Raw genomic sequence first — 55,312 nt, forward strand, 5'->3', positions numbered from 1 at the left:
GGGGGGGCGGGGGGGCCCCCGGGGGGGGGGGCCGGGGCCCCCCGCGGCGCCCCCCCCCCCCCCCCGGGGGGGCCCCCCCCCCGCGGGGGGGGCCGGCCCCCGCGTCTCTGTGCGCCGGGCGCGTACGGGTGCGCCGGATCAGCCGGCCCGGGGGACCAGCCGGCCCGGACCGCGCACCAGCTCACCGCCGAGCTTCTTCTGCAGCTTCTTGTCCAGCGGCGTCAGCTTCTGCGGACCACCGAGCGGAGGCACCCCCTCCACCCTCTGCGGGGGCGACTGGGGCGTCTCGTAGCGCGTCGGGGCCGTCGCCAGGGTGATCAGCGTCAACCCGATCAGCAGCACGGTGAACGCGATGGCGGCCCGGGTCCAGAGCTGCGCCTTGCGCTCGCAGCCCGTCCGGATCAGGTCCGGGACCGGGAGCGAGGCCGCGGGCTGGGCGAGGGCGAGCGCGCCGAGGTGTTCGTGCAGCAGCGCGGACTGACCGGCCGGTGCCGACGGCTCCGCGAGCTCGGGCAGCTGCTCGGCGACGGAGGCCCGGGCGGTCATCAACCGCCCCGCCGCCGCCGGAGTGCTCGCCTCGGTCTCCGCCGCGGTCTCCGGCAGCCCCAGACCGACACCGTCGTGCAGCAGCAGGGTGCGGCGGTACGAGGGTGGCAGGGCCAGCAGCGCGTCGAGCAGGGCACGAGGGCCCGGCGCTTCGGGCGGCGGGTCGGGGTGGCGGTGCTCGCGGCGCAGCCGGTGCCACGGAGACATCGCGTGCTCGTAGGCGGCCGCCCGCACCCACCCCACCGGATCGCGGTCCACGGCGACCTCCGGCCAGCGCTGCCAGGCCAGCTCGAAGGCCTTGCCGACGGCCTCCCGGGAGAGGGCGCGGCGGCCGGTCAGCAGATAGGTCTGACGGTAGAGCGCGGGGGCGGCGTGCCGGTACAGCGCGTCGAACGCCTCGGCGGGGGAGGGCCGGGCCCCCTCTGCCCCCTCGGCTTCGGCTGCGTCCGTTTCCCCAGCAGCCTCGGTCTCGGCGGTCTCGGCGGTCTCGGCGGTCCCGGCGGTCCCGGTCGCGACGGTCTCGACTGCGGCGGTCTCGGCGGCCCCGGCCACGGCGGTCCCGACGGCGGCGGTCCCGGTCGCGACGGTCTCGGCCGGGCGGGTGGGCGTGGCCTCGGCCGGCTCGGGTGCGGTGGTGGTGCCGGGCTCGGTCGGGTCCATGACGTCGCTCCCGGCGGCTCTCGGCGGGTTGTTCGGGGTGGCCGGCTTGACGGGGGTGGGATGCGAGGCGGGCCGCGTACCGCCGGTCCCGATCAGTCGCGCGTACACCTCGCGCTTGCGTCCCCGCGGGCTGGTGCGGCCCGTCTCCCAGGCCCGGACCGTGGCCCGGGTGACCCCCACGGCTGCCGCGACCTGCGCCTCACTCAGCGACTTCGCCTCCCGCAGCCTGCGTCGCTCCTTGGGCGAGGGGAGCGGAGGGGAGGTGGGTGTGCCGGTCGTGCTCTGGGTCATGAGGGCCCCCCGCCCGGCCTGCACTGGGTGAAAAAGTACATAAACGTATATTGAGCGACACAACGGCCGTTCGCCCGTTACACGGAATAAGCGCGTGTCGTTGGGAGCATTGCGGCGTGACCCAAATGACCGAACGCGGCCCGTCGTTGTCGGCAGAGCACGGACGGTCCGCCGTGCAGGCCCGGGCGCTGCTGCGCGGGGCGCTCGCGGCAGGACTGGGCCTGGGCTCCGTCGGCGTGCTCGTCGTGGTGCTGTGGATCAGCTCCCCGGACCCCGACAGCGGCCCCGGTGAGGCCTTCCACGCGGCGGCCGGTCTCTGGCTGCTCGCGCACGGCGCCGAACTGATCAGGACCGACACCCTGACCGGCGCCCCGGCCCCCGTCGGCGTTGTTCCGCTGCTGCTCACCGTGCTGCCGGTCTGGCTGGTACACCGGGCTGCCCGGGATGTCCTGGAGCCCCGGGAAGAGCGTGGCGCCCCCTCGGCAGGAGGCGCCTTCGCCCTGGTGGCGGGGGGATATCTGCTCGTCGGGGCGGCCGTGGCGCTCTACGCCCGGGGGTCTTCACTGTCGGCGCGGCCGCTGTCCCTGCTGTTCCCGGCGGTCCTCGTCGTGGCGGGTGCGGCCGCGGCCGGTGTGTGGACGGCCTCGGGGCGCCCGCTCGGCCCGCCGCCCTCCTGGGCGCCCGTGCGGTTGCACGAGGCGATGGCGCGCTCCCGGTTCGCGCGCCGCACGGAGGCGGTCGGCCGGTCCGCGGCTGCCGGGGTGGCGGTCCTGCTGGGCGGGGGCGCGCTGGTGGCCGCGACGGCGCTGGTGTTCCACGCGGAACCGGTCCAGGGGTCCTTCCTGCGGCTCTCGGACGACTGGGCGGGGCGGTGCGCGGTGCTCCTGCTGGCGCTGGCGCTGGTGCCGAACGCGGCGGTGTGGGGTGCCGCGTACGGGCTCGGCCCCGGCGTCGCGCTCGGTACGGCGTCCACGGCCACCCCGCTCGCCTTCACCGGACGCCCGTCGCTGCCGGACTTCCCCCTGCTGGCCGCGCTGCCGGCGCAGGGGTCCGGGACGCCCCTGAACTGGGCGGCCGCGGCGGTGCCGGTCGCGGCGGCGGTGACGGTGGCCTGGTTCACCGTACGAAGGGCGGCGCCAGCCCACGGCGAGCGCGAGGAGGCGTGGAGCCTGCGGGAGACGGCGCTCACCACCGCGCTGGCGGCAGCCGGCTGCGGGCTCGGCGCGGCCCTGCTGGCCGGGGCGGCGGGCGGGCCGCTGGGAACCCACGCGCTGGCGCGGTTCGGTCCCGTGTGGTGGCTCACCGGCGCGGCGGCCCTCGTGTGGACTGCGGCGCTCGCCGTACCGCTGGCGCTGCTGCTCCGGGCCTGGCGGCTGCGGGGGCGTACCCCGGACGAGCAACAGGGGGCGGAGGGGGCCGGGGCCGGCGGTACGGACGAGGCGGGGAAGCCCGGTGACGCGGCGGCGCGGGAGCCCTGGAAGGGGGCCTGGCGCAGGTGGTGGCCGAGGCGCGGCCCCCGGCCGGAGGAACCCGGGGCGGACGAGGCCCCCGTGTCCGTGCCCAGCCCGGCCGGCCCGGTGGGGTCTCGCCAGGCCGACGCGGACGACGGGTTCGAGGCGTACGACTTCCTGCCGACGGACCCCTGGCACGCGAAGGCACCGGCCATGGACTCCGCGCCGGCCGCACCGGCCGCCGACTCCACGCCGGCGTCCGGACCGGCCGAGCCCCTCGGCCCGGCCGGTCCGCAGGACGCTACTCCTTGACGCCGAAGAAGGGTTCCAGCGGCTTCGGGAGCTGGTCGTTGCAGGACAGCTGGCCCGACTTGGTGAGTGAGTCGTTCACGCAGGTGTAGTAGTCGCGGTAGACCAGCTGCACCGTGAACGTCGTCGCGACGATCGACAGGGCGATCAGTGCCGTCACCAGACCGCTGACCGCGGCCGTCGTCTGCTGCCGGCTGCCGCGCTGGACGTAGTTGGCGCCCTGCGGGCCCGCCGCGGCGGTGGGTCCTGCGGCCGGCGCCGGAGCGGACGGCGCACCGGACGCGGTGCCGGGAGCCGCGGCCCGGCCGGCCGTCTCTCCCGTCGAGGACGGCTCCTTCGGCTTGGCCCGGAGCGCGCTGATCGACCAGTACGTGGCGAGTGCGCCGAGCAGCAGCGCGATCTCCGGGAAGTCGAAGAGCGCGAAGAAGAAGGCCCACATGCCGGAGAGCAGTGAGTAGCGGGCGCGGCGCTGGACCGGGTCGGTCGGGTCCCAGCGCAGACCGCGGGAGCCCTCGGGCCCGCCCCGGCCGCCGCCCTGGCCGTTCGGTCCGCCGGGTCCGGTGGGCCGTCCGCCGAAGGTGCCGCTCTGGCGTCCCGGCTGGTGGCTGCTCCACTGGCTGCCCCAGACGGGCCGGTTGTCGGAGGACCCGCCCTCGGGCGTGTCCCCGGAGTCGCCGTCGCCCTCGCCGTTTCCGTTGCCGTTCGTACCGCCGTTGACCGGGTGGCGCGGCTGCCACGGCTGGTCGGGGCGGTCCTCGGGCGGCGGGGCGAAGGGGTTGTCGTCCTGCGGACCGGAGGACCCGGTCGGCGAGGAGGAAGAGGAAGAGGAAGAAGAAGAGGAGCCCGCGGGGGACTGGCGCTCCCGCATCAGCAGTGAGGACCGCTCGGGCAGCGGAAGGCGGAAGGCGGTGCGGCGGCGTCGGTCCGGCATATGGTGAACGTCTTCCCCATCTCGTCATTTCCGCCCTGCGGACGGTTCGCTGTCCCTGACGCTACCCTCCGGCGAGGAGCAGCCGGAAGCTGGGCGTACAGGCGCGGTGGCCGACAGCTGTCACCTGAGAGGCTGCCGGGCCGGCGGTCACCCGACCCTCACCCCCGTCAGACGAGGGCCTCCAGAGGTGCCGGTATCGTTGCTGACGGTCGGCCCGTTCGTAGAGTTCCCCGTATCCAGGGGCGCGATTCTTTCGTACGACCGTACAAACAGCATGGCCGTCGTGCCGCCGGTCCCGCAATGCGGCGGGTGGTGCGGCCGCTTCGAACTGCTCCACACGCGAGAAAGGGCCCAGCCGTGGCCTCCCCGCTCTCCTCCGCCGGACCGGCCCGCCTGGTCGTCCTGGTCTCCGGCTCCGGTACGAACCTCCAAGCCCTGCTCGACACGATCGGTGACGACCCCGAGGGGTACGGAGCCCGCATCGTCGCGGTCGGTGCGGACCGCGACGGCATCGCCGGTCTGGAGCGGGCCGAGCGGGCCGGGCTCCCCACCTTCGTGTGCCGGGTCAAGGACCACGGGACGCGCCAGGAGTGGGACGCGGCGCTCGCCGCGGCCACCGCCGCGCACCGCCCCGACCTCGTCGTGTCCGCGGGCTTCATGAAGATCGTGGGCAAGGAGTTCCTCGCCGGGTTCGGCGGCCGGTTCATCAACACCCACCCCGCCCTGCTCCCCAGCTTTCCCGGTGCCCACGGTGTGCGCGACGCGCTCGCGTACGGCGTGAAGGTCACCGGGTGCACCGTCCACTTCGTCGACGACGGTGTCGACACCGGTCCGATCATCGCGCAGGGCGTGGTCGAGGTGACCGAAGAGGACACCCCGGAGGGCGAAGCCGCCCTCCATGAACGCATCAAGGAAGTCGAGCGCCAGCTGCTCGTCGAGGCCGTGGGGCGGCTCGCCCGTGACGGCTATCGCATTGAGGGACGAAAGGTTCATCTCGGTCATGTCGGTGAATAAGCCCATCCGTCGCGCCCTGGTCAGCGTCTACGACAAGACGGGGCTCGAAGACCTCGCGCGCGGCCTCCACGGGGCGGGTGTCGAGCTGGTCTCCACCGGCTCCACCGCCGGGAAGATCGCAGCCGCCGGAGTGCCGGTCACCAAGGTCGAGGAGCTCACCGGCTTCCCCGAGTGCCTCGACGGCCGCGTGAAGACGCTGCACCCGCGCGTCCACGCCGGCATTCTGGCCGACCTGCGCCTGGACACCCACCGCGAGCAGCTTGCCGAGCTCGGCGTGGAGCCGTTCGACCTGGTGGTCGTCAACCTCTACCCGTTCAAGGCGACCGTCGCCTCCGGCGCCTCCGACGACGAGTGCGTGGAGCAGATCGACATCGGCGGCCCGTCGATGGTCCGCGCCGCCGCCAAGAACCACCCGTCGGTCGCCGTCGTCACCAGCCCGGAGCGGTACGCCGACGTCCTCGCGGCGGTCGAGGCGGGCGGCTTCGACCTGACCGCCCGCAAGCGGCTCGCCGCCGAGGCGTTCCAGCACACCGCCGCGTACGACGTGGCGGTCGCCTCCTGGTTCGCCGCCGACTACGCCGCCGCGGACGACTCGGGCTTCCCCGACTTCACCGGTGCGACGTACGAGCGCAAGAACGTCCTGCGCTACGGCGAGAACCCGCACCAGCCCGCCGCGCTCTACACCTCCGGCGAGGGCGGCCTCGCGGAGGCGGAGCAACTGCACGGCAAGGAGATGTCGTACAACAACTACACGGACACCGACGCCGCGCGCCGGGCCGCGTACGACCACGCCGAGCCGTGTGTCGCGATCATCAAGCACGCCAACCCGTGCGGCATCGCGATCGCCGACGACGTCGCGACGGCGCACCGCAACGCGCACGCCTGCGACCCGCTGTCGGCGTTCGGCGGCGTCATCGCCGTCAACCGCCCGGTGACGGTCGCCATGGCCGAGCAGGTCGCGGAGATCTTCACCGAGGTCATCGTCGCCCCGGCGTACGAGGACGGCGCCGTCGAGGTGCTCGCCCGCAAGAAGAACATCCGCGTGCTGCGCTGCCCCGACGCCCCGTCTGCCGAGGTCGAGGTCAAGCCGATCGACGGCGGCGCGCTGCTCCAGGTCACCGACCGCCTCCAGGCCGACGGCGACGACCCGGCCAACTGGACGCTGGCCACGGGTGAGGCGCTCTCCGCCGACGAGCTCCGGGAGCTCTCCTTCGCCTGGAAGGCGTGCCGCGCGGTCAAGTCCAACGCGATCCTGCTCGCCAAGGACGGCGCCTCGGTCGGCGTCGGCATGGGTCAGGTCAACCGCGTCGACTCCGCGAAGCTCGCCGTCGAGCGTGCGGGCGAGGAGCGCGCGCGGGGTGCGTACGCGGCCTCCGACGCCTTCTTCCCCTTCCCCGACGGGCTGGAGATCCTGACCGCGGCCGGCGTCAAGGCCGTGGCCCAGCCGGGCGGTTCGGTCCGCGACGAGCTGGTGGTCGAGGCGGCGAAGAAGGCGGGCGTGACGATGTACTTCACGGGTACGCGGCACTTCTTCCACTGACCTCATGACGAAGGGCCGGTCTCCCCGAACGAGTTCGGGGAGACCGGCCCTTCGTGCTGCTCTGCCGCGTTACTACTTGATCTTGACCACCAGGGTGCCGGCGGCACGGTCGTGCCAGCCCTGCAGCTTCCCGGAGTTGTCGAAGAACGGGGAGAGGTAGGTCAGGATGGCGCCGATGTAGCAGAGGAAGGCACCGACGATCGGGATGATCCAGCGGATGAAACCGGCGCCGAGGCCCGGGTTCAGGCCCGTGTTCTCCTTGACGACCTTCACGCCGAGGGCCTTCTTGCCGAGCGTGGCACCCATCAGGGAGATCATCAGCCACTCGTAGAGCAGCGTGATCAGAACGAGGATGGCGAGCATGCCGAACATGGTGGCGATGAAGCTCATGCCGGCGTCGTTGACGCAGGACTGGTAGCCCGGGTCCAGCGTGGAACCGCAGTCGTCGGTGCTCTCGGCGAGGCCCAGGGCGCCGGCCAGGCCGATCGCGCTGAAGATGCCGTAGATGACGCCGATGATGAGGCCGTCCAGGCAGCGCGCGCCGAGGCGGCGGCCCATCGAGGCGACCTCGACCGTGCCGAGCGTGGGCACGTTGATGTACCCGTTGTTGGCCTGGAGGGTGCCCGGCTGCTGGGGCGGGTAGCCGTAGCCGGGCTGGCCCTGCGGGGGCACGCCGGGCTGCTGCTGCGGGTAGCCGTAACCCGGCTGACCCTGCTGCGGGACGCCCTGGGGGGCCTGCTGCGGGTAGCCGTAGCCGGGCTGACCCTGCGGCGGCTGGCCCTGGGGCGGCTGACCGGGCTGCTGCCCGTAGGGGTTGTTCGGGTTCGGGTCGCCGAAGCTCATCTGGGGCGTTCCTCCAACGGACGTACGGGGACGAATGCGGCCGCGCGGAGGAAAGAAAACATCAGCGGTCCGCCCCCCGGGTACTTCTGCGGCACTGCGGCCTTCATCGTTATAAGCGGGACGTAAGTTTGTCCAGTCACATCCCGAGAAGTTGTCCAAGTGCAACCTTGTGTCCACGGTGGGTATCCGCAATTGGTCCGCGGGCGGGGTCATCCGCGAGTATGGGGACATGACTGCCCAGATTCTCGATGGCAAGGCCACCGCAGCCGCGATCAAGTCCGATCTCACCGTCCGCGTGGCGGCCCTCAGGGCCCGGGGTATCACCCCCGGCCTGGGAACCCTGCTGGTCGGGGACGACCCGGGCAGCAGGTGGTACGTGAACGGCAAGCACAAGGACTGCGCCCAGGTCGGCATCGGCTCCATCCAGCGCGAACTCCCCGACACCGCAACGCAGGAGGAGATCGAGGCCGTCGTCCGCGAACTCAACGCCGACCCCGCGTGCACCGGTTACATCGTGCAGCTGCCCCTGCCCAAGGGCATCGACACCAACCGCGTCCTGGAACTGATGGATCCGGCCAAGGACGCCGACGGTCTGCACCCGATGAGCCTGGGCCGGCTCGTGCTCAACGAGCAGGGCCCGCTGCCCTGCACCCCGCAGGGCGTCGTGCAGTTGCTCCGCCACCACGGTGTCGAGATCAACGGCGCGCACGTGGTGGTCGTCGGCCGCGGTGTCACCATCGGCCGGTCGATCCCGCTGCTGCTGACCCGCAAGTCCGAGAACGCCACGGTGACCCAGTGCCACACCGGTACCCGTGACCTCTCCTCCCACCTCCGTCAGGCGGACATCATCGTCGCCGCCGCGGGCGTGCCCCACATCATCAAGCCCGAGGACGTGAAGCCGGGCGCGGCCGTGCTCGACGTCGGCGTCAGCCGCGACGAGAACGGCAAGATCGTCGGCGACGTCCACCCGGGCGTGGCCGAGGTCGCCGCCTGGATCTCGCCGAACCCGGGCGGTGTCGGTCCGATGACCCGCGCCCAGCTGCTCGTCAACGTGGTCGAGGCGGCCGAGCGCGACGCCGCCGACGCCGTCTGAGCCGGCTGATCCGAATCCGGAAGGAACCCCATGGGTGCTGGTACGAGCCCGGCCGACCGGGCCGCCTCGGCGACCGGGCCGGCCGACGAACAGGCGACGGGCGCGGCTGAGGGTACGGCCGAGGACAAGGGCGATGACGCGGCCGTGGCCGGAGGCGACGCCCCCGCGGCGCGCCGGTCGCGGCGCTTTCCGTCGTTCACCCGGGACACCGCGCGTCCCGAGGGCGGCGGCCGGGCGGCCGGCGGGGACGCTCCCGCGCCCGCCCGTCAGTGGCCGCTGCTCACCGTGCTCTGCACGGCCGGGGCCGGTCTCCTGATCGTGGCCGCCGACCCCTTCGACGAGGCCTTCCGGATCGGCACGATCCTGATCGGCGTGGCACTCATCGGGGGCGCGGTCCTGCGTCTGGTGGTTCCCTCGGTGGGCATGCTCGCGGTGCGTTCCCGTTTCACCGACCTGGTGACGTACGGACTGCTGGGCGTCCTCATCGTGATGCTGTCGCTCATGGCGCAGCCCAAACCGTGGCTGGACATCCCGCTCCTGGAGGACGCGGTCCACTTCGCGATCCGTTGAGCGGAGCCCTCCAAGTGAACGGTGTCCGCTGAACGGTGTCCGCTGAACGGTGTCCGTCCCCTCCCCCGAGAAGGGACGGACACCGTGGACGAGGCGCTCCGGAGCGAAATACTTCGGAAAGTGGCGACTTGAGCGGCCTTGCCCCGTCCTGACTTCAGCCTTGTCGACGGGGATCGAGGGTTCAAGGGCTGACTGTGGCCTGTGGCACGGAAGTGACCATTCCGCCACCGTGTGATCGCCGGGCAACGGTGGCAGACTGGCCCGGCCGCCACGGGCGGGGGCGTGCGAGGGTGCGCCCGGCCGCCTGAGTGCCACCGTGCGCTCTCTCCCCAGGAACTGGCAGTCTGCGTTCGCGCATCTACCTGGGTAGTCCGGGAACGGAAGACCACCGGTTTCGGACAGGTGGGCAGACCGTGCGCGGCGCAGCGCAAGCCCGTGGGCAAGCAGGGGGAAGTGGGGAACTAATGCCTCGTTGGAAGGCACTGCCGGAAGAGCTCGACCCGCAGGTCCGGGAGTTCACCGGCCAGTTGCGCAGACTCGTCGACCGCAGCGGCCTGAGCATCGCCGCGGTGGCCGACCGCACGGGCTACAGCAAGACGTCGTGGGAGCGGTATCTGAACGGCCGGCTGCTCGCTCCCCGCGGGGCGATCGTCGCGCTCGGCGAGGTGACCGGCACCAACCAGTCCCATCTGAACACCATGTGGGAGCTGGCGGAACGGGCCTGGAGCCGTGCCGAGATGCGCCACGACATGACGATGGAAGCCATTCGGATCATCGAGGCGCGGGCTGCGCTCGGAGACGCCGGGACCCCGCGCGGCCACGGCAGGAGCCGCCCCTCCGGCGCTGTCCGTACGGCGGGTGAAGCGGCGGGGGAGGCGGCGGGACCGGTGCCCGCCGAGGACGGTTCGCCGTCCGTGCCGGCGCAGCGCGGGACCCTTCCGCGCGTGCCGCAGCAGCCGCGGACCGGACCGGACGCGGCCCCGGGGCACGGTCTGCCGCCCGACGTGGCCTTCGCCGCCGGCATCGGCGGACAGCAGCCCCCCGCGCTCGGCGACGGCGCCCCGGACAAGGCCGGGGGCCGCCGCCGGCCGGTCGTGATCGCGGCGGCCGTCGTGGGCGTCCTGCTCGTGGTCACCGGTGTGGTGCTGCTGATCGGCTCGGGCAGCGACTCCAAGGGCGACGAGGCCGCGGCCACCCCCTCCCCGACGCCGACGGCCGCCGCTCCGGTGCTGCCCGCCGGCGTCGAGTGCAGCGGCTCCACCTGCGCGGGCGGGGACCCCGAGGAGATGGGCTGCGGCGGCGAGCACGTCCGTACGCTCTCCAGCGCCACCGTCGGCACCAGCGTCATAGAGGTGCGCTACAGCGAGACCTGCACGGCGGCGTGGGCCCGGATAACCAAGGCCGCCCCCGGCGACGTCGTCGAGATCACCGCGGGCGAGGCAGGGCAGAAGAGCACGGTGGACGCGACCGCGGCCGCGTACACCCCGATGGTCGCCGTGAAGCGGATCGCCGACGTCGAGGCGTGCGCCACGCTCGCCTCCGGTACGCAGGGGTGCACGGCCGAAACGGCCGAGTAGCGGCAAGGGAGCAGGCCGCCGCGGCCGGGTGTGCGAGGAGTAACCGGTTGTGTGCGGTGCCACAGGGGGGCGGGCGGCCGCGGGGTTCCGGGTCGGATAGCCTGATCGCCGGATATCTCTTCACATCAAGATTCAGGGATGTCCCGCACCAGGGGCCCGGAGCCCCCACCGCCAGCTGTCTAACGGAGATCGCCATGACCCGCACTCCCGTGAATGTCACCGTGACCGGCGCAGCCGGCCAGATCGGCTACGCGCTGCTCTTCCGCATCGCCTCCGGCCACCTGCTCGGCCCGGACGTGCCGGTCAACCTGCGTCTCCTGGAGATCCCGCAGGGGCTGAAGGCCGCCGAGGGCACCGCGATGGAGCTCGACGACTGCGCCTTCCCGCTGCTGCGCAACATCGAGATCACCGACGACGCCAACGTCGGCTTCGCCGGCGCGAACGTCGCCCTGCTCGTCGGCGCCCGCCCGCGCACCAAGGGCATGGAGCGCGGCGATCTGCTCTCCGCCAACGGCGGCATCTTCAAGCCGCAGGGCAAGGCGATCAACGACAACGCCGCGGACGACATCAAGGTCCTCGTCGTCGGCAACCCGGCCAACACCAACGCGCTCATCGCGCAGGCCGCCGCCCCGGACGTACCGGCGGAGCGCTTCACCGCGATGACCCGTCTGGACCACAACCGCGCGATCTCGCAGCTGGCCGCCAAGACCGGTGCCGCCGTCTCCGACATCAAGAAGCTGACGATCTGGGGCAACCACTCGGCCACCCAGTACCCGGACATCTTCCACGCGGAGATCGCCGGCAAGAACGCCGCCGAGCTCGTCAACGACGAGGCCTGGCTGGGCGACACCTTCATCCCGACCGTCGCCAAGCGCGGCGCCGCGATCATCGAGGCCCGTGGCGCGTCCTCCGCCGCCTCGGCCGCGAACGCCGCCATCGACCACGTGCACACCTGGGTCAACGGCACCGCCGCGGGCGACTGGACCTCGATGGGTATCCCGTCGGACGGCTCCTACGGTGTCCCCGAGGGCATCATCTCGTCCTTCCCCGTCACCACGGAGAACGGCACGTACAAGATCGTCCAGGGCCTGGACATCAACGAGTTCTCCCGTGCGCGCATCGACGCGTCGGTGAAGGAGCTCACCGAGGAGCGCGACGCGGTCCGCGAGCTCGGCCTGATCTGATCCGTCCGTCTCCCCTGGGGGGACATGCGGACGCCACCGCCCCCGGCAGCAGTCGCTGCCGGGGGCGGTGGCGGTTTCCGGCAGGGCCGGAGCGCGTTCAGAACGTGGCGGAGAACTCGCGCAGAGCCGCCATGGCCCGGCGCTGGAGGCCGGGGCCGAACGTGACGCGGGCGGCTCCCAGCTCGCCCAGGCGCCGCGGACCCGGACCGTCCGGCCGGGCGAGGGCGTTCAGCGGTACGGGGACGGCGGCGGCCAGGCGGGGGAGGGCTTCGGGCGGTGCCATGATCGGGTACACGCTGTCGGCGCCCGCCGCCACGTACAGCAGTGCGCGGCGCACGGTCTCGGCCTCCTGGTCCACGCCCTCCGGGACACCGGTGACGTACGTGTCCACCCGGGCGTTGACGAACAGCGCGTCCCCGGCGGCCGCCCGCACCTCCGCCAGCCGGTCCGCCTGCCACCGGGCATCCACGAGGACCCCGTCCACCGTGTCCTCCAGATTGCAGCCGACGGCCCCGGCGGCGAGCAGCCGCTCCACCAGCTCCCGGGGCGCCAGCCCGTACCCCGCCTCGATGTCGGCCGACACGGGTACGGAGACGGCGCGGGCGATCCGCGCCACCGCCGCGAACATCTCGGCGGCGGGCGTGGCCCCGTCCTCGTAACCGAGCGAGGCCGCCACCCCCGCGCTCGGGGTGGCCAGGGCGGGGAACCCCGCGTCGGCGAGGACGCGGGCGCTCGCGGCGTCCCACGGGCCGGGGAGGACCAGTGGATCGCCGGGAGTGCGGCCGTGGTGCAGCGCGCGGAGGTCGGAGGCGGTCATCGCGGAGGGCTCCTGTGGTGGGCGGTGCGAGGGGGCGTGGCCGGATCAGTGGTCGCCGGGGGTGTAGTGGCCCGGAACCATGCGGGTGGTCACGGCGAACCGGTTCCAGGCGTTGATCGCGATGACCGCGGCGATGAGGTGGGCGAGCTCGGTCTCGTCGAAGTGCTTGGCGGCCTTCGCGTACACCTCGTCGGGCACGAAGCCGTCGGTCAGGACGGTGACCGCCTCGGTCAGCTCGATCGCCGCGATCTCCTTCGGTGTGTAGAAGTGCTGCGACTCCTCCCAGGCGCTCAGGTGCAGGATCCGCTGCACGGACTCACCCGCGGCGAGCGCGTCCTTGGAGTGCATGTCGAGGCAGAACGCGCAGTGGTTGAGCTGCGAGGCCCGGATCTTCACGAGCTCCGCCACGACCGGGTCGAGTCCCTTGTTGGCCGCGGCGTCCATGCGGGCCATCGCCTTGTAGACGTCGGGGGCGTGCTGGGTCCACTGCATGCGCGGGGTGTGCTCGGCGGTGTACTCGGAGGTCGTGTGGCTGTTCTCGTTCGTCGTCATGGATATGACGCTACGCGGCCAGTGGCGCACGTGTATGGTCCATTTCCATGACGGATCCCTGGGCCACTTTCGGTGCCGACCTGCACGTCGACCTGACCGGATCGACAGGGCTGCGGGCCGGGCTCACGGATGCCCTGCGGGAGGCGTCCCGGACCGGCCGGCTGGCACCCGGGACCAGGCTGCCGTCGTCCAGGACCCTCGCCGCCGACCTCGGCATCGCCCGCAACACCGTCGCCGACGCCTACGCGGAGCTGGTCGCCGAGGGCTGGCTCACCGCGCGGCAGGGCTCCGGCACCCGGGTGGCGCAGCGGTCCGCGCCGCGCCCGTCCACCACCAGGACGCCCCGCACCCGGCCGCCCCGCAGCAGTCCCGCGTACAGCCTGATGCCCGGCTCGCCCGACCTCGCGACGTTCCCGCGCGCCGAATGGCTGAAGGCGGCCCGCCGCGCCCTCACCCGCGCGCCCAACGACGCCTTCGGCTACGGGGACCCGCGCGGCCGCATCGAGCTGCGCACCGTGCTCGCCGACTATCTGGCACGGGCCCGCGGGGTGTACGCGGATCCCGAACGCATCGTGATCTGCGCCGGCTTCGTCCACGGGCTGAGGATGATGGGCAAGGTGCTGCGGGAGCGCCGCGTGCGCGAGGTGGCCGTCGAGTCGTACGGACTGGACCTGCACACGGGCCTGCTCACCGAGGCCGGGCTGCGCACCCCCTGCCTGCCGCTCGACGGACTCGGCTCCCGGACCGGCGAACTGCACGCGATCCATGGCGCGGGCGCGGTGCTCCTGACACCCGCTCACCAGTTCCCGACCGGGGTGCCGCTCCACCCCGACCGGCGGGCCGCGGCCGTCGACTGGGCGCGCAGCACCGGTGGGCTGATCCTGGAGGACGACTACGACGGGGAGTTCCGCTACGACCGCCAGCCGGTCGGCGCACTCCAGGGCCTGGACCCCGAACGCGTCGTGTACCTGGGGACGGCCAGCAAGTCCCTGGCACCGGGGCTGCGGATCGGATGGATGGTGGTGCCGCAGTCCTTGGTGGGCGAGGTGACCGAGGCCAAGGGCTGGAGCGACTGGTCGTCGAGCGCGCTGGAGCAGCTCACACTGGCGGAGTTCATCGCCTCCGGCGCGTACGACCGCCATGTGCGTTCCCTGCGGCTGCGCTACCGCAACCGCCGCGACCAGCTGGTCGCGGCCCTGGCGGAACGGGCCCCCGCCATCCGCGTCAGCGGAATCGCCGCCGGAATGCACGCCGTACTCGAGCTCCCGGAGGGCAGCGAGGCCGAGGTGATCCGCGCGGCGGCCTGGCAGGGCCTCGCGGTGCAGGGCCTGTCCTTCTTCCGGCACCCGGACGCCGAGGTGCGGCGCGAGGCGCTGGTCATCGGGTACGGAACACCGACCGACAGCGCCTGGGCGGGCGCGCTGGACGCCCTGTGCCGCATCCTGCCGTGAGCGCCGTGAGCGCCGTGAGCGCCGTGAGCGCCGTGAGCGCCGTGAGCGCCGTGAGCGCCGTGAGCGCCGTGAGCGTCGTGGCCGTCGTGGCCGCCGTGAGTCCGGTGAGCGCCGTGAGTCCGGTGAGCCCTCAGTCGGTCGTGCCCGGAGCCGCGGGCTCCGGGGTGTCCGCCGGGGCCTCGCCGAACCGGGCCAGGGCCAGCGCACCCGCCACGGCCACCGCGAAGCCGGTGACCGCCAGCCAGCCGAGGCCGTCGCGGGTACGGTCCCCGAGCCAGATGACCCCCACCAGCGCGGGCCCGATCGTCTCGCCCAGCACCATTCCGGCCGTGGCCGTCGTCACCGAGCCGCGTTGCAGCGCCGAGGTGAGCAGCAAGAACGCCGAACCGCCGCCGACCAGCAGCGCGTACACGGCGGGGTTGGTGACGAGCGCGGACGGCGACACGTCGTCGATCAGCCGGACGGTCACCTCCACCACCCCGAAGCCGCAGCCGGCGCCGAGCCCCAGGACGAGGGCCCGCGCCCGCTCGGGCAGCCGGCCCGCCGCCGTGCCGATCAGCAGGATGCCGACGGCGATGCCGAGCATCGACCAGCGCAGCGCATCCGATCCGGCCGCATGTCCCTCCGCGCCGGAGGCGAGCCCCAGCATGCCGAGGCCGGCGCAGACCACGGCGACGGCCGTCCACTCGGTGGAGCTCAGCCGCACCCCGAGGAGCCGGGCGGCGACGACCGCGGTCACGGCGAGACTCGCGGCCAGGGCCGCGCCCACCGCGTAGATGGGCAGGGAGCGCAGGGCGATGATCTGGAAGACGAAGCCGAGGCCGTCGAGGGCGAGCCCGGCCACGTAACGCCACTGGCGAAGCGCCCGCAGCAACAGCGCCGGGTCCACCCCCGCACCGGATCCCGGCTCGGCGGCGGCCCGCGCCGCGACGGCCTGAAGGACGGAGGCCGTGCCGAAGCAGACCGCGGAAGCGAGCGCACAGATCATCCCCAGGAGCACACAGGGACTCTACTGGCGCCGGGGCGGACGCCCCTCTCGGCCCCGGCACCCCCCCGCCCCGGGATCACCCCGGGATCACCCCGGGATCACCCCGGGATCAGCCCCGCAGCACCTCGCGCAGCTGCTCCAGGCCCCAGTCCAGGTCCTCCTTGCTGATCACCAGTGGCGGGGCGATCCGGATCGTCGAGCCGTGGGTGTCCTTCACCAGCACCCGCCGCTCCATCAGCCTCTCGGAGATCTCCCGGCCCGTGCCGCGGCCCGGGTCGATGTCGACGCCCGCCCACAGACCGCGGCCCCGCACCGCCTCCACCGCGCCGCCGCCCACCAGCAGACCCAGCTCCTGATGGAGGTGATCGCCCAGCTCCGCGGCCCGCTGCTGGTACTCACCGGTGCGCAGCATCGCGATGACCTCCAGCGCGACCGCGCACGCCAGCGGGTTGCCGCCGAACGTGGAGCCGTGCTCCCCGGGCCGGTAGATCCCCAGCACCGCCGCGGACGACACGACTGCCGACACCGGCACCACACCCCCGCCGAGCGCCTTGCCGAGCACGTACATGTCCGGCACGACACCCTCGTGCTCACAGGCGAAGGTCTTCCCGGTCCGGCCGAGGCCCGACTGGATCTCGTCCGCGATGAACAGCACGTTCCGCTCGCGGGTCAGCTCCCGGACCCCGGGGAGATAGCCGGGCGGCGGGACCACTACCCCCGCCTCGCCCTGGATCGGCTCCAGCAGCACCGCCACGGTGTTCTCGGTCATCGCCTCCCGCAGCGCGGTCAGGTCCCCGTACGGCACGATCTCGAACCCCGGGGTGTACGGACCGAAGTCCGCGCGCGCCTCGTGGTCCGTGGAGAAGCTGACGATCGTCGTCGTCCGGCCGTGGAAGTTGTCGGCGGCGACGATGATCTTCGCCATCCCGTCCGGGACGCCCTTGACCCGGTAGCCCCACTTGCGGGCGGTCTTCACCGCGGTCTCCACGGCCTCCGCCCCGGTGTTCATCGGCAGCACCATCTCCATGCCGCACAGCTCGGCGAGCTGTGTACAGAAGTCGGCGAACCGGTCGTGGTGGAAGGCCCGCGACGTGAGGGTCACCCGCTCCAGCTGGGCCTTGGCCGCGTCGATCAGACGGCGGTTGCCGTGGCCGAAATTGAGCGCCGAGTAACCGGCCAGCATGTCGAGGTAGCGGCGGCCCTCGACATCGGTCATCCAGGCGCCGTCCGCCGTCGCGACGACGACGGGCAGCGGATGGTAGTTGTGCGCGCTGTGCGCCTCGGCGGAGGCGATGGCGGTTTCCGTGGTCGACACGGGATCTCCGTTCGTCGTGCGGCGTGGGCCGGGATGGTGCCCACTTTGTATCGTCGGTCGGATCCCCCACGAGGAAACCTTCACTTCGCGGCGCGCCCGCGATTTACGCCCCCGGGCCCGTCCCTGCGCCCCCTCCGGCGTCCGCGGACGATTCCTCCACCGGCTGCCCGAGATGGGTTCCGTACCTGAGACAATGACTTCCATGGCCTCTGAACGTCCCCGTGTGCTCTCCGGAATCCAGCCCACCGCCGGCTCGTTCCACCTCGGCAACTACCTCGGCGCGGTCCGCCAGTGGGTGGCCCTGCAGGATTCCCACGACGCCTTCTACATGGTGGTCGACCTGCACGCGATCACCGTCCCGCAGGACCCCGCGGAGCTGCGTGCCAACACCAGGCTCGCCGTCGCCCAGCTGCTCGCCGCCGGGGTGGACCCGGAGCGCTGCACGCTCTTCGTCCAGAGCCACGTCCCCCAGCACGCCGAGCTCGGGTGGGTCATGAACTGTCTGGCCGGCTTCGGTGAGGCGTCCCGGATGACGCAGTTCAAGGACAAGTCGGCCAAGCAGGGCAGCGACCGCACCACGGTGGGTCTGTTCACCTACCCGCTGCTGATGGTCGCCGACATCCTGCTCTACCAGGCCGACCAGGTCCCGGTGGGCGAGGACCAGCGCCAGCACCTGGAGCTGACCCGCAACCTCGCCGAGCGGTTCAACGGCACCTACGGGGACACCTTCACCGTGCCGGACCCGTACATCCTCAAGGAGACGGCGAAGATCTACGACCTGCAGGACCCGTCCGCGAAGATGAGCAAGTCGGCGGCGACCACCAAGGGTCTGATCAACCTCCTGGACGAGCCGAAGGTGACCGCCAAGAAGGTGAAGAGCGCCGTCACGGACACCGACATGGTGGTCCGCTTCGACCAGGCCGGGAAGCCGGGCGTCAGCAATCTGCTGTCCATCTACTCCACCCTCACCGACACGTCCGTCGCCGACCTGGAGCAGAAGTACGAGGGCAAGGGCTACGGTGCGCTGAAGACGGACCTCGCCGAGGTCATGGTCGACTTCGTCACACCGTTCCGCACCCGCACCCAGGAATATCTCGACGACACCGAGACGCTGGACTCCATCCTGGCCAAGGGAGCGGAGAAGGCACGGGCCGTCGCCGCCGAGACCCTGGCGCGGACCTATGACCGGATGGGCCTTCTGCCCGCCAAGCACTGAGTCCAAGGACCCTGGCGCAAGGACCTTCACAAGCGGCACACTGGCGACGTGAAGCATGCGGCCGCCAGTGGCTGAAAACAGATGCTCGAGGATTGAGGAGAACGACGTGGGGACCGTAACGCTCGGCGTTTCGATCGCGGTCCCGGAGCCCTACGGCAGCCTGCTCCAGGAGCGGCGCGCGAGCTTCGGGGACCCTGCCGCACACGGCATTCCCACCCACGTCACCCTTCTGCCGCCGACCGAGGCGGAGGCGGCCGACCTGCCCGCGATCGAGGCGCACCTCGCCGCGATCGCGACCGGCGGCCGCCCCTTCCCGATGCGGCTCTCCGGCACGGGCACCTTCCGCCCGCTCTCACCGGTCGTCTTCGTCCAGGTCGTCGAGGGCGCCTCGGCCTGCTCCTGGCTCCAGAAGCGGGTACGGGATGCCTCCGGGCCGCTGGTGCGCGAGCTCCAGTTCCCGTACCACCCGCACGTGACCGTGGCGCACGGCATCTCCGAAGCGGCGATGGACCGGGCCTACGCGGAGCTCGGTGACTACGAGGCGTCCTGGACCTGCGGTTCCTTCGCGCTGTACGAGCAGGGCGTGGACAGCGTCTGGCGCAAGATCAACGAGTTCCCGTTCGGGGCGGGCGGCGGCAGCCCCGCCGTGCCCGCGCAGAACGGCAGCTCCGTGGACGCGCCCTCGCTCCACACCTGAGCGGGCCGGGCGGCCCCCGCCTCAGACCGGCAGGCGCCGGAACAGCGGCCTCGGCACATGCCGCAGCGCCGACATCACCGCCCGCAGCGCCCCCGGCACCCACACCGTCTCCGAACGCCGCCGCAGCCCCGTCACGATCGCGTCCGCGACCGCGTCCGGCGTGGTCACGAGCGGGGTCCGGGTGAACGGGATCATCGCGAGCGGCGCCCCGGCCGCCGCCGCTCCGGACCCCGCCGGTGCGGTCGCCGGCCGGACGAGACCGGGCCGCACGACCATCACGTGCACGCCCGTCCCGTGCAGGGCGTCCCCGAGCCCCTGGGTGAACGCGTCCAGGCCCGCCTTGCTCGACCCGTAGATGAAGTCCGCGCGCCGGGCGCGCTCCCCCGCCACCGAGGAGAGCACCACCAGCGAACCGTGCCCCTGTGCCTGGAGTGCGCCGGCGCACACCAGGCCGGCGGAGACGGCACCCGTGTAGTTCGTCTGGGCGACCCGGACCGCGGCGAGCGGTTCCTCCTCGTCGCGCTCCTGGTCCCCGGGGATGCCGAAGGCGAGGAGCACCATGTCGATGTCGCCCTCGGTGAAGATCTTGCCGAGGCCGGTCTCGTGGGACTCCGTGTCCAGTGCGTCGAAGTCGACGGTACGGACATAGGCCCCCCGGCCGCGCAGTTCGGCCGCGGCCGAGTCCAGGGCGGGGGAGGGGCGTCCGGCCAGCCAGACCGTGCGGGTGCGGTGGGCGATCAGGCGGCGTGCCGTGGCGAGCCCGATCTCCGATGTGCCGCCGAGGACGAGCAGGGACTGCGGGGCACCGAAGGCATCCTTCACGGAACGCTCCTTAAAGGCGGGTGGCGGGAGAGGGGGAGGCGCTCGGCGGCCGGGGTGGCCGCCGTCGCGCCGTCAGAGGGAGAGCCGGCGCGAGAGATCCGAGCGGAACGCCCCGTTCGGGTCCAACTCGGCCCGGAGCTGCCGGAATTCGCCCAGCCGGGGGTACATCGCGGCCAGCGCGTCGGGGCGCAGCCGGGAGTCGGCCGTCAGGCAGACCCGGCCGCCCGCCGCCGCCACCTCCTCGTCCAGTCGGTCTAGGAAGCGGGCCAGTCCGGGCAGGGCCGCGGGCAGGTCGAGGGCGAGGCTCCAGCCGGGTTCCGGGAACGACAGCCAGCCGGGGTCGGTCGGGCCGAACCGCTTGAGCACGGCGAGGAACGACGGGCAGCGCCGCTGCGCGATCCGCCCGACGATCCGGCGCAGTGTCTCCGCCCGCTTGTCCCCGACGGCGAACTCGTAGTGTACGAATCCGCCCCGGCCATGGAACCGGTGCGCGTGCGACGAGGTGTCCAGCGGGTGGAAGAACGTGGAGATCCGCTGGAGTTCCCCGGTGCGGGACCGCGGCGCGCGGCGGTAGCGGAGCTCGTTGAGCGCGGCGGCGGACATGCGGCCCAGCAGCCCGCCGGGCATGAGGTCCGGTACGAGGAAGTGGGCGGGAGGCAGGGGGGCGGGGCGGAAGACCAACGGTGTGCGCCGGGCGTGCGCCGGGAGCATGTGCAGGGGTGCGTGCTCCCCCCGGGTCAGCACGCCGCGCCCGGTGGACCGGCCGCGGGCGGTCAGGTCGACCCAGGCGGACGCGTAGTGGTGGCGGCGGCTGCCGGTGGCCAGTCGCGTCATCAGGTCGTCTAGATCGAGGGCCCGTTCGGTGTCGACCGACATCAGGGACGTCGCGACCGGATGGAACCGGAGTGTGGCCGAGAGGATCACCCCGGTCAGGCCCAGGCCGCCCGCGGTCGCGTCGAAGAGCGGGGTGCCGGGGCGGACCGTACGGATCCGGCCGTCCGCGGTGAGGAGTTCGAACGCGGTGACATGCCGGGAGAAGGAGCCGGCGGTGCGGTGGTTGTGACCGTGGACGTCGGAGCCGATCGCCCCGCCCACCGTGATGTACCGGCTGCCGGGCGTCACCGGCAGGAACCACCCGAGCGGCAGCAGTACCTCCAGCAGCCGGTGCAGGCTCACCCCCGCGTCGCACACCACGAGTCCGGCTGCGGCGTCGATGGTGCGAATTTGGTCCAGTCCCGTCATGTCGAGGACGGAACCCCCGGCGTTCTGCGCCGCGTCGCCGTGCGCCCGGCCCAGGCCGCGGGCGATCGAGCCGCGCGGCCCACAGCCGCGCACCGCGGCGACCGCCTCCTCGTGGCTACGGGGGTGGAAGCGGAGCGCGGTCGTCGGGGCGGTGCGGCCCCAGCCGGTCAGGGACACGGTGTCGACAGACATGAGGGTGACCGTATCGCCCGAGAAAACACCTTTGAGGGATTTGTTACAACACTCACCGAAATGGGTGATTGCGAGGACGTCATCCCGCCCGCAGCGGACCGCACGCCGGTTTTCGGTGCCCGGAAGGGTAGTCGTACGGCATGGACTGGCTGAAAAAACTCCCCGTCATCGGGCCGATCGTCTCCCGGCTGATGGAGACGCACGCCTGGCGCAGCTACGAAACGCTGGAACGGGTCCACTGGGCCAGGCTCGCCGCGGCGATCACCTTCATCAGCTTTCTGGCGCTCTTCCCGCTGATCGCGGTCGCCGCGGCGATCGGTGCGGCGCTGCTCTCCGACAAGCAGCTGGACAAGATCGAGAACACACTCGCCGACCAGGTGCCCGGCATCTCCGACCAGCTCGGCATCGACAACCTGGTGGCCCACGCGGGGACCGTCGGGCTGGTGGCCGGCGCACTGCTGCTCTTCACCGGCATCGGCTGGGTCGGCTCGATGCGGGACTGTCTGCGCGCCGTCTGGGAGAGGGACGACCTGGACCAGGGCAACCCCGTCCTGCGCAAACTCAAGGATGCCGGGGTGCTGTTCGGGCTCGGCGGGGCCGCCCTGGTGACCATGGCGATCTCCTCGGTCGGCTCCGTGGCCATCGGATGGGTCGCCGATCTGCTGGGCATCCCGGAGGGCGGCGCGGGCGGCGTGCTGCTGCGGATCGCGGCCCTGGTGGTGGCCGTGATCGCCGACTTCCTGCTGCTGCTCTACCTGCTGACCATGCTGCCCGGCGTCGAGCCGCCGCGGCGCCGGCTCGTGGTGGCCGCGCTGCTCGGCGCGGTCGGCTTCGAGCTGCTCAAGCTGCTGCTCGGCAGCTATATGAGGGGCGTCGCCTCGAAGAGCATGTACGGCGCCTTCGGGGTGCCGATCGCGCTGCTGCTGTGGATCAACTTCACCGCGAAGCTCCTGCTGTTCTGCTCCGCCTGGACGGCCACGCGGAGCAAGGGCGAGGCCGGACCGGTGGCAGACGCGGAGCAGGACTCCGCGTCCGCCACCGGCAGGGAGGCCGGTGGCAGCACCCTCAGCGGCGGGGGAGGCGGCGCATCAGGTCCGGCAGCGGCCAGCGCCGGTTGACCAGGAACACCGCCCCGGCCAGCAGCACCAGCACCCCGCCGGTGATGCCCAGAGCGATCCCGACCCCGCTGGAGCCTTCGTCGGCCGCGGCGGCCTTCGTGGTCCCCGGCCCGTTCCCGCCCTCGGCCGCGGCCGGCTTGTCGGGCTGGGCGCCCTTGCCCGTACCCGTCCCGGTGTCGGCGGACTTCGGCGGGACGAGTTCGCCGACCGGGCTGACCTTGCCGCTCGCGGCGAAGCCCCAGTCGAGCAGCCTGGCCGCTTCCTTGTAGACGGCGTGCGTCTCGTCGGACGACGGGTTCATGACGGTGACGAGCAGCACCTTGCCGTTGCGCTCGGCGACACCGGTGAAGGTGTTCCCGGCATGCGTCGTGTAACCGTTCTTGACGCCCGCGACGCCTTTGTACTGGGTGACGCCGTCCGCCCCGGTGAGCAGCCGGTTGGTGTTCTGGATGCCGAAGCTCTCGCGCTTCTTGCCCTTCTCCTGCTGGCCGGGGAACTGCGCCGTCGCCGTCGAGCAGTACTCGCGGAAGTCCGCCTTCTGCATCCCGCTGCGGGCGAAGAGCGTGAGGTCGTACGCGCTGGAGACCTGGTTGGGGGCGTCGTACCCGTCGGGCGAGACCACCGTGGTGTCCAGGGCCTGGAGCTCGTCCGCGTGCGTCTGCATGTCGGTGACGGTCTTGGGGACGCCCCCGTACATCGAGGCCAGGACGTGCACCGCGTCGTTGCCCGAACGCAGGAAGACCCCGAGCCACAGGTCGTGCACCGTGTAGCTGAGGTCCTCCTTGACGCCGACCAGGCTGCTGCCCTCGCCCATACCGGCGAGGTCCTCGTCCTTCACCGTGTACGAGAGCGACTTCGGCTGGAGCGCCGGTGACTGGATCAGGGTGTCGGCGAAGAGCATCTTCAGCGTGGACGCCGGAGGCAGCCGCCAGTGCGGATTGTGCGAGGCGAGTACGTCGCCCGTCTCCGCGTCCGACACCATCCAGGATCTGCCCGTCAGGTCCTTCGGCAGCACCGGGGCTCCGGCACCGAGATTGACCTGGGTCCCGCTCCGGCCGAGCTGCGCGCCACCGACCTGCGACATGCCGGCCGGCGGCTTCGGCTCGTTGTCCGCGGTGTCCTGACCGACCGCCGACGCGGGACTGACGAGAAAAACGGACAGCAAAGCGGCAGAGGTGACCGACAGCGCGGCCTTCTTGAGAGCTGACACGGTCGAAAACGTACATGCAGTTGATCTGATTATGGACACCGGAGGTATGACCCGCCGTGCGCACCGCCGGGACGGCCCACCCCGGGCGAGGCTGGCGGAGCGTGGCGGCGATACTGATTCCATGAAGCTCAGCCGCCCCGTCTCCTGGTTCCTGCTCGCCTTCGGGGTGTGGAGCTGGTTCATCTGGATCACTTTCGCTAAAAATCTATGGCAGGACGGCAGTGGTCTCGCCTTCGACGACGCGGGTGACCCGACTGCCTACTTCTGGGTGCATCTGCTGCTCGCCATCACGTCCTTTCTCCTGGGGACGGCAGTCGGCGTGATCGGGTTCCGTGGCGTCAGGTCCCTGCGCAGCCAAGAGGCGTAGCGCGTCGACTTCCGGCCGGGGCCGAATGCGGGACAAACAGGTACGAACGAGGCGGGGGAGTGTGTATGGCGGTCCTGGGTTTCGCTGTACTGGCGGCCGCCGTGCTCGCGCTGCTGGCCGTCGTGCACCGCTATGTGTGGCGCCGCCTGGTCGGTGACACGACGACAGCGGGCAGTCTGCCGCGCAGGGCCGGCACGGCGGCGGCGTACGTCCTGCCGCTGCTGAGCGTCGGCGCCCTGGTCTCCGGGCGTACGGGCGCCCCCTTCCGGCTCCAGCAGGCGCTGGCCTGGCCCGGCTATCTGTGGCTGGCCGCCCTGCTCTATCTGACACTCGCGCTGCTGGCCGGCGAGGCGGTACGGCCGCTGCTGCGCCGGCTGCTCGCCCGCCGGGCAGCCGTGTCCCTGGAGGCAGCGGCCCGGGCCCCGGAGACCGCGCCCGCCGAACCGGCCGCCCCCGCACACCCGTCCGCCCTCGCGACGGCAGCCCCGCCGGCCCCCGCACCCACCGCCACCGCACCCCGGGCCACCGCACCCGCCGCCCCCTCGCGCCGCCTCTTCGTCGCGCGGGCCGTCGGCGGCGCCGCAGCCGTGGCAGGGCTCGGCACGACCGGCTACGGCGCCTACGGGGTGCTGCGCGGACCCCGCGTCAAGCGCGTCACCGTTCCGCTGGCCCGGCTGCCCCGGTCCGCCCACGGCTTCCGGATCGCCGTCGTCAGCGACATCCACCTGGGCCCGGTTCTGGGCTCGGCCCACACCCGGCGGATCGTCGACACGGTCAACCGGACCCAGCCCGACCTGATCGCGGTCGTCGGGGACCTGGTCGACGGATCGGTGGCCGATCTCGGCCCGGCCGCCGAACCGCTCGCCGGGCTCCACGCCCGGCACGGCGCGTTCTTCGTGACCGGTAATCACGAGTACTACTCCGGGGCCGCCGAATGGGTCGACCACGTAAGGGAATTGGGGCTGCACCCGCTGGAGAACGCCCGGCTCGAGATCGACGGTTTCGATCTGGCCGGGGTCAATGACATCGCGGGCGAGAGCGAAGGACAGGGCCCCGATTTCGGCCGGGCGCTCGGCGACCGGGACCGCACCCGCGCCGCCGTCCTCATGGCGCACCAGCCCGTCGTCATCGACGAGGCCGCCCGGCACGGTGTGGACCTCCAGCTCTCCGGGCACACCCACGGCGGCCAGCTCTGGCCGGGCAACTACATCGCGGAACTGTCCAATCCCACGGTCGCGGGCCTCGAGCGCTACGGCGACACCCAGCTGTACGTCACCCGCGGGGCGGGTGCCTGGGGCCCGCCCGTGCGGGTCGGCGCGCCCTCCGACGTCACCGTCGTCGAGCTCGCGTCGCGGCAGGCGTAATCACCACCGAACCTCCGCGAAATGCTTGATCGGGTGACCGGTCGTGAACCCTCCGTATGCGACCTATCGGTCCAAGGTTTCAACTAACGAACAAAAGCCTGTGAGCCTCCGATTTCCTCTTCCAGATGTGAAAATCGTGTGATTGGCTGAGCGCGAACGTGCGGTGATCTGCGTATCTGAGCGCGACGCCGAGGTGGGGCTGTTAAGGGAGAGCACGGCAATGCGGTCGATCCGGCTACGGATTCTCGCGATTCTCGCGGTTTTGGTCATCGCAGGCGTCGGCGCCTGGCAGTTGCTTCCCTCGGATGAGGGGAAGAGTGATCCGGTCACGGTCGGCACGACCGACGAAGTGACCTCGCTCGACCCGGCGGGCGCGTACGACGCCGGTTCGTGGGCGATGTACAGCAACGTCTACCAGTCGCTCATGACGTTCAAGTCCGGGGCGATCGTCCCCGAGCCGGACGCCGCGGAGAGTTGCGGGTTCATCGGCGGGAAGCTGCAGACGTACCGGTGCAAGCTCCGTGACGACCTGACGTTCTCGGACGGCAAGGAGATCACCGCGGAGGACGTCAAGTACTCCTTCGACCGGATGATGGCGATCAAGACGGACGTCGGTCCGTCGGTCCTCTTCCCCAGCCTGAAGAACGTGGTGGCCGACGGCCTGACCATCACCTTCAACCTCTCCGCGCGTGACGCGACCTTCCCGCAGAAGCTCGCCACCGGAGCGGGTTCGATCGTCGAGCGGGACTCCTACGCCGAGCACAAGCTGCGTGGCGACGGTCACGTGACCGGTTCGGGGCCGTACGTGCTGAAGTCGTACGAGTCGGGGGTCTCCGCCGAACTCGTGCCGAACACGAAGTACAAGGGTGCGCTGACGAAATCCGGTGGCCCGGTCACGGTGCGCTACTTCAAGCAGTCGGAAGATCTGCTGGCGGCCTGGAAGTCGGGCCAGGTCGATGTCGCGCATCGCGAGCTCCCGCCGTCCACGCTCGCCGAGCTGGACCCCGGTGCCATCGACCAGCACGTGACGGAGGCCGACAGCGCCGAGATCCGCAACCTGGTCTTCAACGTCCGCAAGGACTCGCCGCTCGCCGACAAGAAGGTCCGCCAGGCCATCGCGGCGATCATCGACCGGGCGCCGGTGGTGACCGACGTCTACAAGGGCATCGTCGAACCGCTCTACTCGCTGATCCCGCAGGGCTACATCGGGCACAGCACCCCGTTCTTCGACGCGTACCCGGCGCCGGACCCCGAGCGCGCCAAGGAGCTGATGCAGGAGGCCGGCGTGAAGCTTCCGCTGGCGGTCACCTTCGCCTACCGGGAGGGCGACGAGGCCAAGAAGGAGACGGCCGTGATCGCTCGCCAGCTGGAGGCGGACGGGCTCTTCAAGGTCAAGGCGAAGGCCGTCGAGTGGACGAGGTTCCAGAAGGGTTACGCGGCGGGCGAGTACGACATGTACACCGTCGGCTGGCTCCCCGACTACCCGGACCCCGACACCTTCAGCCAGCCGCTCGTCGGCCGCGACAGCAGCCTCCACAACGGCTACACCAGCAAGAAGATGGACCAGCTGATCAGCTCCACGCTGCAGTACAGCGACCGCAGCCGCACCTCGGCCGACTTCAAGGAACTCCAGAAGCTGGTCGGCGAGGACGTGCCGCTCGTACCGCTGTGGCAGAAGAAGGACTACGTCGTCGCCAAGCCCGACGTCTCCGGATCGCAGTACCTCTCCGACGGCACCGGCATCTGGCGGCTGTGGGAACTGGGCTGGATCTGATCCGGCAGCACAGCACAGCACGACAGCGAGCGGCCGTCCCGGGATCCGATCCCGGGACGGCCGCTCGGCCGTTTCCGCGGTTACCTGGCCGGCACCCGCTTCGCCACTCCGGGCAGGAACTCCTCCAGCACCTCGTAGACCTGGCGCACCAGCGGCCGCAGGACCCGGAACCGGGACAGGGCGATGGCCCGCGCGACGATCGGGGCGATGCGCTCGACCAGCCGGCGGCTGCGTTCGGCGTCGTCCGTCCGGTCGTACACCCAGTACAGCACCAGACCCATCTGGTTCAGCCACATCAGCTGGGGCAGCAAATCGGCCAGTTCGGGGTCGATCTTGGTGTCGGAGCCCGCCAGACAGCGCTCGTGGATGGAGATCGCGGCCTCTCGCGCGGAGACCGAGTCGTGCGAGAACGGGCTCAGTGGACTCTCGGGGTCCGCGGCGTTCTTGAAGAACTGGGCGGCGAAGCGGTGGTACGGCTCCGCCACGTCCAGCCAGCCGAGCAGGACCCCGCGGATGCGTACCGCGAGGTCCTCGTCGCCGGCCAGGACCGGCTGGACCGCCGCCTCGTGCTCGGCGGCGATCCGGTCGTAGAAGCCCTGGACCAGGTGTTCCTTGGACGAGAAGTAGTAGTACGCGTTCCCTACGGAGACGCCGGCCTCCTGGGCGATGGCCCGCATCGTCGTCTTGTCGTAGCCGCGTTCCTGGAAGAGCCGGAGCGCGGTTTCGAGGATGAGTGTGCGGGTCTGCTCGCTCTTGGGAGCCTTGACTTCCTTCACGTCCTTCTCTTCCTTCACCACGGTCCCGAGGGTATCCGGACCGGCTACGTCGCCGGGCCGGGGCCCTGCACCCGACAGCCGCCGCTCTGGCCGCCTGCCCCGTCCGCGCGGCACGGCTCGGCCGTCAGCGAACGGTACTTGGCGGCGGCGAGGACGGTGGCGCGGGCGAACGGCCGGCCGGCCGGAGTGGTCAGCCAGTGGGCCTTCGGCCGGTACCCGTCCAGCGCCCAGAGGCAGACGATCCACGCGGAGGTTCCGCGGTAGATCTGCCCCCGGTCACCGATCACCGTGATCTCCTCGAGCGTCGCGGAGTGGTCGAGGCCGGGGAAGCGGCGGTGCGCCTCGGCGGAGTCCGCCGGCACGAGGTCGAGCGGGACCAGCTGACGCTGGTTCATCAACCACTGGCGCAGATGGACGCAGAGCGAGCACTGTGCGTCGTAGAGCACGGTGAGCCGTTCGACGGACGACCGCCCGCCACCCGTGCGGCGCGTCATGACCGGCCCTCACACTCTGGGGGCGGGGGCGGCCCACGGCCCCTGTCCGGGGCCGGTCCAGCCCTGCGGAGCGACGGGCGGGGTCTGCTCGCGCTCCATCAGCCCGCGGCGGCGGATCTTGTTGAGTACGTAGACGTTGCCCAGGTGCATCACCCCGAGGACGAGCAGGACGACGCCGACCTTGACCGACAGTGCCTCGAAGAGCCCCCGGGCGTCGGCGACACCGTCGGAGCTCTTCAGATAGAGCGTCACGAACCCCAGGTTGACCAGGTAGAAGCCCACCACCAGCAGGTGGTTGACCGCGTCGGCGAGCTTCTCGTTCCCGTGCAGCACATCGGCCAGGAAGACCCTGCCGTTGCGGCTCAGCGTGCGGGCGACCCAGATGGTGAGCGCCACGCTGATGAGCAGGTAGATGACGTACGCGACAACAGTGAGGTCCATGCCCCACCCTCCCTTGAACGCGTTCAAATGCTGTTGTCCTGGACTGTAGACCCCTCTTTGAACATGTTCAAGCCGTGGTTCCGGTGGTCCGCGTCACTGTGTCGACGGGCTCCGTGGCTGCCTTGAAACGCCGTACGCCCGGTACGGCCGCAGTGGCCAGGCAGGCGGCACCGACCAGCAATCCGGCCACGGCGAGCGGGACTTCGGCGCCCCACGCGGAGGCGGCAAGCGGGGCCAGCGCGTAACCCAGCGGCGTCGCTCCCAGCGAGAGCAGCCAGTCGTACGAGGTCACCCGGGCGAGCGCGTGGGGCGGCACGGCGGACTGGACGGCGGTCTCCCAGACCGGGTTGAGGAAGCCGAGTCCGGCCATGGCGATCCCGTACGCGACGACGGATACGCTCACGGGGGCGTGCCCGGCCAGCAGGCAGAGCGGGAGGGCGTAGAGGGCGCCGCCCAGGTTGGCGGTCAGGACCGGGCGGCGCGGCCGGGCCCGGCCGGCCACCAGTGAGCCGAGCAGCAGGCCGACGGCGCCGGTCTGGAGGAAGGCGAGCCAGGCGCCCTTGCCTCCCAGGTCGCTGAGGAAGAGGGCCGGGCCCACGGTCATGAGCACGGCTGCCGCGCCGTTCCAGACCGCATGGGCGATCAGGCTCGTCCAGTACCAGTCGCGGCCCCGGACCTCGCCCCAGCCCTCCTTGAGGTCACTGAGCAGTGAACGTTTCGGGATGGGGACGTGCCGCACCTCGATCGCGGCAAGGAGCGCGGCGCTCACCGCGAAGCTCGCTCCGTCCAGCACGAAGGCCCAGCCGGGCCCCGCCGTGAAGACCAGTGCTCCGGCAAGAGTGGGTCCGCCGATCCGGGCCGCGCTGCTGACCACCGCCATCAGCGAGTTGGCGCGCAGCAGTCCGGACTCGGCCACGGTGCCGCGGATCAGCGGTGAGACGGTCGGCATCGAGAAGGCGCCCGCGGCGCCGCCGAGCGCCTCGGCCACGGCGATCTGCCACAACGCCGGGGCGCCGGACAGCAGTTCCGCGCCGACGAAGAGCTGGGTGACGCACCGTACGAGATCGGTGGTCAGTGCGATCGTACGGGCGTTGAAACGGTCGCCGACCACGCCACCGAGGGGCAGTAGGAGCAGCTTGGGCACCATCGCGCAGGCAAGCACCAGGGCCAGGGCGCCCGTTGAGCCGGTGGCGAGGTAGACGGCGAGGGTGAGTGCGGCGGGAATCGCGGCGTCACCGAACAGGGAGAGGGCGCGTCCGACGAAGAGCAGGCGGAAGGACCGGGTGCGTAAGGGGTGAGGCATGGGCCGCAACCTATTTCGTCACCAAACTATTCGTCAACGAAATATAAGTTTCCGAAGTGAATCAGAGGCTCGGCGTAGGCTGTGGCCCATGCAGCAACGCGACTGGACCGACGCCCACGTGGAGCGGTGGAAGCCGGTGCTCCCCGAACTCGATCCCGATGTCGAGGGTGCGGTGACCCGGATGAACAGGCTCGCCGTCCATCTGCGCCGGGTGCGCGAACAGTCCCTCGTCGACTTCGCCCTGGACCGCCAGGAGTTCGACACCCTGCACAAGCTCGCAGGCCGCGGCGGCAAGGCCGCCCCCTCCGAGCTCGCCGCCGACCTCGACCTCGCGCCCGCCTCCGTCACCGGCCGGCTGGACGCCCTGGAGCGCCGGGGCTTCGTCCGCCGTACGCCCTCCGTCACCGACCGGCGCCGAGTCGACGTGGAGCTGACCGACGAGGGCCGCGCCACCTGGATCGGCGCGATGGAGTTCCTCGGTCACGAGGAGGAGCGCCTGGTGGGCGTCCTCGACAAGGACGAACGCGTGCTGCTCAACGACATGCTGCGACGCATCATGATCGTCGCCGAGGAGTAGGGGAGCAGGGAACACAGCAGGAGGCCCCGTCCCGCGCAGCAGTGCTGCGCGGGACGGGGCCTCCTGCTGTGCTCGGGGAGTCCCGGGGATCAGAAGCGACGCGTGATCAGCGCGCGCTTGACCTCCTGGATCGCCTTCGTGACCTCGATGCCACGCGGGCAGGCGTCCGTGCAGTTGAACGTGGTGCGGCAACGCCACACGCCGTCACGGTCGTTGAGGATCTCCAGGCGCTGCTCGCCGCCCTCGTCGCGCGAGTCGAAGATGAATCGGTGCGCGTTGACGATCGCCGCCGGGCCGAAGTACTGGCCGTCGTTCCAGAACACCGGGCACGAGGACGTGCACGCGGCGCACAGGATGCACTTGGTGGTGTCGTCGAAGCGCTCGCGGTCCTCGGGGGACTGCAGACGCTCGCGGGTCGGCTCGTTCCCCTTGGTGATGAGGAAGGGCATGACGTCGCGGTAGGCCTGGAAGAACGGGTCCATGTCGACCACGAGGTCCTTGAGGACCGTGAGGCCCTTGATGGCCTCGATCGTGATCGGCTTCTCCGGGCTCAGGTCCTTGATCAGCGTCTTGCAGGCGAGCCTGTTCTTGCCGTTGATCCGCATCGCGTCGGAACCGCAGATCCCGTGGGCGCACGAGCGGCGGAACGTCAGCGTGCCGTCGGTCTCCCACTTGATCTTGTGAAGGGCGTCGAGCACACGCTCCTTCGGGTCGATCTCGATCTGGAAGTCCTGCCACTGCGCCTCGTCCGAGACCTCCGGGTTGAACCGGCGGATCCGGAAGGTGGCCGTGATGTACGGCGAGTCGGCGAAACCGGCCTCGGGCTCGGGAGCCTTGTCTGCCTTTTCCAAGGTGGGGGTAGCCATCAGTACTTACGCTCCATCGGCTGGTAGCGGGTCACGACGACCGGCTTGTAGTCCAGCCGGATCGACTCGGTGCCGTCCTCGGCGACCTCGCGGTACGCCATGGTGTGGCGCATGAAGTTGACGTCGTCGCGGTTCGGGTAGTCCTCGCGGTAGTGACCGCCGCGGGACTCCTTGCGCGCCAGCGCCGAAGTCGCCATGACCTCGGCGAGGTCGAGCAGGTTGCCCAGCTCGATGGCCTCCAGCAGGTCCGTGTTGAACCGCTTGCCCTTGTCCTGGATGGACACGTTGAGGTAGCGCTCGCGCAGCTCCGCGATCTTGTCGACCGCGGTCTTGATCGTCTGCTCGGTGCGGAACACCATCACGTTGGCGTCCATGCACTCCTGCAGCTCCAGGCGGATCGCCGAGACGCGCTCGGTGCCCGTGGAGTTGCGCAGCCGCTCGACCTGGTCGATGACCTGCTGCGCCGGGTTCTCGGGAAGCTCGAGGAAGTCGTTCTTCGCGGAGTACTCGGCGGCGGCGATGCCCGACCGGCGTCCGAAGACGTTGATGTCGAGCAGCGAGTTGGTGCCCAGCCGGTTGGCGCCGTGCACGGAGACACACGCGACCTCGCCGGCGGCGTACAGGCCCGGGACGACGGTGGTGTTGTCGGCCAGCACCTCGCCCTCGACGTTGGTCGGGATGCCGCCCATGGCGTAGTGCGCGGTCGGCTGGATCGGGATCGGGTCCGTGTAGGGCTCGATGCCGAGGTACGTACGCGCGAACTCGGTGATGTCCGGGAGCTTGGCGTCCAGCTGCTCCGGCGGCAGGTGCGTCAGGTCCAGGTACACGTGGTCGCCGGCCGGACCGCAGCCGCGGCCCTCACGGATCTCCGTGTAGATGGAGCGGGACACGACGTCACGGGACGCGAGGTCCTTCATGACGGGCGCGTACTTCTCCATGAAGCGCTCGCCGTCCTTGTTGCGGAGGATGCCGCCCTCACCGCGGGCGCCCTCCGTCAGCAGGATGCCCATGCGCCAGATGCCGGTCGGATGGAACTGGAAGAACTCCATGTCCTCCAGCGGCAGACCCCGGCGGTAGCAGGCGGCCTGGCCGTCACCGGTCAGGGTGTGCGCGTTCGACGTCACCTTGAAGAACTTGCCGGTGCCGCCCGAGGCGTAGATGACCGACTTCGCCTGGAAGATGTGGATCTCGCCGGTGGCCAGCTCGTAGGCGACTACGCCGGCGGACTTCTTGACGCCGTCCTCCTCGACGACCAGCTGGTCCAGGACGTAGAACTCGTTGAAGAACTCCACGCCCTCCTTGACGCAGTTCTGGTACAGCGTCTGGAGGATCATGTGGCCGGTGCGGTCGCCCGAGTAGCAGGCGCGGCGGACCGGGGCCTCACCGTGGTTCCGGGAGTGACCGCCGAACCGGCGCTGGTCGATCTTGCCCTCGGGCGTGCGGCCGAACGGCAGGCCCATCTTCTCCAGGTCGAGAACGGCGTCGATGGCCTCCTTCGCCAGGATCTCGGCGGCGTCCTGGTCGACCAGGTAGTCGCCGCCCTTGATCGTGTCGAAGGTGTGCCACTCCCAGTTGTCCTCCTCCACGTTGGCGAGCGCGGCGGCCATGCCGCCCTGCGCCGCGCCCGTGTGGGAGCGGGTGGGATAGAGCTTGGTCAGCACGGCGGTGCGGCTGCGCTTGGTCGACTCGATGGCCGCGCGCATTCCGGCGCCGCCGGCGCCGACGATGACGGTGTCGTACTTGTGGATCTGCATGGTTTACCTCTGGTCCTTCGGGCCCGGCGCCTAGCGGATGTTCGGGTCGAAGGTGAAGATCACCAGCGTGCCCAGCAGGACGGTGAACACCGTGGCGGTGTACAGCAGCATCTTCAGCCAGAAGCGGGTGTTGTCCCGTTCGGCGTAGTCGTTGATGACCGTACGGAGACCGTTGGCGCCGTGCAGCATGGCGAGCCACAGCATCGCCAGGTCCCAGACCTGCCAGAACGGCGAGGCCCAGCGGCCCGCCACGAAGGCGAAGCCGATCTTGGAGACGCCGCCGTCCAGCACCAGCTGGATCAGCAGGTGACCCAGGACCAGGACGACCAGCACGATGCCCGACAGGCGCATGAAGAGCCAGGCGTACATCTCGAAGTTGGTGCGCGAGCCCTTGGGCGTCTTGCCGGTCCGCTGGCGCGGCGGCTCGATCACGGGCGCGGGGTTGTCGACGTCGTAGAGGGCGGAGCCCTCGACGTCGCCGATCGCGGAAGTCTCGGTGGACATTGGCCTCAGCTCCCGAATACTTCGCGTACGGCGTGGCCGAGGACGGGGTACAGGGCCCCGACCATCAGCACGATCCAGATACCCAGCACGGCCCAGAGCATCTGCTTCTGAACGCGCGGGCCCTTGGCCCAGAAGTCCACGGCGACGATGCGCAGACCGTTCAGCGCGTGGAAGAGAATCGCGGCCACCAGGCCGTATTCGAGGAGCGCGACGATCGGCGTCTTGTACGTGGACACGACGTCGTCGTATGCCTCGGGGGAGACGCGGACGAGTGCGGTGTCCAGGACATGTACGAACAGGAAGAAGAAAATGAGGACACCGGTGACTCGATGAGCCACCCAGGACCACATGCCTTCCCGGCCGCGGTACAGCGTTCCAGCCGGCACGGAAGAACCCTCCGGGAGCGGGGATTGGGGTCGGCCGGCTTGACTGTCGGTCTGACCCGGCCGGGTACGGTCCACCGGCCCCGGCCATCGTAGCGACGGTTTGTCGGTTCGATCGCGCGGGGGCCTCTGGTGTGATCAAAGTGGCAATGAATCAGGCACGTACGGGCTAGGTCGCGCCGCCAAACTGCCGCCTGCCGTGCGGCGACCGGCACGCACGCTCGCGGCGTTGCCGAAATGCCCCAGTAGCTCCGCTACGAGACCATTTCGGCGCCTTGCCATCGCACGCACCAGTCGCCGCACGGCCGCCCTCCGGGCGACGACGGCAGCTCGGCGGCGCGACCTGACGGGCGCCTACGGGCCCGTTTGCCCGCTTGTGGCAGGGAATCCGCACGCAGGAGCCCGCCGCCAAGCCGTTACTGACTCGATACCAGCTCGATGATGCGGCCCCGGGCGAGTCGCCGCATCTCGTCGGCCGTCACCACCCGTTCCTGTTCGGGATCGTGCGCCAGCCGGGCCCGGATGCCGGCCAGGACCTGGTCGGGGTGCTCGGCGGGCCCGAAGCCGTCCAGGCAGATGACGAAGACATGGCCGAACCTGCACTCGTACGCGGCGTGCGCGGCGGCCAGTGCGAGGTGGGCGGAGTGCGGCGCGTCCGGGTGCAGCCCCGGGGAGACCTCGGCGGCCAGCGCCTCGGCGCGGTCGGCGGGGGAGAGGTCGTAGCCCGCCTCGTCGGCGGCGGCCAGCAGCGCGTCCACGTCCGGGTAGGGGCGGTGGTCGGCCAGCCGCTTGGCCCAGCGGCGGCTGCCGTAACACTCCAGCAGGGCGGCCTCGGCCTCGGTGGCCGGTGCGGCGTTGAACCGCGGCAGGTCGAAGGGGCCGGAAACGGCACGGCCGGGTACGGATCCGCAGCTCTGTACGGGCACGGCGGTCCGCCGTGCGGACGGGGGCGGCTGCGCGGGGAGGCCGGCGTGGGACTCGCTGGACCTGGACAGCGTGGGCTCCTGGAATCAACGGCATCTGTGAACCTGGAGTGGGGAGGGACGGGAGAGACCAGGTGGATGCAGGGTGAAGGGAGAGACGAATGTGCCTCAAAGCTAGCGACGCCGGGCAACGGCCGTCCGACGGATGCGCGAATTTCACCCGGACGGGAGAGTTTCACGATGCTTGAGGGACACATGGGCGAGGAGAATGCCCGGCTACTCCCCGCATCTGGGCTTTTGTCTTGCATTTCTGCTCTTTTTCCCCCTGAACCGGAGGTTTCTGACTGATGGTACCCTCACGCGGCGCCCTCATGGCCGTCACGGCGGTGGCTGCGGCGACCGTCACCGTCGCCGGCTGCGACAGCTCCGGAACCGAACACCGCAACGGCTCCGAGACGTCCCGTTCGTCGGCGGCACCGTCGGCGTCCCCCAAGCCCTCCCCGACCCGGAGCTACCCGCTCTCGAAGACGCCCCGCACCATTCCCTCCGTACGGGACCACACCCCCGCCCGCGGCCCCGGCTGGAAGCCGGGCAGCGGCAGCGGCGTGGTGATCGGCAAGGGCGACAAGGTCCTCACCGACGAGGGGCGGCTGCTCGCCGGTGAGCTCAGGATCCGCTACCGGGGCGAGGTCCCGGCCCGCGCGGGTGACGTGGAGCTGGCCCTGAGCCCGAAGGACGCCGGCGGCCCCGAGTCGTACACCCTGCGGACCCACGACGGACGCGTCACGATCAGTGGTCCGGGAGAGGCGGGCATCTTCTACGGGACCCGCACCCTCAAGCAGTCCGTACGCGCCGACGGCACCATGCCCGAGGGCGAGGTGCGCGACCGCCCCGGCCGCCCGCAGCGCGGTCTCAACCTCGACATCGCACGCAAGCACTACAGCGCCGGCTGGATCGAGGACCGGCTGCGCGAGATGGCCGACCTCAAGCTCAACCAGCTCGGCCTGCACTTCTCCGACGACCAGGCCTTCCGCATCGAGTCCGACACCCACCCCGAGATCGTGTCGCCCGACCACCTGACCAAGGCCGAGGTGCGGCGCATCGTCGCCCTGGCCGGCCGGCTGCACATCGAGGTCGTCCCCGAGATCGACTCCCCGGGCCACCTCGGGGCCGTCCTGCTCGCCCACCCCGAACTCCAGCTGCGCAACGTCTCGGGCGTGCCCTCGAAGGGGTCGCTCGACATCTCGAAGCCGGGCGCGGCGAAGCTCATCGACGAGCTCCTCGGCGAGTACACCGAACTGTTCGGGGGCGCCTACTGGCATCTGGGCGCCGACGAGTACCAGGCACTCACGGTGAGCAATCCCGCCGCCTCGTACCCGCAGCTGCAGCGCGCGGCTGTGAAGAAGTACGGGGCGCAGGCCGGCATCGAGGACCTCGCCACCGGCTGGCTCAACGACCGGGCAGCGGTGGTCCGGCCGCACGGCATGAAGCCCAAGGCGTGGAACGACGGGCTCTTCCGCGACAGCACCGTCCGGGCCGACAAGGACATCGAGATCGAGTACTGGACGGGCAAGGAGTACGGCGCCCGCCCGCCGGAGCAGTACCTGCGCGAGGGGTTCAAGATGCTGAACCTCAACGACGAGTTCCTCTACTACGTGCTCGGCCAGCCCAACGCGTTCGTCTACCCCACCGGCAAGCGCATCTACGAGCAGTGGACCCCTCTCGTGCTGCGCGGCACGAGCCCCGTCCCGGCGAAGTACTCGGACCAGATCCTCGGCGGACGTTTCGCCGTCTGGGGCGACTTCCCGAACGCCCAGACCGCGGCACAGGTGGCCCAGGGCATCCGGATGCCGCTGCGGGCGACGTCGCAGAAGCTGTGGGACCCGGACAAACCGCAGCTGACCTGGGACGGGTTCAAGGCGCTGGCCAAGGAGATCGACCAGGGCTGAGGGTGTGGACGCGTGGACAGCGCGGCGAGCGGGGGCTACGTTCCGCTTGCCGCGCGGTCCGGGGAGGGACGCGCGCTCCATGCGTAGGCGTCCGAATCCTGGGGGGTTCCACTTTCATGCTCTGTTCACTCTGCGGTACGAGACCTGCCGCCACCGCCGACGGGCGGTGCACGGTGTGCGCCGCCTTCCGCCGTTCACGGGCGGGCGGGCTGATGCCGACGGCGACGGGACCGCAGACCACGCGTTCCCTTCGGTCACCGGTCGGGCTCGGCAAGGCGGTGTGTGTGCTGCTCGGCTCGGTGGCCGTGGCGGACGTGCTGGCGATCGGCGCCGGTATCCACTCGCGTCAGGTGTTCGGTGACGGGATGGCCGATGACTTCCTGACGTACGACGAAGCGGGCGCGGACCGTGCCGACATGCTGTTCCAGGCCTCCGGATCGTTGCAGGTGCTGACCTTCCTGGCCACCGTCGTCGTCTTCCTCGTCTGGTTCCGCCGGGTGCGGCAGAACGCGGAGGTGTTCGACGCGTACGCCCACTCGATGCGGCCCGGCTGGGCGATAGGCGCCTGGTTCGTACCCGTCGGCGCTCTCTGGCTGCCCCACCGCGTCGCGAGCGGCATCTGGACCGCGAGTTCCCCGGGCGGCAGCAACCGGCCTCCGACCCCGCGCGGACTGCTGCACGCCTGGTGGGCGGCGTTGCTCTGCTCGGAAGTCTTCTCCCGGTACGCCGAGCAGGTCTACTCGGACGCCGAGGACCGGGACGAGATCCTGAGCGGCTTCGACCAGGTCATGGCCTCCGACGCGCTCGACATCGCCGCCGCCGTGCTCGCGATCCTGTTCGTGCGCCGACTGACCGCGATGCAGGGCGAGCGGGCGGAGGAGCGCGCCACTCCCGTCGCCCCGCCGTTCGCGGCGGAGCAGACCGGCTGACACCGGTCACGTCGACCGTCATCGGCAGGCCCCGGCGGCGGTAATCGGACGGCCGGAGTGACGATTTTCGGCCATTCGGCGCTGAACGCGATAAGACGACGCGCTGTGTCCCCGTGCGTCCGATCCGGGTACGGGGAGGCCGACGGGAGACGCCGATGAGCCTGCTCGAACTGATCGCCGCCGCTGACGCCCGCGGGCTCGCCGCAAGCGGGGCCGCCTGCCTGGACCGCTGCCTGCCGCAGTCCGCCGCCGGGGCCGATCCGGATCCGCTGCGACCGCTCTGGGCCGGCTGCGCCGACCCGCGGGACTGGCCGGACCGGCTGGCCGAGGCACGCGCGGCGCTGGACGCCCTGCCCGATCCGCCGGAGAGCGTCCAGCGCATCCGGACACTGCTCGGCGAGGCGCCGGCGGACCGGTCGGGCGAGGCACTGCGCACCTGGGCGGACGCCTGCTCGGTGCTGGCCCTCGACATCCACCGCGGCCGCGACGCCGCCCGCGCCGATGCCACGGAGCTGGTGGGCCGCTGCCGGGCCGGCGATCCGGCCGGGGCGGGGCCGCTGCTTTCCGGGGAGGCCGCCCGGCAGGCCCGGATCCTGGAGATGCTCGCGGAGATCGGGGACGGCGCGCCCACGGGAGCCGGGCTGCGCCAGGTGATGGACGTCTCGACCGAGGGCCAACGGGTCCTGCGCGCCGCGGCCTCGCGACGGGCCCGGGTGCGCGGCTGACGGGGCATCGGCAGGGGCGTTCCCCCCGGGCCGCCGGGCCGCCGGGCCGCCGGGCCGCCGGGCCTGTCGGGCCCGTCGGGTTCCCCCGCGTGCCTGCCGCGCGGCCGGCCGGCAATCCGTCAGATGATCATCTGACGGCGGTCGGGTCCGTGCCCGGCACGCGTCCCGGATCGGGAACCGGGCGGATCAGCCGCCGTGCTCGCTTGCAGGATCCCTTCGACCCCGTGGAGGAGGGTCTCGGAGACCAGGGCCGGGTCGAAGAGGCAGCCGGCCGCCATGGCGCCGTCCCGGAGCATGACGAGATGCCGGCCGGCGGCGTCGGCGGGCGTGCATCCGGCCTGTGCCAGCAGGTCGGTGACGGTGTCGAGGAACCACTGCCGGTGGGCCAGGACGGCCTGGTGGATCGGGTGGGACGCGTCGGGGTATTCGGCCACTGCGTTCAGGAAGGCGCATCCGCGGAATCCGGGGGACCGGATGCCCTCGGTGATGGACCGGCTGACGGCCCGCACCCGGTCGGCCGCCGAACCGTCGCTTGCCCCGGCGGTCGCGACCTGAGCCCGGATTCCCCGGTCGGCCTGGTCGAGATAGGCGAGGACGAGTTCTTCCTTGCCCGCGAAGTGCCGGTACAGCGTGGCACGCGTGACCTGCGCCTCCGCGATGATCCGGTCGACGCCGACGGAGTGGATGCCCTCCGCGTAGAAGATCTTGGTCGCTGTGCTGAGCAGCCGCGCTCGCGCCTCAGACATGCTGCCGCCTTCTGTGCTCCGGACTCATGAAGCTCACCCTACCAAGCGGATGAGGGAGAACGTTCGGTCTTGACAGGGGTGGGCCGGGCCCGTTGTATAGCCACGAGACAGAACGTTCTCTCTCCCGGAATCCAGGCCGAGATCGAGACCGGAGATCGAGACCGGAGATCCAGGCCGGGAGCGAGACCGGAGACCGAGACCGGGCCGAGGGAGCGGACGTGAGCAGCCCATAACTCAGCCGTCCCGCATCACTTCCTCCCCGTCACCGAAAGGCACACCCATGGACACTCTCGTCAATCCCACCCCCACGAGCACCCCCGTGGCCCTGCGGAAGCTGTACTTCCTGCGCTTTGGATTCGCTGTCGCGTGGGCCGCCCTGCTGTTCGCGAGTGCCGGCACGCTCGGCCCGCTGAGTGCGACTCTGCTGGTGATCTATCCGGTGTTCGACGTGGCGTGCGCCGTCGTCGACATCAGGTCCACCCGGGCGAACGGCGGCCCGGTCCGCGGTCTGTACGTGAACGTCGCGCTCAGCACCCTCACCGCTGTCGGCCTGGCCGCCGCCGCTGCGTCCGGTATCCCGGCCGTCCTGCGCGTCTGGGGCGTCTGGGCCGTCACTGCGGGCATCGTCCAACTCGTCGTCGGCGCCGTTCGGCGCCGGCTGGGCGGCCAGTGGGCAATGATCGCCAGCGGTTCCCTCTCGACCCTCGCCGGCGCATCCTTCTTCGCGCAGGCGGGCAAGGACGGCGCTTCTCTGGGCAACCTTGCCGGTTATGCCGTGCTCGGCGGCATCTTCTTCCTCGCCTCCGCCCTGCGCCTTCCCCGCGCCCCCGCTGCCTCCCGGTAGCGCTGCCGGGAGGCGGCGTCGGCCATGTGCGCTCACGCGGCCGCGAGTTGGCCGGCGATCAGCTGCCGCAGCCGAAACGGCCCGCCAGGTCGACTGACGGGCCGCCATGAAGGTTCGAGATCAGTGACCGGGGCCACTCAGGTACGGGCGAAGGATGCTCCTCGCGTCCGGGGAGACCCGGTCGAGGTCGAGGGTGTCCGCAGCAATGGCGAGCGTTTCCTCTTCCATCTCCGGGAAGGACGCCACCAGTAGTCGCTCGTCAGCGAAGAGCGGGTCGATCACCTGGAACGCGGCTGCGGACCGAATCGACGCATCATGGCTCGTCAACAAGATCTCGACGAAACGAAAACACCTCGTGAGCACGTCATCGTCCGCACCGCCCGTCCGCGCGGAACGCAGCAGCGGAACGAGGAACCCGTCGGTGAAGACGTCCTTGAGGAAGTCGTACAGGTCTGCGCCCGCCGCGGCGTCCGCCTGTTCCTTGACCTCCGGGACCACATGGCCGAGCAGGGCGGGAATGGCTGCCCGAGACGTTACTTCCATTGGTTTCCCTCTCGTTCAGTGCGCTGCGTCTGCCGATCAGTCGGACAACGTGGTCACTCCATCAGGCCCAGTACCTGGAGAGAAGTCGCTGGGGAAGCCCCTGTGCATGCCGGGCACGTCGATGGTGGGCCTTTGCCACCGAGCAGTCCAGGGGCAACCGGTTCCGTGCTGTCACCCGCCGTACGAACTCAGCCACCCCCACGCGCATCTCACTGGCTGACAAAGACGTCTTTGTTCCCCACCCGAACCCACCGCAGCCCCCAGCTGTCATCTCCGGGAGCCTCATTCGGACGCCCGGCGAGGGACCCCTTGCGGTTCCTCTCCCAACCAAGCGACTGCGCACCCGTAAACGTCACTGCGACGACCGGCATCAGCCGGACGGGTACCTGTGGTTACCCGGTGGGGAAGTGGGTGAGGTGGTCGGTGATCAGTTCTCGCAGCCGGTCCGAGTCCTGCGGTGCGGCCAGACTGCGGCGGCGCCCCGCCCCGATCCGAGCCGGATCACCTGAACGCCCGGACGCGTTGGCCACGCGGTGGCCACGCGACCCGTCCGTGACCGACGTTTTCGCAGGTCAGAGGGGCTAAATGGAACGACGACCGGGGCCGCCACCCCCCACAGGAGAGGCCCCGGTCGTCTTCCGCGGGGTCGCAGGACGACCCCGTACTCATTTCAGCGCCGCGACTGCGTTTTCTGTCACACCGCATGGTGCCCGCAGAATGTTGCGGGTTGTACAAGTCATGGACGCGATGCCCGCCGAGGACGTAGCGTGCTGAGTCGCGCAGGGTGGCGCGGCAGTGGTGACCAGCTGCGATTCAGGACAGCAGGGCAGGTTGAGGGAGTGCTGGGGGACGACGCGGGGCTTACTGCCGCGGTGCTCGCGGCACAGGACGGGGACGAGGACGCCTTCCGTACTGTGTACCGCGCTGTGCAACCGCGACTGCTGGGCTACATACGGACGCTCGTGGGGGAGCCGGACGCCGAGGACGTGGCGTCCGAGGCGTGGCTGCAGATAGCCCGGGACCTCGACCGGTTCAGCGGTGACGCCGACCGGTTCCGGGGCTGGGCGGCGCGGATAGCGCGCAACCGCGCCCTGGACCATCTGCGGATGCGCGGCAGGCGGCCCGCCACCGGCGGCGACGAGACGGAACTGTCGGAGAAGCCGGCCGGGTCCGACACGGCCGACGAGGCGATCGAGGCGCTGGCCACCGGCCGCACCATGTCGCTCATCGCCCAGCTGCCGCAGGACCAGGCCGAGGCGGTGGTGCTGCGCGTGGTGGTCGGGCTCGACGCCAAGAGCGCGGCGCTGACGCTGGGCAAGCGGCCCGGCGCGGTCCGCACGGCCGCGCACCGCGGGCTGAAGCGGCTGGCCGAACTGCTGCGGGCGGACGGCGTGGACGGCCCGGACGGTGCCGGGCACCCGGGAGACGAGGGCGGTCTGCCGGCGGCCGGCCGCGCGGAGGGGAGCCGTCCGCACGGCGACGGACCGGCCGGCGGCGTCGGCGCACCCAGGGGACCGGCCGACGGCACGGCCCAGGCACCGTCCGCGCAGGGAAACGGGACGGGCCGGTCGATGGAACTCGGCGCCGTCCCCGCGCAACGCCCCTCCCGCACCGGCCTGGTGGCGCCCGCCGGTGTGACGCATTCGCGTCTGTGGACGCAGAAGGACATGTGATGGCCGACGAGCAGCACGAATGGCTTGACAAGGAAGCGGCGGAGAAAATGCTCCGCCGCGAACCGGTCGACCCTTCCGACGGCCGGCCCCGACACGAAGCAGAAAGGCTCGCGGCCGCCCTGAACGCCGCGGCCCGCACCGCCCGCCCCGCCGCCGGGGAACTGCCGGGCGAGGCCGCGGCACTGGCCGCCTTCCGCGCCGCCCGCGGCCCTGCCCCGCGTGCCGCCGCAGTGTCCGCAGCGGCGGACGCGGCACGGGAGGCCCGCACCGCGGGCACGGACGACTCCGCCGAGTCCGGGATGCTCGCCCCCGTACACATACGCCCGGCCGGTTCCGGCACGGCGTCCGGCGCAGCGGGTTCCCGCGGCCCCCGCCCCATGCGCTGGAGCCGGCCCATCCGCTTCGGCCTGGTCGCCTCCGTCGCGTGCTGCGCGATCGGCGGGGTGGCTGTGGCCGCGGGGACCGGGATGCTGCCCGGCCCCTTCAGCCGGCACACGCCCACGCCGGCGACGTCGGTGTCGGCCGCCGCGTCCCCCGAGGAGCTGGGTTCCGGCCTCACCACCGACGACGGGACGTCCGCGCCGCCGCCCGGATCCCCGGGCGAAAACACCGCATCGCCGAAGACTCCCGGGACCGACCGGAGCGACGGCCCGGAGAGCGACCGCTCCGGCGGCGGCACCACCGAAAAGGGCCACGCCGGCGACAGCGAGGACGGCACCGGCGACAGCCGGTCCGGCGGCGCCGAGCCCACCCCGTCGGACGGCACCGGCGCGACGCAGAACCCGGGCGGCCAGGACGGCGACGGGACGTCCGACGGGACGGGCGACACCGACGACAAGACCTCCGCCTGGTACGCCAAGACCCTGAAGGCCTGCCGCGACTACCGCGACGGCAAGCTCGACGCCGAGAGCAGAAGCCGCCTCGAAGCGCTGGCCAAGGGGGCCCGCAACCTCGACCGGTTCTGCGACCGGATGCTCGACCAGGCCGACGGGAAGAACGGCGACGGCCAGAACGGCGACGGCCAGAACGGCGACAGCGACGGCGGCGACGACCCGGCCGGCAGCGACGGTTCGTCCGGCGGCTCGGGCACCCTGCCCTCGATCGGGTTCTCGACCGCCTCCCCGGAGCCCTCGACGGCCGACGGCTCCCCGGCCGACGGGGCCTCGCGCTCCGCGTCGCCGGCGCTCCCCCTCGCGGCGCGCTGAGGCCCGCACCGCCCCGCCACCACCACCTGGTGTGACGTTTTTCGGCCTGCGGGCGCAGTAATGAGTGAGCCGACTGGTCATCGGCAGCGCCAGGAGCCGGGGTTCCCCCCGTACCTACGGCTCGGCGCACTGGCGCGGGCGGGACACGTTCCCCCGGTCCCGCCCGCGCCCCTCATTCACGGTCTCACTTGTAGACGACGACCTTGTCGCCGTTGCGGACCTGGGTGAACAGCGAGGCGATCTTCCCCTCGTCCCGGACGTTGACGCAGCCGTGCGAGGCGCCGTTGTAGCCGCGGGCCGCGAAGTCCGACGAGTAGTGCACCGCCTGGCCGCCGCTGAAGAACATCGCGTACGGCATGGCCGTGTGGTAGATCGACGACACGTGGTGCCGGGACTTCCAGTAGACGGAGAAGATGCCTTCGCGGGTCGGCGTGTACTGCGAGCCGAACCGCACGTCCATCGACGAGACGACCTTGCCGTCGATCATCCAGGACAGCGACCGGCTGTTCTTGCTGATGCAGATCACCCGGCCGGTCATGCAGCGCTTGTCCGGCTTCGCGGCCGGACGGGTGGTCGGCGGGTTCAGCTCGGCGGCCGTCGGCGTGTGCGTCATGCCGAGCAGCTTCTGCCAGGTGACCGAGTCCGTCTTCCCCGTACGGGACAGCCCGCGCTTGCCCTGGAAGGACTGCACCGCGGTGACCGTGACGGAGCCGTAGTAGCCGGTGGGGGTGCGGTCGAAGTGGCCGATCTGATGCAGGCGGGCCTGGAGCTCGCGCACCTGCTTGCCCTGCGAGCCGCTCGCCATCAGCACCTCGGCCTGCGGATCGGCCGGTGGCGTGGACTTCGGTGTCGTCTTCGGCGATGCGCTCGGCGATGCGCTCGGCTTCGTGCTCGCGGACGGCGTCGCCGACCGCGTTCCGTCCGTGCCGGGCTTGGCGTCGTCGGTGGGTGAGCTGCTCGCCGGTGGCAACGACGGAGCGGCCGACGCGCTGCCGGCGGGCTCCGCCCTGCATCCGGCGGTCACGGCGACGAGTGCCAGTACGGCGACGGCTGCGGACGCCGTGCCGGCTCTCCGGCCGCCCCTGTCCGCGTGGCCGCGCCCGGTCCTGCTGCTGCGTATCATCCCGGCCCCCTGAGTCTGCGGTATCTCATGAGACGGATTCCCGCTCTGCCCGGTTGCCGAATCCTGCGCATGATGGGGAAAGCGGCATCGAGGACCGGAGGATGTCAGGCATCAGGGCTGTGAGCAAGGTCCCAGCCCGGTCCCCTCCAACGGTTGCGCACCCGCCGCTACAGTCCGTCGCGAGAGCCAGTGGTTACCAGTGAGTAGCTTCAGCGGGAGGCACAGCAGATGACGCGCGAGTCGGAATCGGGACTGCCGATCGAGCCGGTCTACGGACCGGACACGCTCGACGGCTGGGACCCCGCCGAGAAGCTCGGCGAGCCGGGCGCCTACCCCTTCACGCGCGGTGTGTACCCGTCGATGTACACCGGACGCCCGTGGACGATGCGCCAGTACGCCGGCTTCGGTACGGCCACCGAGTCCAACGCTCGCTACAAGCAGCTCATCGCCAACGGCACGACGGGCCTGTCCGTCGCCTTCGACCTGCCCACCCAGATGGGCCACGACTCCGACGCGGAGATCGCGTCCGGCGAGGTCGGCAAGGTCGGGGTGGCGATCGACTCCATCGACGACATGCGCGTGCTGTTCGACGGGATCCCGCTGGAGCGGGTCTCCACGTCCATGACGATCAACGCCCCCGCCGCGCTGCTCCTGCTGATGTACCAGCTGGTGGGCGAGGAGCGGGGCGTCCCGGCGCAGCAGCTCACGGGCACCATCCAGAACGACGTGCTCAAGGAGTACATCGCCCGGGGCACGTACATCTTCCCGCCCGCGCCCTCGCTGCGGCTGACCGCCGACATCTTCAAGTACTGCCGGGCCGAGATCCCGAAGTGGAACACCATCTCGATCTCCGGCTACCACATGGCGGAGGCCGGGGCCTCGCCCGCGCAGGAGATCGCCTTCACGCTCGCGGACGGCATCGAGTACGTACGTACCGCCGTCGCGGCCGGCATGGACGTCGACGACTTCGCCCCGCGGCTCTCCTTCTTCTTCGTCTCGCGTACGACGATCCTGGAGGAGGTCGCCAAGTTCCGCGCCGCCCGCCGGATCTGGGCGAAGGTGATGAAGGAGGAGTTCGGCGCATCGAGCCCCAAGTCGCTGATGCTGCGCTTCCACACCCAGACCGCGGGCGTCCAGCTCACCGCCCAGCAGCCCGAGGTCAACCTGGTGCGCGTCGCGGTACAGGGCCTGGCCGCAGTCCTCGGCGGCACGCAGTCCCTGCACACCAACGCCTTCGACGAGGCCATCGCCCTGCCCACCGACAAGTCCGCCCGCCTCGCCCTGCGCACCCAGCAGGTCCTGGCGTACGAGACGGACGTGACGGCCACCGTCGACCCGTTCGCGGGCAGTTACGTCGTCGAGAAGATGACCGACGACGTCGAGGCCGCGGCCGTGGAACTGATGTCGAGGATCGAGGACATGGGTGGTGCCGTCCACGCGATCGAGCACGGCTTCCAGAAGAACGAGATCGAGCGCAGCGCCTACCGCATCGCCCTGGAGACGGACAGTGCCGAGCGGGTCGTCGTCGGTGTCAACCGCTTCCAGCTCGACGAGGAGGAGCCGTACGAGCCGCTCCGCGTCGACCCGGCGATCGAGGCCCAGCAGGCGGCCCGGCTGGCGAGGCTCCGCGCCGAACGCGACCAGGGCGCCGTGGACGCGGCACTGGCCGCGCTGCGCAAGGCGGCCGAGGGCACGGACAACGTGCTCTACCCGATGAAGGACGCGCTCAGGGCCCGCGCCACGGTGGGCGAGGTGTGCAACGCGCTCCGGGAGGTCTGGGGGGCGTACGTGCCCACCGAGGCCTTCTGAGGCACGGGGTTGAGGGTGAGGCGCGCGGGCGGCAACGTGCCGCCCCACGACGTCACTTGTGACGTCGTGGGGCGCGGATTGCTGTCACACCCCTGTGACACGGAACGGATGACTCCGCTGTAGTACCCACCCAGATCTATCCATGCAGCCCGCCCCACCTCACGGCCCCAGACTTCGAGGAAGCGGCATGCGACTCTCCCAGTCTTCCGAGCCCGAAAGGGCCATTCCTCACGGAGTCGATCATGTCTCGCCCAGGCGGGTATCCCGGTCTATGTCGTGGCCGACCGCAAGCACGACCAGGTGCTGCTGTGCAGCGACCCCCGGGGCGGCGAGTACAAGAACAAGGCGCACCACAAGCGCGGGACGTCGTTCGTCGTTCCCGACGAGGTCGGCGTGGAGATGGAGCTCTCGGTCGACCGGCTGCTCGACGGCGACGAGGACTGAGGGGGCGCCGTCCCCGTTGCGAAACCCCCGCCTCCGGAGTGTCGTACGCCCATGCGACACTCCGTTTCATGCTGGGTGTCACCGACCTTCCGACCTACCTCGCCGGCCTCGTACTGATCGTGCTGCTGCCGGGGCCGAATTCGCTGTACGTACTGTCCGTCGCCGCCCGGCGCGGGGTACGGACCGGCTATGTGGCCGCGGCCGGGGTGTGGACCGGGGACACCGTCCTGATGACGCTGTCCGCGCTCGGGGCCTCGTCCCTGCTGCAGACGACGCCGGTGCTCTTCGCCGTGGTGAAGTTCGCCGGCGCGGGCTATCTGACCTGGCTGGCCATCGGGATGCTGCGCGCCGCGGTATCGATGTGGCGCGAACGCCACCGCCGGGTCGCCCAGATCACGGGCGAGGACGCGGAGGGGGCCGGGGCTCCGGCCGGCATGGAGCGGCCGTACCGGCGGGCGCTGGTGGTCAGCCTGTTCAACCCGAAGGCGATCCTGTTCCTGATCTCGTTCTTCGTGCAGTTCGTCGACCCCGGGTACGCCTACCCGGCGCTCTCCTTCCTGCTGCTGGGCACCCTGCTCCAGATCGCCAGCTGCCTGTACCTGTCGATGCTGATATTCGGCGGCACCCGGCTGTCCGCCGCGTTCCGCCGCCGCAAGCGGCTCTCGGCGGGGGCCACTTCGGCGGCCGGGGTGCTGTTTCTCGGCTTCGCGGCGAAGCTCTCGCTCAGCAGCGTCTGACTCTCAGCCTGCCTTGGGGAAGAGGCCCAGTGGTGCGGCGTACTCCGCGAGCCCTGCGGTGTCCTCGCCCGCCCAGCCGATGTAGCCGTCCGGCCGGATCAGGAACAGCCCCTTGCCGTACGCCTCGTAGGCGTCCATGCGGTGCACCTTCACCTGAGGACCGGTGAACTCCGGCAGCTCCGCGTCGGTCCCGACCGCCAGCAGCGTGAAGTGCGGGCCCCGGAAGACGTCGAACAGCCGCCGCTCGCCCGTTGGCCCGTCGGGGGCCCGGTCACCGGCTTCCAGGACGCCCGCCCGGCCCGCCGACAGCGGTCCCTCGCGGTAGCCGAGGCCCAACTGCTGGGCGGCCGCGCCCCGCTCCTGCTCACCGCGGTGGATCCGGGTGGACAGGCCGAGGACCTCGGCGGCGATCGGCCGGCGCTCCTCCTCGTAGCTGTCGAGCAGGGCCGCGGCCGCCCCGTGACCCAGCACCTGGCCGAGCTTCCAGCCCAGGTTGTACGCGTCCTGCACGCTGGTGTTGAGCCCCTGGCCGCCCGCGGGGGAGTGGACGTGGGCGGCGTCCCCGGCCAGGAAGACCCGGCCGTCGCGGAACCGGTCGGCGAGCGCGGCACGCGGCCGGAAGTCGGAGGACCAGAGGATCTCCGTGATGTCCTGCGCGTCCAGGTGCGTGCGTGCGGCGACCACCGCGCGCACCCCGTCCGGGGAGGTGTCCGGTGCGCCCTCCTTGAACTGGGCGACCAGTTGGAAGTCCGCCGTGCCGGGCAGCGGGCACAGCGTGAGGAACCCCGCGTCGGTGCTCATCATGTGCCAGTTGAGCCGGTCGAGCGCGTCCTCGGCGACCCGTACGTCGGCCACCAGCATCGGCGCCGGGTCCACCGTCTCCCCGGTCATCGCGATGCCCAGTGCCCGCCGCACGGTGGAGCGCCCGCCGTCCGCCGCGACCAGGTAGGAGGCGCGGACCGGGCCGGTGGACAGGTGCGCGGTGACCCCGTCGGCGTCCTGGGCGAGACCGGTCAGGGCGGTCGAGAACACCACGTCGCCGCCCAGTTCGCGCAGCCGGGCCAGCAGGATCTCCTGGGTGCGCCACTGCGGCATCATCCACGGCTCCCCGTACGGCTCCGCGTCCGTCGGCGCCGCCACCCGGAACATGTGGTGCTCGCCCATCCGCTCCCCGCCCTGCCAGGCCATCCCGACCGGTGCCGGCCCCCCGTGTTCGCGGACCGCGTCGCCGACCCCGAGATCGTCGAGGACCTCCCGGGTGCGGGGCTGGATGCCCTTGCCGCGTGAGCCGCGGAAGAGCGCGGGCGCCTGCTCGATCAGCAGGGCGGGAACGCCCCGGCGGGCCAGATCGCAGGCCAGTGCGAGACCGCACGGGCCGGCGCCGACGACGAGGACCTCAGTGTCCTTAACATCGTTAAGTTCCATGTCCGGGAGTGTGTGCTTAACGGTGTTAAGTTGTCAAGGGTGGGGCTGTTAACTTGTCGAGGTGGGTACGACGAAGATCGACCGGTCCCGAGTGGCCGACACGGCGCTGCGGCTGCTGAACGAGGTGGGCCTGGACGGGCTCAGCCTGCGCGCCATCGCCAAGGAGCTGGACGTCAAGGCGCCCGCTCTCTACTGGCACTTCAAGGACAAACAGGCGCTGCTCGACGAGATGGCCACGGTGATGTACCGCCGGATGCTCGACGAGGGGCTGCCCGGTCCGACCCCGGAGCGCTGGCAGGACCAGCTCGTCGCGTACAACAGCGGGCTGCGCACCGCGCTGCTGCGCTACCGCGACGGGGCCAAGGTCTACGGGGGTGCGAAGTTCACCGGCACCGACCACGCGGACGGGCTCGAAAGCCATCTGCGGACCATGGTCGACGCCGGCTTCGAGTTGTGGCAGGCCGTCCGGGCGGGCACGACCGCGTACTCCTACACGATGGGCTTCGTCAGCGAGGAGCAGGGCGTCCGCCCGATGCCGGACCAGCAGCGCGAAGGCTTCGACATCGGCGAACGCGCGGAACGCATGGCCCGCTACCCGCTGGCCGCCGCGGCCGGCGCGGAGATCTTCGCCCACTACGACGAACGGTTCGAGGACGGCCTGCGGCTGATCGTCGCGGGCATCGAGGCGCGGTACGGGGCGGGGTGAGCGCCGCCCCGCCGGAGCGGGCGCCCGTCGCCCCGCCGGAGCGGGCGCCCGTCGCCCCGCCGGAGCGGGCGCCCGTCGCCGTCGTCCCTACGGTCGCGCGCGCCGCCTCCGTACGCGCGTCAGGGCCGCCGGTGCGAACGCCGTGGCGAGCAGGGTCGCCAGGGCCCCCGCCCCGGCGAAGGACCCGGCCCGCAGCCCCGGCGGCCGGAACGTGCAGTCCACCGTGGTCCGGTCACCGCTCACCGGCACGGCGACCAGGCCGAGATGCGAGTCGGCCGGACGCCCGTCGCAGCTCCACCCCGCGATCCGGGGCGCGGCCAGGACCGCCACCCCCTCGGTGTGCGGCGGGAGTTGGGCTCGTACGCCGCTGTCGGTGACGTCGACGATCGTCGCGCCGGTCCGCTTCAGCCCGGACACCGCATCGGCCAGGCGCCCCCGGTCCAGGCAGCCGACGGCCCCGCGTGGAACTGTGCCCGCCCTGGCGGCTCGCAGCGACACGGCGAGCTGTCCGCCGCCCGTGCCCAGCATGCGCATCCCGGCACGCCTGCCCGGCAACTCGCCGCGGAAGTCGGCCTGTTCACCGGAAGCTCCCAGCTGTGCCCGGCCGAACAGGTCGGGGGCCCACAGATACACCTCGCTGTTCGCGGGGCAGCTCGCGCTCAAGGTGTACGTACCCGGCCGCACCCGGTAGTCGTACGCGCCCTCGCCCGTCGCGTCCGTACCGTCCGCGGAGCGCAGGGTGGTCGTGGGCACCGTGTACACGGACGCACCCAGCAGCTTCTCCTGGTTGCGGAAGGGCGAACGGCCGAGCCGTGCACCGGCGTCGGCGGCAGGTCGCACCGTCACCAGCGGCGGCACGTCCTGCCGGGTGACCGTGACCGGGCGGTCGTCCGGGCGGTTCCAGCCCTGGTGCGGATCGCGCGGCACATGGACCCGGGCACCGACCGAGAACACCGCGTCGGTCACCGGGTTGTCCAGGCTGTGCAGGGCGCGGCCGTTCGACGTCCAGCCGGCGCCCAGTGCGAGGAACGTACGCGTCAGCACGTCCGGGGTGTGACTGCTGTAGTAGGCGCCGCCCTGGCCCCCGACCAGCAGCGGGTCGTTGGCGGTGGACTGTTCCAGGCCGGGGTCGGTGCGGTAGCGCGGCCAGCCGTCGGCGCGGGCGACCGCGGCGGCCTGCAGGTCCTGGCGCTCACCCCAGGGGGCGTAGTCGTCGAGCCGGTTCAGCCGCTGCCGGTCGGCGTACGCGGTCGTCGCGGCGGCCTGACCTGCCTGCGCCCCCACCAGCAGCAGCGCCGCGAGCACGGCGAACCTGCCGTTGCGGGCCAGGACCAGCGCACCGATCACGGCCAGCAGGCCCGCCGCGAACAGCGGGTACGTCCAGCCGGTGATCAGGGTGCTGGACGCGGCGCCGGCCGCGATCAGCGCCAGCACCACTGCGCCGCCCAGCAGGGTCCGCCGGTCGGGCCAGGCGGTGGCGACCGAGATCCAGGCGGCGATCACCACGAGCCCGGAGAGGACGAACGTCTGCCGGTACGGACTCCCGTTCGGCGTCGCGAAGGCGTGCCACAGCAGATGCGTGGGGCCCCACTGCAACGACAGCGCGACCACCGCCACCAGCCCCGCCCACACGAAGCGTTCGGCACGCGGCACGGCACGGTGGAAGGCCAGGGCGCAGGCCAGCAGCAGAGCGCCCGTCCCGAGGAACAGTGCCGGGCTGAAGAAGCTGTACGTGGCCGGCAGCAGCCGCGCCGCGGCGTCCGGCCAGGCGGCCGGGGCGAACGCCCGGTTCCAGCCGGGGTAGGCGTGCCGGGTTCCGAGGAACACCGGCACCAGGACGGGCGCGGCCAGCCCGATGCCGATCAGTACCGTCCGTACCGCGCGCGCCAGGCCCCGGACCCGCTCCCGCGACGTCCCGTCCTCCAGCAGCAGCCGCACCACCAGCACGAGGGCGGCGCCCAGCGTGGCCATGTACGCGGTGTAGAAGTTCGACACCCAGGCGAGCGTCACCAGCAGCGTCCCCAGCACCGGACGCCGCCCGGTGCGCGCCCACTCACCGGCCAGGCACAGCAACGGGAACGCGATCAGCCCGTCCAGCCACATCGGGTTGTAGACGGCCTCGACGACCGACCAGCCGCACAGGGCGTACGAGGCGCCGAGCACGGCCGCCAGCCACTCCCGGCCACGCCCCCGGCGCAATGCGGTGAGCAGCCAGGTCATGGCCGCCGCGGCCACCCCGGTCTTCACCAGCGTGACCGCGTACACGGCCAGGTCGATCCGGTCCCGCGGGAAGACCCCGACGAGCAGGGCGAACGGGCTGCTCAGGTACGTACCGAAGTCCGGCAGGAAGCTGCTGCCGAAGCCGGACTGCCAGTTCAGCAGCAGCCCACCGTCCGCCCGCCCGTGCAGCAGGTCCCAGAGCCGGGTGTGGAACGGGACGAACTGATTGCCCAGGTCGTTCACGCTGCGGGTGTGCGGGCCGAAGGGGTAGCTACGGGCCACCGCGTCCCCGGCGCAGACGATCGCGACGGTGAGCAGGGCGGCCAGGGCGGCACCCCGGCCGCGCGGCGATCGGAGCATCGGCTTCGGCATCGACGGAGTTCTCATGATGAGTCGAATATGTCATCGAACATCGCGAAATCACGGGCAGGGAAGGCTGGTTCATTCAATGGACGGCCGCGCTTCACGCAGCCGTCCCCGGCCGGTCGCGCACTGCGCGGGGTGCCTGGGCCGGGGGCCGGCACCGCGGCCCCCGGCCCGACGCATGGGTCAGCTGCCGGACGGCTTGGGCAGGGCCCGGTCCTCGAACGCCGGTGCGGTCCCGCTCGCGGCCGCTGCCGTGCGCGCCGCGAAGCTCTGCTGGACCACGTAGACGCGGGTCTGGTTGTCGGCGGTACGGAACGTGTAGGCCCAGGTCGGGCCGTTGCTGTTGGTGTAGGTGAAGGCGGTCGGCACGGTGGCGGCCGCCTCGCTCGTCACCTGCTGCCAGGCGCGCCAGGTGCCACTGCCCTGGGTCGTCTCGCCGGTGTTGTGGATGGTGCCGTCGGTGCCGCGCGCGACTATCTCGGTGAGGCCGGTCAGGGGCGAGATGACGGCGCTGGGCTCTCCGTCGGCGGTCAGCCCGGCGACGGTCTCCCAGGCCCCGTACGCACCGTTCTCGGCGGACTGGACCGCCGTGACGATGTGGCCCTGGCCGTCGTTGGCGAAGACCCGGATGCGGTAGCCGGGGTAGATGACGAGCGCGGGCGTGCCGCTGATGTTCTGCGCGCCGAGCCCGGTCCACGCGGAAAGGGTGCCGTTCGCGGAGAACTTGGCGGTGGTCTGCGTCCCGCCGGTGGTGGTGGCGAAGAGCTGGATGCCGTCGCGCACGGTGACAGCCTGGAGGGTGCCACCGAGGCCGGAACCGGAGAGCGGCATCCACCCCATGAAGTCCACATTGGCCCGTTGCTGGATGCGGTACCAGGGCTTGCCTTCGCCGTCGACGGCGAACTGCACGAGAAGCCCGTCGGGGGTCTTCGCGGTGACCGCGTGGTGGGCCATGGCGCCGGCCAGGTCGATCCAGTCGTTCCAGTCCGCGGAGGCCTTGGCCGTCTGGTTGCGCTGCCAGATGCTGCCGGAGGTGTTCTGCGCGGTGAGGACGACACGGCCGTCGGTGTGCCCGGTGAGGGTGGGGCGGCCGGTGAATGCCTCGTTGCCGGACACGGTGGTCCACTGGACGCCGTTGAAGTCCGAGGCGTCCGCCATCCGGCCGTGCACCAGGCGGCCGATGTTGTCCGTGTACGCGAACTCCAGTGACCCCGTCGCGGACTGGGTCACTGCGGCCGGGGTGTAGCTCTCCAGGGGCGCCGGCGGGGATGCCGGGGTGTGGTTCGCGTTGATCCGGCAGGCGTCGGGCGCCCCCGACACGTTGGAGTAGTTCTGCCAGCCCGCGCTGCCGACGGTCTTGTTGTAGACGGGGAAGTCGCGGATGTTCTCGTCGAAGCGGTAGTAGTCGGCGACGCCGGCCGCGTTCACCCCGACCAGGGTGTCCCCGCCGATCGAGGTGATCCCCCTGCTGTACTGGCGCCAGTCGGCCAGGCTCTCCACGACGTGACGCTCGATCCAGCGCTGGCTGGTGAAGTCGTAGCGCGAACGGTAGAGCTTGCCGTCGGTCGCCGAACGGCCGTAGACCACACCGGAGTCGGCGGCGACGATCAGGTCGTACCGCTCCCAGCCCTGGTCGATGATCTTCCCGCTGTCGGCGCTGAAGGTGTCGGCTGCGGAGTCGTACTTGTACGTGCGCAGCGCGCCCTCGTTGTCCAGTACCCATATCCGGTCGCCCCGGTCGATGGTGACCTGGTTGCGGTCCGCGGCCTTGGTCAGCCAGCCGAAGTTGGGGCTGATCTTCTTGTGGTGGATGTCCCAGGTGCCGGTCGCGCTGACCCGGTGGCTCAGGTAGAGCCCGTCGGCCTTGATCCCGTAGAAGCGCGCGCCCTGCCCCGCCAGCATCCGGCCGTAGCCGGTCCATCCGGTGTCGATCGTGCTGGGGGACGCCAGATTGCCGCCGCTGACCGGGGCCGGCATGTCGTAGCGCAGCAGCTTGCCGGCGGAGTCCAGGGCGTATACGGGGCCCGTGGCCGTGCAGGTGGCGGAGTCCGCCGCGTGTGCGGTGCCGGGCAGGGTTACGAGCAGCGGGAACGCGGTGATGGCGGCGGTCACGGCCGCGGCCCAACGGGCGGTGCGTGGCGTCGAGTGGGAAGTCATGGAGTCGGACGCTAGGCGAGCGGCGGTGAACGGGGCGGTAGCGGCCGGATGAAGAAGACGCGCTCACGATTGACGGGTACATGAACAGTCCGTGCATCCGTCGACACAGCTCCCTCACAGTCCCCAACATCAACTGATCTGTTCCATCACGCACTTGGGGGAGCCGTGCCTGCGTACCGAAGAATCGCGCGTCGTCTGCTGATGCTTCGCGCGGTACGCGGGATCTGGGGCACGGGCGTCGGTCTGGCCGTCGCCGTGACGCTGGCCGTCGGCTCGCTGGCCCTGGCCGGAAGCGGATTCCCTCTTTTCCCGGACCGGCCCGACGCGGCCAGGGGCCCCGGCCAGCAGTGGGGGAGCGCCGAAGGGCGCAGCCACGTCGAAGGCGGACCGGGCAACACCGAGTCGCCGACGTCGACGCGGGCCAAGTACCCGCTGGGGCCCCCGCAGCCGGCCCGGCCGGCGGTCCGGCCCAACATCGCCGCGGTCACCGAACCGCCGGCCGCCCGGACCACCGGATTCGACCGCGCGACCAGCATGGAACTCGTCTCCGAGCGTG

51 protein-coding genes (1 of these 51 cut by a window edge) are annotated in these 55,312 nt (G+C 71.4%); 26 read left to right on the forward strand and 25 right to left on the reverse strand.

Annotated features, from left to right (window positions below; genetic code table 11):
• Positions 1–138 precede the first annotated feature (138 nt).
• Positions 139–1,497 carry a helix-turn-helix domain-containing protein gene (locus ACIBJG_RS14040; protein WP_399307735.1) on the reverse strand — a complete coding sequence of 453 codons (1,359 nt, stop codon included), beginning with the start codon at positions 1,495–1,497 and terminating at the stop codon, positions 139–141.
• Positions 1,498–1,622: 125 nt separating this feature from the next.
• Between ACIBJG_RS14040 and ACIBJG_RS14045 the strand changes: the two genes are divergently transcribed.
• The gene (locus ACIBJG_RS14045) at positions 1,623–3,260 is read left to right on the forward strand and encodes a DUF6350 family protein (protein WP_399307959.1); all 1,638 of its coding nucleotides are present in this window, start codon (positions 1,623–1,625) and stop codon (positions 3,258–3,260) included.
• Here ACIBJG_RS14045 and ACIBJG_RS14050 read toward each other — a convergent pair.
• The gene (locus tag ACIBJG_RS14050) at positions 3,250–4,188 is read right to left on the reverse strand and encodes a hypothetical protein (RefSeq protein WP_399307736.1); all 939 of its coding nucleotides are present in this window, start codon (positions 4,186–4,188) and stop codon (positions 3,250–3,252) included. The two genes, ACIBJG_RS14045 and ACIBJG_RS14050, sit on opposite strands and share 11 nt — an antisense overlap.
• Positions 4,189–4,545: 357 nt before the next feature.
• Between ACIBJG_RS14050 and purN the strand changes: the two genes are divergently transcribed.
• Positions 4,546–5,202 carry a phosphoribosylglycinamide formyltransferase gene (purN, locus tag ACIBJG_RS14055; RefSeq protein ID WP_399307737.1) on the forward strand — a complete coding sequence of 219 codons (657 nt, stop codon included), beginning with the start codon at positions 4,546–4,548 and terminating at the stop codon, positions 5,200–5,202.
• Positions 5,189–6,742 carry a bifunctional phosphoribosylaminoimidazolecarboxamide formyltransferase/IMP cyclohydrolase gene (purH, locus tag ACIBJG_RS14060; RefSeq protein ID WP_399307738.1) on the forward strand — a complete coding sequence of 518 codons (1,554 nt, stop codon included), beginning with the start codon at positions 5,189–5,191 and terminating at the stop codon, positions 6,740–6,742. The genes purN and purH overlap by 14 nt, the downstream gene beginning before the upstream one ends.
• A 72-nt stretch (positions 6,743–6,814) precedes the next feature.
• Here the strand turns inward: purH and ACIBJG_RS14065 are convergent, their stop codons facing one another.
• Positions 6,815–7,585, reverse strand: coding sequence for an RDD family protein (locus tag ACIBJG_RS14065; protein WP_399307739.1), 771 nt, complete (start codon positions 7,583–7,585; stop codon positions 6,815–6,817).
• A gap of 229 nt (positions 7,586–7,814) precedes the next feature.
• Between ACIBJG_RS14065 and ACIBJG_RS14070 the strand changes: the two genes are divergently transcribed.
• From ACIBJG_RS14070 to ACIBJG_RS14085, 4 genes are all read left to right on the forward strand, one after another.
• Complete coding sequence (locus tag ACIBJG_RS14070; protein ID WP_399307740.1) at positions 7,815–8,678, forward strand: bifunctional methylenetetrahydrofolate dehydrogenase/methenyltetrahydrofolate cyclohydrolase; 864 nt, start codon at positions 7,815–7,817, stop codon at positions 8,676–8,678.
• A gap of 30 nt (positions 8,679–8,708) precedes the next feature.
• A complete protein-coding gene (locus tag ACIBJG_RS14075; protein WP_399307741.1) occupies positions 8,709–9,248 on the forward strand; it encodes a DUF3017 domain-containing protein in 540 nt (179 codons plus the stop codon).
• A 464-nt stretch (positions 9,249–9,712) separates the two neighbouring features.
• A complete protein-coding gene (locus ACIBJG_RS14080; protein WP_399307742.1) occupies positions 9,713–10,825 on the forward strand; it encodes a DUF2690 domain-containing protein in 1,113 nt (370 codons plus the stop codon).
• Between the two features lie 194 nt (positions 10,826–11,019).
• Positions 11,020–12,009: a malate dehydrogenase gene (locus tag ACIBJG_RS14085; protein ID WP_024488992.1), complete on the forward strand. Its 990-nt coding sequence runs from the start codon at positions 11,020–11,022 to the stop codon at positions 12,007–12,009.
• 97 nt (positions 12,010–12,106) lie between these two features.
• Here the strand turns inward: ACIBJG_RS14085 and ACIBJG_RS14090 are convergent, their stop codons facing one another.
• Positions 12,107–12,826 carry an isocitrate lyase/phosphoenolpyruvate mutase family protein gene (locus ACIBJG_RS14090; protein WP_399307743.1) on the reverse strand — a complete coding sequence of 240 codons (720 nt, stop codon included), beginning with the start codon at positions 12,824–12,826 and terminating at the stop codon, positions 12,107–12,109.
• A 45-nt stretch (positions 12,827–12,871) separates the two neighbouring features.
• Positions 12,872–13,378 (reverse strand): carboxymuconolactone decarboxylase family protein, encoded by a 507-nt coding sequence (locus tag ACIBJG_RS14095; protein ID WP_399307744.1) that lies wholly within the window; start codon positions 13,376–13,378, stop codon positions 12,872–12,874.
• A gap of 47 nt (positions 13,379–13,425) precedes the next feature.
• Here ACIBJG_RS14095 and ACIBJG_RS14100 point away from each other — a divergent pair, with 47 nt between their 5' ends.
• Positions 13,426–14,829 carry a PLP-dependent aminotransferase family protein gene (locus ACIBJG_RS14100; protein ID WP_399307745.1) on the forward strand — a complete coding sequence of 468 codons (1,404 nt, stop codon included), beginning with the start codon at positions 13,426–13,428 and terminating at the stop codon, positions 14,827–14,829.
• A 130-nt stretch (positions 14,830–14,959) separates the two neighbouring features.
• On the opposite strand, the gene ACIBJG_RS14105 is transcribed toward ACIBJG_RS14100, so the two are convergent.
• On the reverse strand, positions 14,960–15,817 hold the full coding sequence (locus ACIBJG_RS14105) for a hypothetical protein (RefSeq protein WP_399307960.1): 858 nt from the start codon (positions 15,815–15,817) through the stop codon (positions 14,960–14,962).
• A gap of 109 nt (positions 15,818–15,926) precedes the next feature.
• Positions 15,927–17,132 carry an ornithine--oxo-acid transaminase gene (gene rocD / locus ACIBJG_RS14110; protein WP_399307746.1) on the reverse strand — a complete coding sequence of 402 codons (1,206 nt, stop codon included), beginning with the start codon at positions 17,130–17,132 and terminating at the stop codon, positions 15,927–15,929.
• Positions 17,133–17,334: 202 nt separating this feature from the next.
• Between rocD and trpS the strand changes: the two genes are divergently transcribed.
• Together trpS and ACIBJG_RS14120 are read left to right on the forward strand one after the other, a co-directional pair.
• Positions 17,335–18,348 (forward strand): tryptophan--tRNA ligase, encoded by a 1,014-nt coding sequence (trpS, locus tag ACIBJG_RS14115; protein WP_399307747.1) that lies wholly within the window; start codon positions 17,335–17,337, stop codon positions 18,346–18,348.
• Positions 18,349–18,454: 106 nt separating this feature from the next.
• Entirely contained in the window at positions 18,455–19,045 is a 591-nt protein-coding gene (locus tag ACIBJG_RS14120) for a 2'-5' RNA ligase family protein (protein ID WP_399307748.1), read from the forward strand.
• Between the two features lie 21 nt (positions 19,046–19,066).
• Here the strand turns inward: ACIBJG_RS14120 and ACIBJG_RS14125 are convergent, their stop codons facing one another.
• Together ACIBJG_RS14125 and ACIBJG_RS14130 are read right to left on the reverse strand one after the other, a co-directional pair.
• Positions 19,067–19,867 carry a decaprenylphospho-beta-D-erythro-pentofuranosid-2-ulose 2-reductase gene (locus tag ACIBJG_RS14125; protein ID WP_399307749.1) on the reverse strand — a complete coding sequence of 267 codons (801 nt, stop codon included), beginning with the start codon at positions 19,865–19,867 and terminating at the stop codon, positions 19,067–19,069.
• Positions 19,868–19,939: 72 nt separating this feature from the next.
• Positions 19,940–21,301, reverse strand: coding sequence for an FAD-binding protein (locus ACIBJG_RS14130; RefSeq protein WP_399307750.1), 1,362 nt, complete (start codon positions 21,299–21,301; stop codon positions 19,940–19,942).
• Between the two features lie 140 nt (positions 21,302–21,441).
• Here ACIBJG_RS14130 and ACIBJG_RS14135 point away from each other — a divergent pair, with 140 nt between their 5' ends.
• The gene (locus ACIBJG_RS14135; protein WP_399307751.1) at positions 21,442–22,419 is read left to right on the forward strand and encodes a YihY/virulence factor BrkB family protein; all 978 of its coding nucleotides are present in this window, start codon (positions 21,442–21,444) and stop codon (positions 22,417–22,419) included.
• On the opposite strand, the gene ACIBJG_RS14140 is transcribed toward ACIBJG_RS14135, so the two are convergent.
• Entirely contained in the window at positions 22,367–23,629 is a 1,263-nt protein-coding gene (locus tag ACIBJG_RS14140; protein WP_399307752.1) for a D-alanyl-D-alanine carboxypeptidase family protein, read from the reverse strand. The genes ACIBJG_RS14135 and ACIBJG_RS14140 overlap by 53 nt on opposite strands.
• A 121-nt stretch (positions 23,630–23,750) precedes the next feature.
• On the opposite strand from ACIBJG_RS14140, the gene ACIBJG_RS14145 reads away from it, so the two are divergent.
• The 3 genes from ACIBJG_RS14145 (at position 23,751) to ACIBJG_RS14155 (ending at position 27,134) form a co-directional block, all read left to right on the forward strand.
• Positions 23,751–23,996 carry an SCO4848 family membrane protein gene (locus ACIBJG_RS14145; protein ID WP_399307753.1) on the forward strand — a complete coding sequence of 82 codons (246 nt, stop codon included), beginning with the start codon at positions 23,751–23,753 and terminating at the stop codon, positions 23,994–23,996.
• Positions 23,997–24,061: 65 nt separating this feature from the next.
• Positions 24,062–25,360, forward strand: coding sequence for a metallophosphoesterase (locus tag ACIBJG_RS14150; protein WP_399307754.1), 1,299 nt, complete (start codon positions 24,062–24,064; stop codon positions 25,358–25,360).
• Between the two features lie 220 nt (positions 25,361–25,580).
• Positions 25,581–27,134 (forward strand): ABC transporter substrate-binding protein, encoded by a 1,554-nt coding sequence (locus ACIBJG_RS14155; RefSeq protein ID WP_399307961.1) that lies wholly within the window; start codon positions 25,581–25,583, stop codon positions 27,132–27,134.
• Between the two features lie 80 nt (positions 27,135–27,214).
• Here the strand turns inward: ACIBJG_RS14155 and ACIBJG_RS14160 are convergent, their stop codons facing one another.
• From ACIBJG_RS14160 to ACIBJG_RS14175, 4 genes are all read right to left on the reverse strand, one after another.
• Positions 27,215–27,931 (reverse strand): TetR/AcrR family transcriptional regulator, encoded by a 717-nt coding sequence (locus ACIBJG_RS14160; protein WP_399307755.1) that lies wholly within the window; start codon positions 27,929–27,931, stop codon positions 27,215–27,217.
• Positions 27,932–27,954: 23 nt separating this feature from the next.
• Positions 27,955–28,404, reverse strand: a complete 450-nt coding sequence (locus ACIBJG_RS14165; RefSeq protein WP_399307756.1) for a thiol-disulfide oxidoreductase DCC family protein — start codon at positions 28,402–28,404, stop codon at positions 27,955–27,957.
• Between the two features lie 9 nt (positions 28,405–28,413).
• Positions 28,414–28,845 (reverse strand): hypothetical protein, encoded by a 432-nt coding sequence (locus ACIBJG_RS14170; RefSeq protein WP_399307757.1) that lies wholly within the window; start codon positions 28,843–28,845, stop codon positions 28,414–28,416.
• Positions 28,846–28,912: 67 nt separating this feature from the next.
• Positions 28,913–30,148: an MFS transporter gene (locus ACIBJG_RS14175; protein ID WP_399307758.1), complete on the reverse strand. Its 1,236-nt coding sequence runs from the start codon at positions 30,146–30,148 to the stop codon at positions 28,913–28,915.
• Between the two features lie 88 nt (positions 30,149–30,236).
• On the opposite strand from ACIBJG_RS14175, the gene ACIBJG_RS14180 reads away from it, so the two are divergent.
• Complete coding sequence (locus tag ACIBJG_RS14180) at positions 30,237–30,725, forward strand: MarR family winged helix-turn-helix transcriptional regulator (protein ID WP_399307759.1); 489 nt, start codon at positions 30,237–30,239, stop codon at positions 30,723–30,725.
• Positions 30,726–30,814: 89 nt separating this feature from the next.
• On the opposite strand, the gene ACIBJG_RS14185 is transcribed toward ACIBJG_RS14180, so the two are convergent.
• The 5 genes from ACIBJG_RS14185 to ACIBJG_RS14205 all read right to left on the reverse strand — a co-directional run bounded on the left by ACIBJG_RS14185 (position 30,815) and on the right by ACIBJG_RS14205 (position 35,158).
• Positions 30,815–31,591, reverse strand: a complete 777-nt coding sequence (locus ACIBJG_RS14185; protein WP_148020328.1) for a succinate dehydrogenase iron-sulfur subunit — start codon at positions 31,589–31,591, stop codon at positions 30,815–30,817.
• Positions 31,591–33,345: a succinate dehydrogenase flavoprotein subunit gene (sdhA, locus tag ACIBJG_RS14190; protein ID WP_399307760.1), complete on the reverse strand. Its 1,755-nt coding sequence runs from the start codon at positions 33,343–33,345 to the stop codon at positions 31,591–31,593. The genes ACIBJG_RS14185 and sdhA overlap by 1 nt, the downstream gene beginning before the upstream one ends.
• Before the next feature lie 30 nt (positions 33,346–33,375).
• Positions 33,376–33,849 (reverse strand): succinate dehydrogenase hydrophobic membrane anchor subunit, encoded by a 474-nt coding sequence (locus tag ACIBJG_RS14195; protein WP_399307761.1) that lies wholly within the window; start codon positions 33,847–33,849, stop codon positions 33,376–33,378.
• Between the two features lie 5 nt (positions 33,850–33,854).
• Positions 33,855–34,235 (reverse strand): succinate dehydrogenase, cytochrome b556 subunit, encoded by a 381-nt coding sequence (gene sdhC / locus ACIBJG_RS14200; protein ID WP_026249405.1) that lies wholly within the window; start codon positions 34,233–34,235, stop codon positions 33,855–33,857.
• Between the two features lie 413 nt (positions 34,236–34,648).
• Entirely contained in the window at positions 34,649–35,158 is a 510-nt protein-coding gene (locus ACIBJG_RS14205; protein ID WP_399307762.1) for a 2-oxo-4-hydroxy-4-carboxy-5-ureidoimidazoline decarboxylase, read from the reverse strand.
• 344 nt (positions 35,159–35,502) lie between these two features.
• Between ACIBJG_RS14205 and ACIBJG_RS14210 the strand changes: the two genes are divergently transcribed.
• The 3 genes from ACIBJG_RS14210 to ACIBJG_RS14220 all read left to right on the forward strand — a co-directional run bounded on the left by ACIBJG_RS14210 (position 35,503) and on the right by ACIBJG_RS14220 (position 38,758).
• Positions 35,503–37,104 (forward strand): glycoside hydrolase family 20 protein, encoded by a 1,602-nt coding sequence (locus ACIBJG_RS14210; RefSeq protein WP_399307763.1) that lies wholly within the window; start codon positions 35,503–35,505, stop codon positions 37,102–37,104.
• Positions 37,105–37,316: 212 nt separating this feature from the next.
• Positions 37,317–38,033, forward strand: a complete 717-nt coding sequence (locus ACIBJG_RS14215; protein WP_399307764.1) for a DUF4328 domain-containing protein — start codon at positions 37,317–37,319, stop codon at positions 38,031–38,033.
• A gap of 155 nt (positions 38,034–38,188) precedes the next feature.
• Positions 38,189–38,758, forward strand: a complete 570-nt coding sequence (locus tag ACIBJG_RS14220; protein WP_399307765.1) for a hypothetical protein — start codon at positions 38,189–38,191, stop codon at positions 38,756–38,758.
• 119 nt (positions 38,759–38,877) lie between these two features.
• Here the strand turns inward: ACIBJG_RS14220 and ACIBJG_RS14225 are convergent, their stop codons facing one another.
• Complete coding sequence (locus tag ACIBJG_RS14225) at positions 38,878–39,504, reverse strand: TetR/AcrR family transcriptional regulator (RefSeq protein ID WP_399307766.1); 627 nt, start codon at positions 39,502–39,504, stop codon at positions 38,878–38,880.
• Positions 39,505–39,784: 280 nt separating this feature from the next.
• Here ACIBJG_RS14225 and ACIBJG_RS14230 point away from each other — a divergent pair, with 280 nt between their 5' ends.
• Positions 39,785–40,348 carry a hypothetical protein gene (locus tag ACIBJG_RS14230; protein WP_399307767.1) on the forward strand — a complete coding sequence of 188 codons (564 nt, stop codon included), beginning with the start codon at positions 39,785–39,787 and terminating at the stop codon, positions 40,346–40,348.
• 120 nt (positions 40,349–40,468) lie between these two features.
• On the opposite strand, the gene ACIBJG_RS14235 is transcribed toward ACIBJG_RS14230, so the two are convergent.
• On the reverse strand, positions 40,469–40,891 hold the full coding sequence (locus tag ACIBJG_RS14235) for a hypothetical protein (protein ID WP_399307768.1): 423 nt from the start codon (positions 40,889–40,891) through the stop codon (positions 40,469–40,471).
• Between the two features lie 839 nt (positions 40,892–41,730).
• Here ACIBJG_RS14235 and ACIBJG_RS14240 point away from each other — a divergent pair.
• Both ACIBJG_RS14240 and ACIBJG_RS14245 read left to right on the forward strand, forming a co-directional pair.
• A complete protein-coding gene (locus tag ACIBJG_RS14240) occupies positions 41,731–42,564 on the forward strand; it encodes an RNA polymerase sigma factor (RefSeq protein WP_399307769.1) in 834 nt (277 codons plus the stop codon).
• Positions 42,564–43,769 carry a hypothetical protein gene (locus ACIBJG_RS14245; protein ID WP_399307770.1) on the forward strand — a complete coding sequence of 402 codons (1,206 nt, stop codon included), beginning with the start codon at positions 42,564–42,566 and terminating at the stop codon, positions 43,767–43,769. Before ACIBJG_RS14240 ends, ACIBJG_RS14245 begins: the two co-directional genes overlap by 1 nt.
• Positions 43,770–43,953: 184 nt before the next feature.
• Here the strand turns inward: ACIBJG_RS14245 and ACIBJG_RS14250 are convergent, their stop codons facing one another.
• Positions 43,954–44,892: a L,D-transpeptidase family protein gene (locus ACIBJG_RS14250; RefSeq protein ID WP_399307771.1), complete on the reverse strand. Its 939-nt coding sequence runs from the start codon at positions 44,890–44,892 to the stop codon at positions 43,954–43,956.
• Between the two features lie 228 nt (positions 44,893–45,120).
• Here ACIBJG_RS14250 and ACIBJG_RS14255 point away from each other — a divergent pair, with 228 nt between their 5' ends.
• From ACIBJG_RS14255 to leuE, 3 genes are all read left to right on the forward strand, one after another.
• Positions 45,121–46,701: a methylmalonyl-CoA mutase gene (locus ACIBJG_RS14255; protein ID WP_399307772.1), complete on the forward strand. Its 1,581-nt coding sequence runs from the start codon at positions 45,121–45,123 to the stop codon at positions 46,699–46,701.
• 276 nt (positions 46,702–46,977) lie between these two features.
• A complete protein-coding gene (locus ACIBJG_RS14260; RefSeq protein ID WP_399307773.1) occupies positions 46,978–47,145 on the forward strand; it encodes a hypothetical protein in 168 nt (55 codons plus the stop codon).
• Between the two features lie 68 nt (positions 47,146–47,213).
• Complete coding sequence (gene leuE, locus ACIBJG_RS14265) at positions 47,214–47,882, forward strand: leucine efflux protein LeuE (protein WP_399307774.1); 669 nt, start codon at positions 47,214–47,216, stop codon at positions 47,880–47,882.
• A 3-nt stretch (positions 47,883–47,885) separates the two neighbouring features.
• Here leuE and ACIBJG_RS14270 read toward each other — a convergent pair whose 3' ends face one another.
• On the reverse strand, positions 47,886–49,307 hold the full coding sequence (locus ACIBJG_RS14270) for an FAD-dependent monooxygenase (RefSeq protein WP_399307775.1): 1,422 nt from the start codon (positions 49,305–49,307) through the stop codon (positions 47,886–47,888).
• A gap of 61 nt (positions 49,308–49,368) precedes the next feature.
• Between ACIBJG_RS14270 and ACIBJG_RS14275 the strand changes: the two genes are divergently transcribed.
• The gene (locus tag ACIBJG_RS14275) at positions 49,369–50,013 is read left to right on the forward strand and encodes a TetR/AcrR family transcriptional regulator C-terminal domain-containing protein (RefSeq protein ID WP_399307776.1); all 645 of its coding nucleotides are present in this window, start codon (positions 49,369–49,371) and stop codon (positions 50,011–50,013) included.
• Positions 50,014–50,100: 87 nt separating this feature from the next.
• Here ACIBJG_RS14275 and ACIBJG_RS14280 read toward each other — a convergent pair whose 3' ends face one another.
• The gene (locus ACIBJG_RS14280; protein WP_399307777.1) at positions 50,101–52,620 is read right to left on the reverse strand and encodes a YfhO family protein; all 2,520 of its coding nucleotides are present in this window, start codon (positions 52,618–52,620) and stop codon (positions 50,101–50,103) included.
• A gap of 162 nt (positions 52,621–52,782) precedes the next feature.
• On the reverse strand, positions 52,783–54,756 hold the full coding sequence (locus tag ACIBJG_RS14285) for a tachylectin-related carbohydrate-binding protein (protein ID WP_399307778.1): 1,974 nt from the start codon (positions 54,754–54,756) through the stop codon (positions 52,783–52,785).
• Between the two features lie 201 nt (positions 54,757–54,957).
• Here ACIBJG_RS14285 and ACIBJG_RS14290 point away from each other — a divergent pair, with 201 nt between their 5' ends.
• Positions 54,958–55,312 carry the start of a polymorphic toxin-type HINT domain-containing protein gene (locus ACIBJG_RS14290; RefSeq protein WP_399307779.1) on the forward strand. Its footprint extends 9,350 nt past the window's final position, so only the first 355 of its 9,705 coding nucleotides appear in the window; its start codon is at positions 54,958–54,960; the stop codon falls past the right edge of the window.

The organism is Streptomyces sp. NPDC050422 (genome assembly GCF_044458665.1).
Classification (GTDB): domain Bacteria; phylum Actinomycetota; class Actinomycetes; order Streptomycetales; family Streptomycetaceae; genus Streptomyces.

Excerpts from the sequence above, each read along its gene's own strand:
- ACIBJG_RS14050 (WP_399307736.1), bottom strand. The coding sequence starts at position 4,188 with ATGCCGGACCGACGCCGCCGCACCGCCTTCCGCCTTCCGCTGCCCGAG.
- sdhA (WP_399307760.1), bottom strand. The coding sequence starts at position 33,345 with ATGCAGATCCACAAGTACGACACCGTCATCGTCGGCGCCGGCGGCGCC.
- ACIBJG_RS14185 (WP_148020328.1), bottom strand. The coding sequence starts at position 31,591 with ATGGCTACCCCCACCTTGGAAAAGGCAGACAAGGCTCCCGAGCCCGAG.
- ACIBJG_RS14270 (WP_399307775.1), bottom strand. The coding sequence starts at position 49,307 with ATGGAACTTAACGATGTTAAGGACACTGAGGTCCTCGTCGTCGGCGCC.
- ACIBJG_RS14210 (WP_399307763.1), top strand. The coding sequence starts at position 35,503 with ATGGTACCCTCACGCGGCGCCCTCATGGCCGTCACGGCGGTGGCTGCG.
- ACIBJG_RS14155 (WP_399307961.1), top strand. The coding sequence starts at position 25,581 with ATGCGGTCGATCCGGCTACGGATTCTCGCGATTCTCGCGGTTTTGGTC.
- ACIBJG_RS14225 (WP_399307766.1), bottom strand. The coding sequence starts at position 39,504 with ATGTCTGAGGCGCGAGCGCGGCTGCTCAGCACAGCGACCAAGATCTTC.
- ACIBJG_RS14215 (WP_399307764.1), top strand. The coding sequence starts at position 37,317 with ATGCCGACGGCGACGGGACCGCAGACCACGCGTTCCCTTCGGTCACCG.
- ACIBJG_RS14065 (WP_399307739.1), bottom strand. The coding sequence starts at position 7,585 with ATGAGCTTCGGCGACCCGAACCCGAACAACCCCTACGGGCAGCAGCCC.
- ACIBJG_RS14280 (WP_399307777.1), bottom strand. The coding sequence starts at position 52,620 with ATGAGAACTCCGTCGATGCCGAAGCCGATGCTCCGATCGCCGCGCGGC.
- ACIBJG_RS14165 (WP_399307756.1), bottom strand. The coding sequence starts at position 28,404 with ATGACGCGCCGCACGGGTGGCGGGCGGTCGTCCGTCGAACGGCTCACC.
- ACIBJG_RS14075 (WP_399307741.1), top strand. The coding sequence starts at position 8,709 with ATGGGTGCTGGTACGAGCCCGGCCGACCGGGCCGCCTCGGCGACCGGG.
- ACIBJG_RS14220 (WP_399307765.1), top strand. The coding sequence starts at position 38,189 with ATGAGCCTGCTCGAACTGATCGCCGCCGCTGACGCCCGCGGGCTCGCC.
- ACIBJG_RS14230 (WP_399307767.1), top strand. The coding sequence starts at position 39,785 with ATGGACACTCTCGTCAATCCCACCCCCACGAGCACCCCCGTGGCCCTG.
- ACIBJG_RS14045 (WP_399307959.1), top strand. The coding sequence starts at position 1,623 with ATGACCGAACGCGGCCCGTCGTTGTCGGCAGAGCACGGACGGTCCGCC.
- ACIBJG_RS14285 (WP_399307778.1), bottom strand. The coding sequence starts at position 54,756 with ATGACTTCCCACTCGACGCCACGCACCGCCCGTTGGGCCGCGGCCGTG.
- ACIBJG_RS14150 (WP_399307754.1), top strand. The coding sequence starts at position 24,062 with ATGGCGGTCCTGGGTTTCGCTGTACTGGCGGCCGCCGTGCTCGCGCTG.
- ACIBJG_RS14095 (WP_399307744.1), bottom strand. The coding sequence starts at position 13,378 with ATGACGACGAACGAGAACAGCCACACGACCTCCGAGTACACCGCCGAG.
- ACIBJG_RS14245 (WP_399307770.1), top strand. The coding sequence starts at position 42,564 with ATGGCCGACGAGCAGCACGAATGGCTTGACAAGGAAGCGGCGGAGAAA.
- leuE (WP_399307774.1), top strand. The coding sequence starts at position 47,214 with ATGCTGGGTGTCACCGACCTTCCGACCTACCTCGCCGGCCTCGTACTG.
- trpS (WP_399307747.1), top strand. The coding sequence starts at position 17,335 with ATGGCCTCTGAACGTCCCCGTGTGCTCTCCGGAATCCAGCCCACCGCC.
- ACIBJG_RS14235 (WP_399307768.1), bottom strand. The coding sequence starts at position 40,891 with ATGGAAGTAACGTCTCGGGCAGCCATTCCCGCCCTGCTCGGCCATGTG.
- ACIBJG_RS14040 (WP_399307735.1), bottom strand. The coding sequence starts at position 1,497 with ATGACCCAGAGCACGACCGGCACACCCACCTCCCCTCCGCTCCCCTCG.
- ACIBJG_RS14170 (WP_399307757.1), bottom strand. The coding sequence starts at position 28,845 with ATGGACCTCACTGTTGTCGCGTACGTCATCTACCTGCTCATCAGCGTG.
- ACIBJG_RS14100 (WP_399307745.1), top strand. The coding sequence starts at position 13,426 with ATGACGGATCCCTGGGCCACTTTCGGTGCCGACCTGCACGTCGACCTG.
- purH (WP_399307738.1), top strand. The coding sequence starts at position 5,189 with ATGTCGGTGAATAAGCCCATCCGTCGCGCCCTGGTCAGCGTCTACGAC.
- ACIBJG_RS14085 (WP_024488992.1), top strand. The coding sequence starts at position 11,020 with ATGACCCGCACTCCCGTGAATGTCACCGTGACCGGCGCAGCCGGCCAG.
- ACIBJG_RS14180 (WP_399307759.1), top strand. The coding sequence starts at position 30,237 with ATGCAGCAACGCGACTGGACCGACGCCCACGTGGAGCGGTGGAAGCCG.
- ACIBJG_RS14090 (WP_399307743.1), bottom strand. The coding sequence starts at position 12,826 with ATGACCGCCTCCGACCTCCGCGCGCTGCACCACGGCCGCACTCCCGGC.
- ACIBJG_RS14135 (WP_399307751.1), top strand. The coding sequence starts at position 21,442 with ATGGACTGGCTGAAAAAACTCCCCGTCATCGGGCCGATCGTCTCCCGG.
- ACIBJG_RS14105 (WP_399307960.1), bottom strand. The coding sequence starts at position 15,817 with ATGATCTGTGCGCTCGCTTCCGCGGTCTGCTTCGGCACGGCCTCCGTC.
- ACIBJG_RS14175 (WP_399307758.1), bottom strand. The coding sequence starts at position 30,148 with ATGCCTCACCCCTTACGCACCCGGTCCTTCCGCCTGCTCTTCGTCGGA.
- ACIBJG_RS14130 (WP_399307750.1), bottom strand. The coding sequence starts at position 21,301 with ATGTCTGTCGACACCGTGTCCCTGACCGGCTGGGGCCGCACCGCCCCG.
- ACIBJG_RS14070 (WP_399307740.1), top strand. The coding sequence starts at position 7,815 with ATGACTGCCCAGATTCTCGATGGCAAGGCCACCGCAGCCGCGATCAAG.
- ACIBJG_RS14195 (WP_399307761.1), bottom strand. The coding sequence starts at position 33,849 with ATGTCCACCGAGACTTCCGCGATCGGCGACGTCGAGGGCTCCGCCCTC.
- ACIBJG_RS14145 (WP_399307753.1), top strand. The coding sequence starts at position 23,751 with ATGAAGCTCAGCCGCCCCGTCTCCTGGTTCCTGCTCGCCTTCGGGGTG.
- ACIBJG_RS14250 (WP_399307771.1), bottom strand. The coding sequence starts at position 44,892 with ATGATACGCAGCAGCAGGACCGGGCGCGGCCACGCGGACAGGGGCGGC.
- ACIBJG_RS14080 (WP_399307742.1), top strand. The coding sequence starts at position 9,713 with ATGCCTCGTTGGAAGGCACTGCCGGAAGAGCTCGACCCGCAGGTCCGG.
- ACIBJG_RS14255 (WP_399307772.1), top strand. The coding sequence starts at position 45,121 with ATGACGCGCGAGTCGGAATCGGGACTGCCGATCGAGCCGGTCTACGGA.